The sequence below is a fragment of the Mycobacterium sp. NPDC051804 genome, from assembly GCF_044452905.1.
Lineage (GTDB): Bacteria > Actinomycetota > Actinomycetes > Mycobacteriales > Mycobacteriaceae > Mycobacterium.
On the sequence record NZ_JBITCD010000002.1, the window covers coordinates 1,080,125 to 1,122,641 of the forward strand.

General features: G+C 65.4%; 42 protein-coding genes and 1 pseudogene (1 of these 43 only partly in view). 36 read left to right on the forward strand and 7 right to left on the reverse strand.

Annotated elements, in window-relative coordinates; all coding sequences use genetic code 11:
- On the forward strand, positions 1-952 hold the 3' portion of the coding sequence (locus tag ACIA48_RS10900; protein ID WP_396730553.1) for an FAD-dependent oxidoreductase. 425 nt of this gene lie to the left of the window's left edge; the window shows 952 of its 1,377 coding nt (coding positions 426-1,377); its start codon lies beyond the left edge, outside the window; the stop codon is at positions 950-952.
- A gap of 5 nt (positions 953-957) precedes the next feature.
- Here ACIA48_RS10900 and ACIA48_RS10905 read toward each other — a convergent pair whose 3' ends face one another.
- Positions 958-1,317: a hypothetical protein gene (locus ACIA48_RS10905; RefSeq protein ID WP_396730555.1), complete on the reverse strand. Its 360-nt coding sequence runs from the start codon at positions 1,315-1,317 to the stop codon at positions 958-960.
- A 100-nt stretch (positions 1,318-1,417) separates the two neighbouring features.
- Between ACIA48_RS10905 and hisN the strand changes: the two genes are divergently transcribed.
- Positions 1,418-2,197, forward strand: a complete 780-nt coding sequence (gene hisN / locus ACIA48_RS10910) for a histidinol-phosphatase (protein WP_396730557.1) — start codon at positions 1,418-1,420, stop codon at positions 2,195-2,197.
- Here hisN and ACIA48_RS10915 read toward each other — a convergent pair.
- Complete coding sequence (locus tag ACIA48_RS10915; RefSeq protein ID WP_396730559.1) at positions 2,194-2,577, reverse strand: response regulator; 384 nt, start codon at positions 2,575-2,577, stop codon at positions 2,194-2,196. The two genes, hisN and ACIA48_RS10915, sit on opposite strands and share 4 nt — an antisense overlap.
- 102 nt (positions 2,578-2,679) lie before the next feature.
- Positions 2,680-4,560: a CHASE3 domain-containing protein gene (locus ACIA48_RS10920; protein ID WP_396730561.1), complete on the reverse strand. Its 1,881-nt coding sequence runs from the start codon at positions 4,558-4,560 to the stop codon at positions 2,680-2,682.
- A 160-nt stretch (positions 4,561-4,720) separates the two neighbouring features.
- On the opposite strand from ACIA48_RS10920, the gene ACIA48_RS10925 reads away from it, so the two are divergent.
- From ACIA48_RS10925 to ACIA48_RS10935, 3 genes are all read left to right on the forward strand, one after another.
- Positions 4,721-6,154 (forward strand): wax ester/triacylglycerol synthase family O-acyltransferase, encoded by a 1,434-nt coding sequence (locus ACIA48_RS10925; RefSeq protein WP_396730563.1) that lies wholly within the window; start codon positions 4,721-4,723, stop codon positions 6,152-6,154.
- A 114-nt stretch (positions 6,155-6,268) separates the two neighbouring features.
- A complete protein-coding gene (locus tag ACIA48_RS10930) occupies positions 6,269-7,666 on the forward strand; it encodes an acyl-CoA dehydrogenase family protein (protein WP_396730565.1) in 1,398 nt (465 codons plus the stop codon).
- A gap of 51 nt (positions 7,667-7,717) precedes the next feature.
- The gene (locus tag ACIA48_RS10935) at positions 7,718-8,929 is read left to right on the forward strand and encodes an acyl-CoA dehydrogenase family protein (protein ID WP_396730566.1); all 1,212 of its coding nucleotides are present in this window, start codon (positions 7,718-7,720) and stop codon (positions 8,927-8,929) included.
- A gap of 155 nt (positions 8,930-9,084) precedes the next feature.
- On the opposite strand, the gene ACIA48_RS10940 is transcribed toward ACIA48_RS10935, so the two are convergent.
- Entirely contained in the window at positions 9,085-10,062 is a 978-nt protein-coding gene (locus ACIA48_RS10940) for an esterase family protein (protein WP_396730567.1), read from the reverse strand.
- A 272-nt stretch (positions 10,063-10,334) separates the two neighbouring features.
- Here ACIA48_RS10940 and ACIA48_RS10945 point away from each other — a divergent pair, with 272 nt between their 5' ends.
- The 11 genes from ACIA48_RS10945 (at position 10,335) to ACIA48_RS10995 (ending at position 20,400) form a co-directional block, all read left to right on the forward strand.
- Positions 10,335-10,892: a TetR/AcrR family transcriptional regulator gene (locus ACIA48_RS10945; protein WP_396730569.1), complete on the forward strand. Its 558-nt coding sequence runs from the start codon at positions 10,335-10,337 to the stop codon at positions 10,890-10,892.
- A gap of 144 nt (positions 10,893-11,036) precedes the next feature.
- Complete coding sequence (locus tag ACIA48_RS10950; RefSeq protein WP_396730571.1) at positions 11,037-12,200, forward strand: acyl-CoA dehydrogenase; 1,164 nt, start codon at positions 11,037-11,039, stop codon at positions 12,198-12,200.
- Between the two features lie 14 nt (positions 12,201-12,214).
- Positions 12,215-12,601: a nitroreductase/quinone reductase family protein gene (locus tag ACIA48_RS10955; protein WP_396730573.1), complete on the forward strand. Its 387-nt coding sequence runs from the start codon at positions 12,215-12,217 to the stop codon at positions 12,599-12,601.
- Positions 12,602-12,679: 78 nt separating this feature from the next.
- Positions 12,680-13,771 carry a homogentisate 1,2-dioxygenase gene (locus tag ACIA48_RS10960; RefSeq protein WP_396730575.1) on the forward strand — a complete coding sequence of 364 codons (1,092 nt, stop codon included), beginning with the start codon at positions 12,680-12,682 and terminating at the stop codon, positions 13,769-13,771.
- A gap of 31 nt (positions 13,772-13,802) precedes the next feature.
- Positions 13,803-14,984 carry an alpha/beta hydrolase family protein gene (locus tag ACIA48_RS10965; RefSeq protein WP_396730577.1) on the forward strand — a complete coding sequence of 394 codons (1,182 nt, stop codon included), beginning with the start codon at positions 13,803-13,805 and terminating at the stop codon, positions 14,982-14,984.
- Positions 14,981-16,186, forward strand: coding sequence for a CaiB/BaiF CoA transferase family protein (locus tag ACIA48_RS10970; RefSeq protein ID WP_396730579.1), 1,206 nt, complete (start codon positions 14,981-14,983; stop codon positions 16,184-16,186). Before ACIA48_RS10965 ends, ACIA48_RS10970 begins: the two co-directional genes overlap by 4 nt.
- Positions 16,183-17,091 (forward strand): hydroxymethylglutaryl-CoA lyase, encoded by a 909-nt coding sequence (locus ACIA48_RS10975; protein WP_396730581.1) that lies wholly within the window; start codon positions 16,183-16,185, stop codon positions 17,089-17,091. Before ACIA48_RS10970 ends, ACIA48_RS10975 begins: the two co-directional genes overlap by 4 nt.
- Before the next feature lie 117 nt (positions 17,092-17,208).
- Positions 17,209-17,820 carry a TetR/AcrR family transcriptional regulator gene (locus tag ACIA48_RS10980; RefSeq protein ID WP_396730583.1) on the forward strand — a complete coding sequence of 204 codons (612 nt, stop codon included), beginning with the start codon at positions 17,209-17,211 and terminating at the stop codon, positions 17,818-17,820.
- Positions 17,821-17,849: 29 nt separating this feature from the next.
- Positions 17,850-19,088, forward strand: coding sequence for an acyl-CoA dehydrogenase family protein (locus ACIA48_RS10985; RefSeq protein WP_396730585.1), 1,239 nt, complete (start codon positions 17,850-17,852; stop codon positions 19,086-19,088).
- Entirely contained in the window at positions 19,085-20,044 is a 960-nt protein-coding gene (locus tag ACIA48_RS10990; RefSeq protein WP_396730587.1) for a phosphotransferase family protein, read from the forward strand. The genes ACIA48_RS10985 and ACIA48_RS10990 overlap by 4 nt, the downstream gene beginning before the upstream one ends.
- Positions 20,041-20,400 (forward strand): DUF6285 domain-containing protein, encoded by a 360-nt coding sequence (locus ACIA48_RS10995; RefSeq protein WP_396730588.1) that lies wholly within the window; start codon positions 20,041-20,043, stop codon positions 20,398-20,400. The genes ACIA48_RS10990 and ACIA48_RS10995 overlap by 4 nt, the downstream gene beginning before the upstream one ends.
- A gap of 52 nt (positions 20,401-20,452) precedes the next feature.
- Here the strand turns inward: ACIA48_RS10995 and ACIA48_RS11000 are convergent, their stop codons facing one another.
- On the reverse strand, positions 20,453-21,082 hold the full coding sequence (locus ACIA48_RS11000) for a class I SAM-dependent methyltransferase (protein ID WP_396730590.1): 630 nt from the start codon (positions 21,080-21,082) through the stop codon (positions 20,453-20,455).
- A gap of 50 nt (positions 21,083-21,132) precedes the next feature.
- Here ACIA48_RS11000 and ACIA48_RS11005 point away from each other — a divergent pair, with 50 nt between their 5' ends.
- The 18 genes and pseudogenes from ACIA48_RS11005 (at position 21,133) to ACIA48_RS11090 (ending at position 38,801) form a co-directional block, all read left to right on the forward strand.
- Complete coding sequence (locus ACIA48_RS11005; RefSeq protein WP_396730592.1) at positions 21,133-21,531, forward strand: nuclear transport factor 2 family protein; 399 nt, start codon at positions 21,133-21,135, stop codon at positions 21,529-21,531.
- Positions 21,532-21,542: 11 nt separating this feature from the next.
- Positions 21,543-22,076, forward strand: a complete 534-nt coding sequence (locus tag ACIA48_RS11010) for a YceI family protein (RefSeq protein ID WP_396730594.1) — start codon at positions 21,543-21,545, stop codon at positions 22,074-22,076.
- A 16-nt stretch (positions 22,077-22,092) separates the two neighbouring features.
- A complete protein-coding gene (locus ACIA48_RS11015; RefSeq protein ID WP_396730596.1) occupies positions 22,093-22,491 on the forward strand; it encodes a hypothetical protein in 399 nt (132 codons plus the stop codon).
- A 164-nt stretch (positions 22,492-22,655) separates the two neighbouring features.
- Positions 22,656-23,027 (forward strand): NADH-quinone oxidoreductase subunit A, encoded by a 372-nt coding sequence (locus ACIA48_RS11020; protein ID WP_396730597.1) that lies wholly within the window; start codon positions 22,656-22,658, stop codon positions 23,025-23,027.
- Positions 23,018-23,572, forward strand: a complete 555-nt coding sequence (locus ACIA48_RS11025) for an NADH-quinone oxidoreductase subunit B family protein (protein ID WP_014208709.1) — start codon at positions 23,018-23,020, stop codon at positions 23,570-23,572. Before ACIA48_RS11020 ends, ACIA48_RS11025 begins: the two co-directional genes overlap by 10 nt.
- Positions 23,569-24,276, forward strand: coding sequence for an NADH-quinone oxidoreductase subunit C (locus ACIA48_RS11030; protein ID WP_396730599.1), 708 nt, complete (start codon positions 23,569-23,571; stop codon positions 24,274-24,276). The genes ACIA48_RS11025 and ACIA48_RS11030 overlap by 4 nt, the downstream gene beginning before the upstream one ends.
- Positions 24,276-25,607 (forward strand): NADH dehydrogenase (quinone) subunit D, encoded by a 1,332-nt coding sequence (gene nuoD / locus ACIA48_RS11035; protein WP_396730601.1) that lies wholly within the window; start codon positions 24,276-24,278, stop codon positions 25,605-25,607. The genes ACIA48_RS11030 and nuoD overlap by 1 nt, the downstream gene beginning before the upstream one ends.
- Positions 25,604-26,473, forward strand: a complete 870-nt coding sequence (gene nuoE, locus ACIA48_RS11040; protein ID WP_396730603.1) for an NADH-quinone oxidoreductase subunit NuoE — start codon at positions 25,604-25,606, stop codon at positions 26,471-26,473. Before nuoD ends, nuoE begins: the two co-directional genes overlap by 4 nt.
- On the forward strand, positions 26,470-27,786 hold the full coding sequence (nuoF, locus tag ACIA48_RS11045) for an NADH-quinone oxidoreductase subunit NuoF (protein WP_396730605.1): 1,317 nt from the start codon (positions 26,470-26,472) through the stop codon (positions 27,784-27,786). The genes nuoE and nuoF overlap by 4 nt, the downstream gene beginning before the upstream one ends.
- Positions 27,787-30,174 (forward strand): NADH-quinone oxidoreductase subunit G, encoded by a 2,388-nt coding sequence (locus ACIA48_RS11050; RefSeq protein WP_396730607.1) that lies wholly within the window; start codon positions 27,787-27,789, stop codon positions 30,172-30,174.
- Positions 30,171-31,421, forward strand: a complete 1,251-nt coding sequence (gene nuoH, locus ACIA48_RS11055; protein WP_396730609.1) for an NADH-quinone oxidoreductase subunit NuoH — start codon at positions 30,171-30,173, stop codon at positions 31,419-31,421. Before ACIA48_RS11050 ends, nuoH begins: the two co-directional genes overlap by 4 nt.
- Positions 31,402-31,938 (forward strand): annotated as a pseudogene (nuoI, locus tag ACIA48_RS11060) (NADH-quinone oxidoreductase subunit NuoI); the annotation flags it as partial. The gene nuoH and the pseudogene nuoI, both read left to right, overlap by 20 nt.
- Entirely contained in the window at positions 31,935-32,705 is a 771-nt protein-coding gene (locus ACIA48_RS11065) for an NADH-quinone oxidoreductase subunit J (RefSeq protein WP_396730611.1), read from the forward strand. The pseudogene nuoI and the gene ACIA48_RS11065, both read left to right, overlap by 4 nt.
- Complete coding sequence (gene nuoK / locus ACIA48_RS11070; RefSeq protein ID WP_396730613.1) at positions 32,702-33,001, forward strand: NADH-quinone oxidoreductase subunit NuoK; 300 nt, start codon at positions 32,702-32,704, stop codon at positions 32,999-33,001. The genes ACIA48_RS11065 and nuoK overlap by 4 nt, the downstream gene beginning before the upstream one ends.
- Before the next feature lie 6 nt (positions 33,002-33,007).
- Positions 33,008-34,888, forward strand: a complete 1,881-nt coding sequence (gene nuoL / locus ACIA48_RS11075; protein WP_396730615.1) for an NADH-quinone oxidoreductase subunit L — start codon at positions 33,008-33,010, stop codon at positions 34,886-34,888.
- Complete coding sequence (locus ACIA48_RS11080; RefSeq protein WP_396730617.1) at positions 34,882-36,450, forward strand: NADH-quinone oxidoreductase subunit M; 1,569 nt, start codon at positions 34,882-34,884, stop codon at positions 36,448-36,450. Before nuoL ends, ACIA48_RS11080 begins: the two co-directional genes overlap by 7 nt.
- Positions 36,447-38,024: an NADH-quinone oxidoreductase subunit NuoN gene (gene nuoN, locus ACIA48_RS11085; RefSeq protein ID WP_396730619.1), complete on the forward strand. Its 1,578-nt coding sequence runs from the start codon at positions 36,447-36,449 to the stop codon at positions 38,022-38,024. Before ACIA48_RS11080 ends, nuoN begins: the two co-directional genes overlap by 4 nt.
- A 9-nt stretch (positions 38,025-38,033) precedes the next feature.
- Entirely contained in the window at positions 38,034-38,801 is a 768-nt protein-coding gene (locus ACIA48_RS11090; RefSeq protein WP_396730621.1) for an enoyl-CoA hydratase, read from the forward strand.
- Between the two features lie 3 nt (positions 38,802-38,804).
- Here ACIA48_RS11090 and ACIA48_RS11095 read toward each other — a convergent pair whose 3' ends face one another.
- Positions 38,805-39,497 carry a PIG-L deacetylase family protein gene (locus ACIA48_RS11095; protein ID WP_396730623.1) on the reverse strand — a complete coding sequence of 231 codons (693 nt, stop codon included), beginning with the start codon at positions 39,495-39,497 and terminating at the stop codon, positions 38,805-38,807.
- Positions 39,494-40,096 (reverse strand): TetR/AcrR family transcriptional regulator, encoded by a 603-nt coding sequence (locus tag ACIA48_RS11100; RefSeq protein ID WP_396730625.1) that lies wholly within the window; start codon positions 40,094-40,096, stop codon positions 39,494-39,496. The genes ACIA48_RS11095 and ACIA48_RS11100 overlap by 4 nt, the downstream gene beginning before the upstream one ends.
- A 44-nt stretch (positions 40,097-40,140) precedes the next feature.
- Between ACIA48_RS11100 and ACIA48_RS11105 the strand changes: the two genes are divergently transcribed.
- Both ACIA48_RS11105 and ACIA48_RS11110 read left to right on the forward strand, forming a co-directional pair.
- On the forward strand, positions 40,141-41,274 hold the full coding sequence (locus ACIA48_RS11105; protein ID WP_396730627.1) for a phosphotransferase family protein: 1,134 nt from the start codon (positions 40,141-40,143) through the stop codon (positions 41,272-41,274).
- On the forward strand, positions 41,274-42,386 hold the full coding sequence (locus ACIA48_RS11110; protein ID WP_396730629.1) for a hypothetical protein: 1,113 nt from the start codon (positions 41,274-41,276) through the stop codon (positions 42,384-42,386). Before ACIA48_RS11105 ends, ACIA48_RS11110 begins: the two co-directional genes overlap by 1 nt.
- Positions 42,387-42,517 lie beyond the last annotated feature (131 nt).

Genomic DNA, 42,517 nt, shown 5'->3' on the forward strand with positions numbered 1-42,517 from the left:
CGAGGAGATGGCTCCGGACCTATCGACCGGGCGGGCCGTGGTCGTCGGCAACGGCAACGTGGCGCTGGACGTCGCACGGATCTTGGTCACCGACCCCGATGTCCTCGCGGCGACCGACATCGCCGACCACGCGTTGCGGTCTCTGCACGACCGCGGCGTCGAAGAGGTGCTCATCATCGGCAGGCGCGGGCCGCTGCAGGCTCCGTTCACCACGCTGGAACTGCGGGAGCTCGGTCATCTCGAAGGCCTCGGCGACGTCGACGTCATCATCGATCCGGCGGACTTCGCCGATATCTCCGACGAGGATGTCGACGCCGCAGGCAAAACGGTGAAGAACAACATCAAGGTGCTGCGCGGGTACGCCGAGCAGGCACCCAAGGGCGCCAAGCGCCGGATCGTGTTCCGGTTCTGCACGTCCCCCATCGAGATCAAGGGTGACGACAAGGTCGAGTCGATCGTGCTCGGACGCAACGAATTGGTCGAAGAAGGCGGGCGCGTCGTCGCCAGGGACACCGGCGAACGCGAGGAGGTGCCGGCCCAGCTGGTGGTGCGCGCCGTCGGATACCGCGGGGTGGAGCTGAAAGGGCTGCCGTTCGACGACCGCAGCGGCACGATTCCGCACACCGACGGCCGCATCGAGGGAAGTCGCAACGAGTACGTCGTCGGCTGGATCAAGCGTGGGCCGACCGGCGTCATCGGCAGCAACAAGAGCGACTCGCAGGAGACCGTCGATTCCGTGGTCGCCGACCTGTCCGGCGCGTCACTGGCCGAATTCGGCGACGATCACGCCGAGCGACTGGCGGAATGGTTCGTGGAGCGCCAGCCGAAAGTGATCACCGACGACCATTGGAAGCTGATCGACGAACACGAACGCGGGGCGGGTGAGCCGCACGGGCGGCCGCGGGTGAAGCTGACCAGCGTGGCGGAGTTGTTGCGCATCGGCCACGGCTGAGGCGACTAGTAGATCTCCGGTCCTGCCGGTGGCGGCGGCGGGGGCGCCGATGGCGCGAATCGCCAGTTGTCCGGGTTCTTCGGCGAGTAGACGACGGGGAAGAGCTGAGAGATGGTCGGCCACTGGTCGACGTCGATTGCCATCTGCTGATAGACCACGTGCTCGTTGACCGTCGGCCCGTTGATGACGCCTGTGATTGTGACGAACTGCTCGCCGGTGACGCCGTCGGGACGCGGGCTGACGCCGGTGACCAGCAGCTGACCCTGCATCCACCCGCTGCCCGCACCGCGACGCCGCCTGATCCACGGGGCCGCGATGAGCACGAGCGCCCCGACCATGACCAGGACCATCACGATTTCCCACACACCGACATGGTAGGACGTCCCTTATGACGACCCGAGGACGAACGCGAGTGAGGATCGCAGCGAGGAACGAGCAAGGACCGGAGCGAGCGGGAGTCGAGGCATGACAGAAGTCCGCGATGACATCACCTTCGCACTGCAGATGGCCGACGCCGCCGACGCGCAGACGCTGGATCGTTTCGGCGCGCTCGATCTGCGCGTCGAGACGAAACCCGACCTCACTCCCGTCACGGATGCCGACCGCTCGGTCGAGGAGCTGGTCCGCGAGGCGCTTGCGGAACAGCGGCCCGACGACGTCGTGCTCGGTGAAGAGTTCGGCGGCACAGCGGTTTTCACCGGCCGCCAATGGGTCGTCGACCCCATCGACGGAACGAAGAACTTTGTGCGCGGCGTCCCGGTGTGGGCCACGCTGATCGCGTTGCTCGACGACGGCGTCCCCGTTGTGGGCGTCGTCAGCGCGCCGGCGTTGCACCGGCGATGGTGGGCCGGCCTCGGCGAGGGCGCGTTCACATCCTTCGGCGGTCGAACCCGGCGCATTTCGGTGTCGGGCATCGACAACGTCGCCTCGGCAAGCTTGGCGTACTCCGATCTCACCACCGGGTGGGACGGTCTGCGGTCACGATTCCTGGAGCTGACCGACGACGTGTGGCGGGTTCGCGGCTACGGCGACTTCTGGTCGTACTGCCTGGTCGCCGAGGGAGCCGTCGACATCGCGGTCGAGCCCGAGGTGAAGCTGTGGGATCTAGCGGCACTCGACATCCTGGTACGCGAAGCGGGCGGCACCTTCACGAGCGTCGCGGGGCAGGCGGGTCCGCACGGCGGCAGCGCGATCGCCACCAACGGGTTGCTGCACGACGCCGTGTTGAGCAAGCTGAACGGCTAGCCTCGCCGACCGGCCTCGACCATTCGACGGATTGCTTCAGGTGACAGGCGTTCCTTGGGGATGAAACCCAGCGCAGGACTGGCGGCAATGAGTTCGCCGTACTCGCTCTCGGAATGCGTGGAAGTCAGGATGACCTGTGACGGCACCGGTCCGTTCACGATCTGCTCGGCGAGTCGGAATCCGCTCTCTTCGCCGAGTTTGAGGTCCACGATCGTGACGTCGGGATGCTGCTGTTCCACGTATTCGAGAGCCTCTGCCGAGGACGTCGCGACTGCGACGACCGAAAGTCCCTGGCGATCAAGCAATTTGGAGGCCGTGATGAGAAATCCGGGATTGTCATCGACGATGACGCAGCGCACATCCACCGCCCCGGATTCCATCACTCCAGTGTGCCGGTCGGCCGCATCGGTGACATTCCGGGTAGCTGCAATTCGTCAGACCGGCTAACCAACATGGTGAGGGTGAAATCCGCAAGGTCCGATTCATCGTTCCGCTGACGATTCCAGAGGCACGTCAATTCGAACCGTTGTACCCATCCCGGCCGGGCTGTCCCACGTCAACGTTCCGCCGAGCGCCTCGACACGGTCGAGCAGCCCTATCAACCCTGAGCCACGCGATGCGACCGCTCCCCCTACACCGTCGTCACGAATCATGACGTGCAGTCGGCCATCAGCCAGGTTCGCGCTCAGCTCTGCGAATGTGGCGTTCGCGTGCTTGGCGACATTGGTCAGCGATTCCGCCGCGACGTAATAGGCAGCGGCCTCGACCGACGGCGGGAGCCGTGTGCCCACGTGGAGATCCAGCTCGACCGGAACCGCGGACCGGCGGGCCAGCGTCCGCAGCGCCGGCGCGAGACCACCTTCGGACAGGATCGCGGGGTGGATGCCGCGCGACACCTCACGCAGATCGTCGACGGCCTCGATGAGTTCGGTGTTGAGCGCCGCCAGGGGCTCACGAACCGATGACGTTTCGGGAAGATCCGCGTCGATGGTGCGTAGCTTCAGCGCGAGCGTGACCAGCCGCTGCTGGATGCCGTCGTGCAGATCGCGTTCGATGCGGCGGCGCGACTCGTCGCCCGCCGCGACGATGCGTGCCCGCGATGCCATCAGATCGGAGTGCGCCTGTGCGTTGGCGATCGCCGTCCCGACGAGGTCGGTGAACTCCGCCATCCGAAGCTCGGTGTCCTCCAGAAGCGGGTGCTCGATCGTCGAGAGCGCGGTGATCGCACCCCAGAGCGTGCCTCCGACGATGATCGGCGCTCCCACAGCTGAGTAGGTGCCCGCGGGGATACCTGGCGGGGAGTTTTCTGTGCGGCGGGCGGGCGCCCGGGTTTGGTAGACGTGCGCGGCCACTGTCTCGCCGACGTCGATTCGAGCACCTTCGGGCACGGAATCGCTTGTGCACGCCGATGTTCCGCAGACCGTCGCGGTGCCGTCGGACTCGAACCGCAGCAGCCTGGTGATGTCGGCGCGGGCAAGTAACCCGATCTCCCTGGCGACCGCAGTGAAGATCTCGCTCGACGGCCTGCCCTGGGCGACGAGCGTCGCAACATGCCGCAGGGCTGTCTGCTCGTCGTTGAGCCGTCCCAACTCGGCGCGATTGCTCTCCAGCGATTCAGCCATGGAGTTGAAGTTGCGCTCCAGCGTCCCGATATCGCCCGTGCCTGCCTGCGGTACCCGCGCGCCCAGATCCCCCGCGGCCAGCCGGTCAGCCATTCGCGCGGTGCGACGGACGGGATTGACGACCGCGCGGGCCAGGTAGCCGGCGCTCAACGCGGTCACCAAGACCGACAGGATCAATCCGACGCCGGCGACTACGGTCGCGCGCCGATACATCCGATCCGCTATAGCCTGCTGCTCTGAGCTGAGCGCATCTTCGGTGGACAAGAACTCGTCGAGCTGTTGGCGAAGGGCATCCATCCTTTGCATGCCCTCTTCGCTCGCGGCGAGGCTGCGGACCCTAGGTTCGTCACGGCGCGCCCCTTCCACGATCGGTATCGAATAGTCGTTCACGTAGGACAGCGCGTCCCGTTCGAGTTGTTCGGCGCGGTCCGCCTGCTGTGGATCGTCGACGACCGCGCGCAACGTCGTGAGTCGTTCGGCGATCCGTTGCCGGCCGGACTCCCACGGCCCGAGAAAACTTTCCTGCCCGGTGATGAGGAATCCACGTTCGCTCGTTTCCATGTCGCCCAGCACCCGACGGACATCACGTGCCGCGTACGCCTCTTTCGCGGAATTGACTGCGAGGTCCCTGGAGCGGTCCACTTGCGCCATTGCGACGAGAAGAAACACGAATGCCGAGGCAACGATCACGGCAAGAGTCACGGTCACCACGACCAACCGTGTGATCAATCCGCCCCGCACGCACGCCACCTAGGACTAAGGGTCAATTCAGCTGAGTATGCCGGGTGACCGTCTGCCTCGGAATTCCACTGCCGTAGCTGCGAACCTCCTGATCCGGCACCCAACAAGGTGTAGAGCCGCCTAACCTGTCGACTGTCGGGGTTGCGGGAGGGAGCATTACGTGCAGCAGCTGAGTTGGACCGACGACATGATGCTGCGCGCCGAACGGCCCGAAACCCCGATGCAGATCCAAATGCTGCTCATCTACGACCCGGCTACAGCGCCAAACGGCCGAGTCACGTTCAAGGGCATCCTCGAAGAGATCGAGAGCCGCTTGCATCTCGCGCCGACTTTTCGTCGGCGGCTGACCGAGCTACCCGGCGGTCTGCACATGCCCTATTGGGTGGACGACCCGAACTTTGACCTCGAGTATCACGTCCGCCACATCGCGCTGCCGCAGCCGGGCGACTGGCGTCAGCTATGCATCCAAATCGCGCGCATTCATGCCCGGCAGATCGACTTGCGACGCCCACCGTGGGAGATGACGGTGATCGAGGGGTTGAACTCGGTACCGGGTGTCCCGCCAGGATCCTTCGCGGTCGGCGTGAAACTGCACCACTGCGCCGCCGACGGCATGGAAAGCGTCGAACTGCTGGCCGCCCTGCACGATCTCGCCCCCGACGGTCCTCGCCCCGCACCCTCCGAAACACCCTGGGAGCCAAACAAATTACCGTCGACGGCGACTCTGGTGTCCAAGACCGCGGTCAACATCGCCCAATATCCACTGCGTGCGGGCAGCGTCGTATTGCCCAATGCGCTGAAGGCGGTTCGTCAGTTCGCCGGGCTGCCCGCCAAGCTGGCCGGTGGCGTCGCCGCGGCACTCGGTGGCGATCCGCCGTCTTTGTTCGCCCCGACCACTCGGTTCAACGGGTCTGCTTCTCCCCATCGGGTGTTCGAGGCCCGCTTCCATGACCTCGCCGACTTTCAGCGCATCAAGTCGACTGTGCCGGGGGCGACGATCAACGACGTCGCGGTGGCGTACGTCGGCGGGGCGCTGCGACGCTACCTCGAAGACCACGACGAACTGCCCGAGGAGACACTCCTGACGGCGGTCCCCGCGTCGATACGGGATTCCAGCGAGAAAGGGGCGGGTGGAAACCGGTTGTTCGGCAGACTGCAGTCGCTGCAGACGACCCTGACGGATCCGCACAAGCGGCTCGTGTCGATCGTGGCCGAGGCATCCGCGTTTCGTGAGAACTCCGATACGTCCAACACCAACCAGCTGATGGAGCTCGTCGGCCTCGTTCCGACCACGTTGCTGGGTCTGACCATCAAAGCGGCGTCGGCGCTGCCCTTCAGCAGTCCGCCGATCGCCAACACCAACTTGAGCAACGTGCCCGGACCCGCAGAGCCAATCTATTTCAACGGCGCACGCCTGATCCGGGTCACCGGATTGGGGCCGTTGATCGGTGGCTTGAACCTGTTCCACGTCATCGCAAGCTACAACGGCACCGTCTCGATGGGCGTCACCGCGGACCGTGATGCGCTGCCCGATCCCGCGCACTACGCCGAATGCATGCAGACCGCCTTCGACGAGCTCTTGGCCACCGTCTGACGTGTGAACTGCCTTACAAAAGCGAGAACCTTACTCACGAGTCAGTTCGCATACCTTACTCTGGAGTCAGTTCCGCGAATGTGAACGTCGATCTTTTAGAGCGAGGCAGTTGAAATGACCAACACCCTGCCGTCGAAAAACGGATCCCCTCCCCGCCCGAAGCGGTCAGACAAGGAAAGCGCCGTCGGCCTGCGCAAGCACAAACGCTCCGCGACCGACCTGGGCCTGGCCATCGTCACACCGCTGGTCGGGCAGGAGTTTCTCGACCGCTACAACCTGCGAGATCCACTCAATCGCGGGCTGAAGTACGGCGTCAAACAGGTCTTCTCGGTCGCCGGCGCGGCGAGTCGTCAGTTCAAGCGCGTGTCCGGTGCCCAGGGCGGGCCGACGCGGTTGAAGAAGAGCGGATCCGACTACTTCGATCTGACACCCGACGAGGAACAACAGATGATCGTCGACACGGTCAGCGAGTTCGCCGAGGAGGTCATTCGCCCCGCGGCCCACGATTCCGACTCCACCGCGACCTATCCGGAAGATCTCGTCAGCAAGGCCACCGAGCTCGGCATCACCGCGATCAACGTTCCTGAGGACTTCGATGGAATCGCGGCGCATCGCGCGGCGGTCACCAATGTGCTGGTGGCCGAGGCGCTCGCCTACGGCGATATGGGACTCGCATTGCCGATCCTGGCCCCCGCCGGGGTAGCCTCCGCGCTCACGCACTGGGGCAGCGCCGACCAGCAGGCGACGTACCTGAAGGAGTTCGCCGGTGAGCACGTGCCGCAGGCGTGCGTAGCGATCTCCGAACCGCACCCGTTGTTCGATCCCACCGCATTGAAGACGACGGCGGTACGCACGCCGAGCGGCTACCGACTCGACGGCGTCAAATCGTTGGTGCCCGCCGCTGCCAACGCCGAATTGTTCATCGTGGCAGCACAACTCAACGGCAAGCCCGCGCTTTTCATCGTCGAGTCGTCGACGAAGGGTGTCGCTGTGACGGCGGACCCGAGCATGGGCATCCGCGCCGCGGCGCTGGGCACGGTCACACTCGATCATGTCACCGTTCCGTTGGCTGCGCGCCTTGGCGAGGACGGCGCGAGCGAGGCGGACTACTCGGAGGCCATCGCATTGTCGCGCCTCGGCTGGGCGGCACTCGCGGTGGGCACCGCACATGCGGTTCTCGATTACGTGGTGCCATATGTCAAGGAGCGCCACGCATTCGGTGAGCCGATCGCACATCGGCAGGCGGTGGCATTCATGTGCGCCAACATGGCGATCGAGTTCGATGGACTGCGCTTGATCACCTGGCGCGGCGCTTCACGCGCCGACCAGGGTCTGCCGTTCGCGCGTGAAGCGGCGCTGGCCAAGCGGCTCGGCACGGACAAGGGCATGCAGATCGGGTTGGACGGTGTCCAGTTGCTGGGTGGCCACGGCTACACCAAGGAACATCCCGTCGAACGCTGGTACCGCGATCTGCGCGCGATCGGCGTCGCCGAGGGCGTTGTTGTCATTTAGCGAGTCATCTAATCAGTCGTCATTCCTCATCCTTCTTCCGAAAGTCGAATCATGGCAATCAATCTGGAACTGCCGAGGAAGCTCGAAGCAGTGATCGACATGGCGCACAACGGCGCCGCCGAGATGCTGCGACCGATCTCACGCAAATGGGATCTACGAGAGCACGAGTACCCCGTCGAACTCGACACGCTGGCCACGCTGTTCGAGGGCATCTCACAGGCCAACGCGATCGCCTTCGCCGGCGCCGAAGCGTTCGCCGCCGGCGAAGCCAAGGACTCCAACCACAACGGCGCCAACATGTCCGCGGTGCTCAACGTGATGGAAATCAGTTGGGGTGACGTCGCTTTGATGTTGTCGGTGCCGCGTCAGGGCCTCGGTAATGCCGCGATCTCCAGTGTGGCCACTCGCGAACAGCTCGACGAGCTCGGCAAGGATGTGTGGGCCGCGATGGCGATCACCGAGCCGGGCTTCGGCTCCGACTCTGCCGCTGTGACCACGACGGCGAAGCTCGAGGACGACGAGTACGTCATCAACGGCGAGAAGATCTTCGTCACCGCCGGATCGCGGGCCACCCACATCGTGGTGTGGGCGACGCTGGACAAGTCGTTGGGCCGCGCCGCGATCAAGTCGTTCATCGTGCCGCGCGAACATCCAGGGGTCACCGTCGAGCGGGTCGAGGACAAACTCGGCATCAAGGCGTCCGACACCGCGGTGATCCGGTTCGACAACGCGCGCATCCCGAAGGCGAACCTGTTGGGCAGTCCGGAGATCCAGGTGGAGAAAGGCTTCGCCGGAGTGATGGAGACCTTCGACAACACCCGACCGGTGGTGGCGGCGATGGCCGTCGGCATCGCCCGTGCCGCACTCGAGGAACTGCGGAAGACGCTCACCGGGGCCGGAGTTGAGATCTCTTACGACAAGCCGTCGCACGCGCAGAGCGCTCCTGCCGCGGAGTTCCTGCGAATGGAGTCCGATTGGGAGTCGGCCTATCTGCTGATGGTGCGCTCCGCCTGGCAGGCCGACAACAACATCCCCAACTCGAAGGAAGCGTCGATGGGTAAGGCCAAAGCCGCCCGCGTCGCCAGTGATATCACGCTCAAGGCGGTCGAATTGGCGGGTACGGTCGGCTATTCCGAGCAGACGCTGCTGGAGAAGTGGGCCCGCGACAGCAAGATCCTCGACATCTTCGAGGGCACGCAGCAGATCCAGCAGCTGGTGGTCGCTCGACGACTGCTGGGTCTGTCGTCATCAGAACTCAAGTAGGGCGCCCGCGAGATCGGAAGCCGTCGAGTGTGGACTTGGTACACGCCCCGACCGCAGTATGCGTGCGGGTAACCCACGTTCGGCGATCTGGAGTCAGAAGCAAAAGTCCCCGATCACTCGGACAAGCCGAGCGTCGGGGACCTTTGCGAATGTCGCTACGAGCCCAGGTGCGAGATCAGGTCAGGCTTCATCTCCTGGAGCTGCTGACCCCAGTACTCCCAGCTGTGCGTGCCGTAGGGCGGGAAGTTGAATACGGCATTGTTGCCGCCCGCGGCGATGTAGTTGTCACGGAAGGTCTCGTTGGTCCGGATCGTCAGACCCTCGAGGAACGTAGCGGGCAGGTTCGCGCCGCCAAGCTCGTTGGGCGTCCCGTTGCCGCAGTAGACCCACAGGCGGGTGTTGTTAGCCACCAGCGCAGGGATCTGAATCATCGGGTCGTTACGCTTCCACGCGCTGTTCGGGTCTTCCGTCGGGCCCCACATGTCGTTGGCCTTGTAGCCGCCCGCGTCGCCCATCGCCATGTTGATCAGGAACGGCCACTGGCCCTCGGACGGGTTGAGGAACGCCGACAGCGCCCCGGCATAGACGAACTGGGCGGGGTGATAAACCGAGAGGATCATCGCCGAGTTGCCCGCCATCGACAGGCCGACGGCGGCGTTACCCGTGGGCGACACGCCTCGTTCGGAGGCCAGCCAATTGGGTAGCTCGCTCGTCAGGAACGTCTCCCACTTGTAGGTCTGGCAGCCGTTCTTACCGCAGGCCGGCGCATACCAGTCGCTGTAGAAGCTGGACTGGCCACCCACCGGCATGATGAGCGACAACGGGGTATCGAAATACCACTCGAACGCCTGGGTCTCCAGATCCCAACCGTTGAAGTCATCGCGGGCACGCAAGCCGTCGAGTAGGTACACGGCCTTCGATCCGGTGCCCTTCTGGAACTGCACCTTGATATCGCGGCCCATCGACGGCGAGGGGACCATGAGGTACTCCACCGGCAGGCCGGGGCGGGAGAACGCCTCAGCAGTCGGTGACTGCCCCGTGAGGCCGACTACGCCCGGCAACAGAGCAGCGGCTACTGCCGCCATCGTGAGCCGGCGCGCCCAGGGACGTCGAATCTTGTCAACAAAACTCATACTGCAAACCCATCCATCTTCCGGTTTCCGCTTTTCCCACGATCGAGCGATCGCCATCGCCAACGCAGCCCATTACTGCGTTGTCGTGCCCGCTCGACTGAGTCCGGTGGCCATTGAGCGGACCGAGAAAATTTCAGTTGTCGCGTGTGCAGTAAAACATGTGACCAGCGCAGGGAGGAAGTCCGACGGGCGGCGTCGCCGAGATTGCTGTGAACACCCTGGCTGGTGTCGATGTCCGCCTGACCGGCCCTTCGCGTCGTAGGCTTCGGGGCATGGCAAAGGCCCGCGCCACCCGGCTGGCCGTGGACGACTGGATCCAGGCGGGCTACGCGGTCCTCGCCGAAGAGGGCATCAAATCGCTCAAGATCGACCGGCTGTGCACTCGTCTCGGGGTGACCAAAGGCAGCTTTTACTGGCATTTCGCCGATATCGCGAGCTATCGCATCGCGCTGGTGGATGCGTGGGGCGCGTCTCGCGACGAGGAAAGGCGCCACTTCGGAACGTCCACCGGCGTGCCGCCCCGGCAACGGCTCTCGCAAATGATGACGACACTGGTTGACGCGCAGCACTGGACGCTCGAGCGTGCGATGCGGGAATGGGCCCGCACCGACGAAGCTGTCGCTGCCAGCGTGCGTGCCGCGGACCTGCGGGTGCTGGTCGCTGTCCGGCAGGCTTTTCTGGATATCGGGTTCGACGCCGAGGAAGCCGACCTGCGCGCGACCGCCACTTTTGCGGTCGGAATCGGGTTCCTGCATCTGTCCGGGCCGAAGCCCAGCGCTCGGGGAGCCGCGCGTCGGGAGCGCTTCCTCGACATCATGCTGACGCCCTGACTGGGTCTCTTCCTGCGGTTTCGACCCCCATCTCCCTCGAGACTGCTGAGAGATCGCCATTTCCGGCCAGACTGCGATCTCTCAGCAGTCTCGGCGGCTCGATGCCTCGGTTTCCGTACTAAATAGTATGGTAGCGTCGCGAACATGACCGCGGTTTCGGCCAGCCCGGCCATCACCTCCGAGTTTGTCGCCCGGCTAGCCGAACGCGCGCAGGAGGCCGAGCGAATTCGTCGCTTACCTGCCAAAACCGTCGCCGACCTCACCGCGTCGGGCTTCACCGAACTGCTGGTGCCTGCCCGCTTCGGCGGCCAACAGGCCGAGTGGCCGGCCATCCTCGATCCAGTTCGACGGATGGCGCATGGCTGCGCATCGAGCGCGTGGACGCTCGGCTTCTACGCACTGCACAACTGGATACTTGCCCTGTTCGACGAGCGTGCTCAGGAGGAGGCGTTCGCAACGCGTCCGTTCCTCGCGCCCGCGCCCCTGGCGCCGACGGGTCGAGGGGTCCCGTCCGGCGACGGCATCCGACTGACCGGCCGGTGGTCGTGGGCGACGGGCGTGATGGACGGCAACTGGATCATGGTCGGCGCGATCTGTGGCCCCGACGAGGCCATCTATCCGGCGTTGGCCTTGCTACCCATCTCCGACGTCCGCATCGAGGACGTGTGGCACACCGACGGCATGCGGGCCACCGGATCCAACGACGTCGTCATCACCGATGCGTACGTCCCGCAGCACCGCCTCGTCCGCGTCGCCGACATCTATTCCGGCACGGCTCCCGGCGCCGGTCTGCACGACGCCGACACCTACCGCTGGCCGATGGTGCCTGCGCTGTCGCTGTTGGCGGCCATGCCGGCGCTAGGCAGTGCCGAGCGAGTCGCGGAGATCTACGCCGAGCGCCTCGGCGAGCGCATCCTCGCCTACGAGGGCGTCGCGCAGAAGGACAAGCCGCTGGCACAGGCACGGCTCGGGGAAGCGCGCGTCCGCCTCCGCGCCCTGCGCGGGCTACTCGCCGACACCGTCGGCGACATCGAAACCGTCGTTGCCTCGGGCGATCCCGTGCCACGGCCGGTGCGCGCCGAAGCCCGCCTTGCCGCCGCGCACATCGTGCATGAGTCGCGTTCTGTGATCGCCGATCTGCTCGAGGCGTCCGGTGCCAGCGTCCACTTCGCCGACAACCCGCTGCAGCGCATCAAGCGCGACGTCGATGTACTTGCCGGTCATGTGGTGTTCGACTACGACACCAGCCGCGAACTCGCCGGAGCGCTCACACTGGGTATGAAGGTCTCGCGCACCGCAATGATCTAGTCGAAGGGAATCCGATGGCCGAAGTACGTGACCGGATCACCACCGTCTTCCAGAACAACGTCGCCAATCCGCTGATGCGGCTGATGCCGTTCCAGACGCTGCTGGAGACGACGGGACGGAAGTCCGGCGAGCCCCGCAGAACGCCGTTGGACGGAAGCCGCGTCGGCGACCAGTTCTGGTTCGTCTCGGAGTTCGGCGACAAGTCGCAGTACGTCAAGAACATCCAGGCCGATCCGCAGGTCCGCGTCCGACTGAAGGGCAAGTGGCACAGCGGCACGGCCCACCTCGTGCCCGATGACGATCCGCACGAGCGACTGCGCTCGTTGCCGAAGTTCAACAGCTTCGGAGTGCGGACATTCGGCACCAATCTGCTGACCATCCGGGTCGACTTCAACGGTTGATCCGAGGGTTGACCTCAGGCCAGAAGTAAAACTAACATCAGTTTTAGTTTGGATCGCCCATTTGTCGATGGAGACACCATGGAATCCTTTGTTCACCTGCGAAAAGGCCGTACTCCCCGGCGTCTGCACGCCGATCTGGATGGCCTGAAGGACGACGAACTAGGGCGCGGCGGCTTCACCGGCCGCACGGCGAACATGTATCGCCGCAACGACCCGACGGCATACCGTTCGGTCGGCCCGCTGCGTCCCGTCGACGTACTGTCCTCGGAGCTCAAGCCCAGCGATGCCAGCGACGCCGCGGGCGGTCCGCTGCTGATGTTCAGCAATGCCGACTGCCTCGTCCTGCTGTCACGGCGCTCGGAGCCGATGCCGTTCTTCGTCCGCTACGTCGACGGAGACCTGCTCAGCTTCGTACACAAGGGCTCGGGGCTGCTCGAGACTGAGTTCGGGCCGCTGCGTTACCGCGAGGGCGACTGGATCTACGTCCCTAAGGCGTGCACGTTCCGCCAGGTGCCCGACGAAGAAACCACGCTGCTGATGATCCAGGCCACCGACGAATTCCGGGTGCCTGCACCGGGTTATCTCGGAAGGCATTTCCCGTTCGACCCGTCGCAGGCCGTGATCCCGGAGGCGTCGCCCATCGACGATGATGGACGTGACGAGTATGAGGTCCGGCTGATCCACGAGGGCGGACCGACAATGCTTTACTACCAACACCATCCGCTCGATGTGGAGGGCTGGCGCGGTGACAATTTCGCGTTCACCTTCAACATCGAGGACTACAACGTGGTGACGTCGAACAGCGTGCATCTGCCGCCGACGGTGCATCTGTTCATGGAAGCCACCGGGGTCTACGTGATGAACTTCCTGCCCAAGCCAGCCGAAGGCGTGCCAGGCACCGAGCGCACTCCGTGGTATCACCGCAACGTCGACTTCGACGAGATCGCGTTCTTCCACGGCGGATCGCTCTACGGCATTCCCATGCCGCCCGGCCTGGTTTCCCATGCGCCGCAAGGGGTTCACCATGGCGCTCCGGAGAAGGCGCGTGAGCGAGCCCGCCGCAAATTCGACGACTACGACAAGGTCGACTGGTCGGTGATCGCCATCGACACGCGACGCAGGCTCATCCCGTCCGAAGAAGTACTCGCCAACGATCTGGGCCAGCATTGATGAGCGCTTGCGCGAAGAAACGAGAGCATTGATGACCACCGCCGTGAAGTACGAGTACGACCGGGTCCCGTATCTGGTTGCCTACGCCAACAATTCGGGCGTGCGCGATGTGTATGGCGGCGTCGCCGAGCTTGTCGTGCTCGAGAGCCACCTGCTGCGGCCGAAGGACAAGCCGTCCGATACGGTCCTGGTGTTCATGCATCCCATCGGCGGCGGGGCATACCTGCCGATGATGAACGCGCTCGCCCGCGCAGGCCACCACGTCATCTACTGCAACAGCCGATTCAGAGGCACCGACTCCGCGCTGCTGATGGAGAAGGTGGTCGAAGACCTCGGCGAGTGCATCAAGGACGCCAAGAACCGGTTGGGCTATTCGAAGGTGGTGCTGGCCGGGTGGAGCGGCGGCGGCTCGCTGTCGGTGTTCTACCAGCAGCAGGCCCAGAACCCGACCGTGACGTCGAGCCCGTCCGGCGACGGTCCCGACCTCACCAAGCTCAGCCTGATCCCCGCCGACGGCATCATGCTGCTCGCCGCGCACATCAGCCGCCACGGCACGATGACCGAATGGCTGGACGCGTCGATCCTCGACGAGGCCGACCCGTCCAAACGCGACCCCGAGCTTGACCTCTACAACCCCGACAATCCGAACCAGCCGCCTTACACCCCCGAGTTTTTGGAGCGTTATCGCGCCGCCCAGATCGAGCGCAATCGCCGTATCACCAAGTGGGTCAAAGACAAACTGGCCGAGCTGAAGGCCAACGGTCGCCCCGAAGACGAGTTCGCGTTCGTCGTGCACGGCACCATGGCCGACCCGCGGTGGCTCGACCCCGCCGTCGATCCGAACGAACGCACCCCGGGACAGTGCTACCTGGGCGATCCTCAGGTGGTGAACAACAGCCCCGTCGGGCTTGCCCGGTTCTGCACGTTGCGCAGCTGGCTCTCGCAGTGGAGCTATGACGACGCCAACGGCGACGCGGTGAAGGCCGGCCCCGACATCGCGGTGCCCGCGCTGGTCATCGGCAATCTCGCCGACGACGCCTGCACGCCGAGCCACACCCGCAGGCTCTTCGAGGCGATCGGGCATCCTGATAAGGAAATGCACGAGATCCCTGGCGCCAACCACTACTACTCCGGGCCAGACCAGCGCGGCACGCTCCGCGAGGCCGTCGGCATCTGCACCGACTGGCTGCACAGGCACGAGTTCTCGAAATGAGCGTCACCGGCCCGCTCGACGGAATCCGCGTGATCGAGGTCGGCACGCTGATCTCCGGACCGTTCGCAGGCCGGCTGCTCGGTGACATGGGAGCCGAGGTCATCAAGATCGAACCTCCGGGCGCGCCCGATCCGCTGCGCACCTGGGGGCAGGCCGAGCTCGACGGCCACCACTTCTTCTGGACTGTGCACGCGCGCAATAAGAAAGCCGTCACGCTGAACCTGCGCGAGGACGCCGGTCGCGAGCTGTTTCTGGATCTCGTCGAGCGCTCCGACATCATCGTGGAAAACTTCCGGCCCGGGACCCTGGAGAAGTGGAACCTCGGTTATGACGTGCTGCGGCAACGCAACAAGGGCATCATCCTCGTGCGGGTTTCCGGATACGGGCAGACCGGCCCTGAGGCGCACAAGGCCGGCTACGCGTCGGTCGCGGAGGCCGCCAGCGGTCTGCGGCACATGAACGGGTTCCCAGGCGGTCCGCCCCCACGACTCGCGCTGTCGCTTGGCGACAGCCTGGCCGGGATGTTCGCCGCCCAGGGCGCACTGGCCGCGCTGTACCGACGCTCGGTCAGCGGCGAGGGTCAGATCGTCGACGCTGCACTCACCGAATCCTGTTTGGCTGTACAGGAATCCACCATTCCGGACTACGATGTGGGCGGAGTGGTCCGCGGCCCTTCCGGCACCCGGCTGGAGGGAATCGCCCCGTCGAACATCTACCCGACGGCCGACGGCAGCTGGGTCGTCATCGCAGCCAATCAAGACACTGTGTTCCGCAGGCTGTGCACGGCGATGGGACAACCCGAGCTCGCCACCGACGACCGCTTCGCCAATCACGTTGCGCGCGGACGCAATCAGGATGAGCTCGACAAGATCATCGGCGACTGGGCCGCCACCAGGCAGCCTGCCGACATTATCGCTACCCTCTCGGAGGCCGGCGTGATCAGCGGGCCCATCAATACGGTCGCCGAGGTCGTCGAGGACCCGCAACTGCAGTCCCGCGGGATGATCGCCGACCACTGGGACGAACGCGTCGGCCGAAACATCAAGGGCCCCGGCGTGGTACCGGTCCTGTCGGACACCCCGGGAACGATCCGCGCCGCCGGATCGGCCCGGCCCGGCCAGCACAACGACGAGATCTATTGCGGCCTGCTCGGCCGCAGCGACGCCGAGCTCGCCACGCTGCGTGAGGAGGGCGTGCTATGAGCGCACTACCGACACATGTCGACATCCGCGACGTCTCGCTACGCGACGGTCTTCAGATCGAGGACCCGATCCCGTTGTCGGCCAAGATCGAACTGCTCGCGGCCGTCGCCGCCACCGGCGTGCGGGAGATGGAGGCTACGGCATTCGTCTCACCGTCGAAGGTGCCCGCGCTAGCCGATGCGGCCGACCTCGCCACCGAGCTGCACAACTTCCCCGACATCGAATTCTCGGCCCTGGTGGCCAGTCCCAACGGCGCCAAGCGTGCGATCGCCGGGGGTCTGCGGTCGATCGAGTTCGTCGTGTCGGCCGCCGACGGACACAGCCGTGCGAATGTGGGCCGCACCACCGCGGAAGCCACCGCGCAGATCCCCGAGATCGTCGCGATCGCACACGACAGCGGCGTCACCGTCGAGGTCATCATCGCCACCGCTTGGGACTGTCCTTTCGACGGGCCGACACCACCGCAACGCGTGCTGGACATCGTCGCTGCTGCACGGGACAACGGCGCCGACCGTCTCGCAATCGCCGACACCATCGGCACCACCACACCGCGACGGGTGAGCGACCTGGTCGCGCTCGTACGCCCGCTCATCGGCGACATCCCGCTGGGGGCGCACTTCCACAACACCCGCGGCGCCGGCCTCGCCAGCGCGTATGCCGCTGTCCAGGCTGGGATTACCCGGCTCGACGCGTCGGTCGGCGGACTCGGCGGCTGTCCCTTCGCACCCGGCGCCAGCGGCAACATCGCGTTGGAGGACCTCGTTTACCTGTTACGGGACAGCGGGATCGGCGTCGACGTCGACCTCGAGGCTGCGATCGGCGCCGCCCGGGTCGCACAGAACACCGTCGGGCACGATCTACCGAGCTCGCTGTTGCGCGCCGGCGACCGGATTCTGAGCGGCTGATTTCGTGAAACTTCCCGGCCCCCGCTTCGCGCCTGTAACGGCACGGCGCGTTTTCAGGAGAAATCGCGCCATGTGGTTACATTCACATGCGCACGCAGAACTGCCGGACGCCTAGCCGTGCCCGTCGAGACGCTCAGCGCAAAGGGCCGCCAGACCAGGGAGGCCATCGAGCAGGCCGCCCGGAAACTGTTCGCCGAGCATGGTTTTCATGGCACCACACTGGGTGACATCACGTCGGCTGCCGGAAAATCGCCAGCATCGTTCTACCGCTACTTCGCCGACAAGGAAGATCTGCTGGCCGTCCTGGCCCAGTCGTTTCTGCACGAGGTGGTGGCACCGTCCGGGCTCAGCGTCGAACTCCCGGAATCCCCGGAGGACGACACGTTCTTTCGCGCCGTGGTCACCGGCTACTGGAACATGTTCAAGCAGAACATCGGCATCATGATCGCGGTCGCCCAGCTCGCGGCGACGCAACCGCGGTTCGCCGCGGTGCAGAACGAGTTTCGCCGCTTCGGTATCGACATCGTCGCGGCCTCCGTGCGCCGCGCCCAGGAGCAGGGCTACGGTGCCGAACTGGATCCCGAACACACGGCCGCGGCGATCGCGCTGTTGTTCGAGAACTTCACCACCGTGTTCGTCGGCACCTCCGGTCTCGGGCTCGAGATCAGCGATGAGGACGCGATCGCCACGCTGTCGAGGATTTGGAAGAAGACGCTGTACGGGTTCTAGAACCAACCAAGGACGTCAAAGGAGTCAATGTGGATTTCAATCTCCCGGAACATCTTCCGGGTGTGCTCGCCGAGATGGATGCGTTCATCGAGGCTGAGATCAAGCCGCTGGAACGCGAGAACATGCAGTACTTCGACCAGCGCCGCGAATACGCCCGCACCGACTGGGAGAATGGCGGTATCCCGCGAAGGGAATGGGAGGACCTGCTCGGCGAGATGCGTAAGCGGGCCGACGCGGCCGGTTGGCTGCGCTACGGTCTACCGTCGCAGTTCGGTGGCCGCGACGGTACCAACATCGACATGGCCATCATCCGGGAACACCTGGCGCACAAAGGACTCGGACTGCACAACGACCTACAGGACGAATCATCGATCGTCGGTAACTTCCCGCAGGTCATCATGATGGACCGGTTCGGCACCGAGGCCCAGAAGGCCGAGTGGATCGAGGCCATGCTGACCGGTAAGCGGTCCATGGCGTTCGGGCTGACCGAACCCAACCACGGGTCAGACGCCACCTGGCTGGAGACCACCGCGGTCCAGGACGGTGACGAGTGGATCATCAACGGCGCCAAGCGGTTCAACACCGGCGTGCATCGCGCCACCCACGATCTCGTCTTCGCCCGCACGTCCGGTGAGCCGGGGCAGGCCCGCGGTATCACCGGGTTCCTGGTGCCGACCGATACGCCGGGCTTCACGGTGCCGTACTACTGGTGGACGTTCAACATGCCGACCGACCACGGCGAGGTCGAGCTGAAGGACGTCCGGGTGCCCATCGATGCGGTGCTCGGCGAAGTGGACCGCGGCCTCGAGGTCGGTCAGACCTTTCTGCACGAGAACAGGATTCGGCAGGCTGCTAGCAGCCTGGGTGCCGCGCAGCACTGTATCGACCGCGCCGTCGCTTACGCGGGCGAACGCAAGGTGTTCGGCAAACCGCTGTCGGTGAACCAGGCGGTGCAGTGGCCGCTGGTCGAATTGCACACCGAGGCTCAGATGGTGCGACTGCTGGTGCGGTATGCGGCCTCGGAACTCGACCGCAACCACCACATGGAGGTTTCCGACAAGGTGTCGATGGCCAACTACCGCGCCAACCGGCTCGTCTGCGAGGCGGCCGACCGGGCAATGCAGGTGCTGGGCGGCATCGGCTACAGCCGCCACGAGCCGATGGAACACATCTACCGCCATCACCGCCGCTACCGAATCACCGAGGGAGCGGAGGAAATCCAGATGCGACGGGTCGCGCAGCGGCTCTTCGGATTCGGCCGCAAGTGATAGATCAACTCGAGGCTGTGCTCCGCCCGGTGCTGGGCGACGGCGTCGTCGTCGAGAACCTGCGCGCGCTGACAGGTGGTGCGAGCCGGACGACGTGGGCATTTGACGCGGTCACTGCTGAGCGGCAAGCATTGATTCTGCGGACCGGGCCGCCGGACGACGTGCACGCGGGCATGGAGTTGGAAGCCGCAGTGCAACAGCGCGCTGCCGCCGCCGGCGCACCTGTCCCCCAGATCCTGACTGCCGACAATTCGACTGCCGCACTGGGCAATCCGTATCTGATCTGCAATGCGATCGCTGGCGAGACGATCGTGAGGCGGATCTACCGCACGCTCGACGACGCAAGTCGTGACCGGCTGCTTCGCCAGTGCGCGCAGGCGCTGGCCGCCATTCACCGCGCTGATCCCGCCGGTCTGGGTCTGACCGAGTCCGACCAGCTCAGCGAGTGGCGGGATCGGCTCGACGAAATGGGAGACACCACAGCAACATTCGAGTGGGCGTTCCGCTGGCTAGCCGCCAATCGCCCCCCGCCGTCACCGCACGTGCTCGTCCACGGCGACTTCCGGATGGGCAATCTGATCGTCGACGAGAACGGCCTAGCGGCGGTCCTCGACTGGGAGCTGGTGTACACCGGCGAGGTATACGAGGACCTGGCCTGGTTCTGCATCCGGGCCTGGCGTTTCGGTACGCCAGAAGAGTTGGGCGCCGGTGGACTCGGCAGCATTGAAAGTTTCCTGTCCGCCTATGAGGCCGCCGCGGATACCCAGCTGGATCGCGATGTGTTCCGGTGGTGGCTCATCGTCGCCACGCTGCGATGGGGTGTCATCTGCCGATTCCAGGCAGAACGACACCTTTCGGGTCAGACCCGCTCGGTCGAGCTGGCCGCGATCGGCCGCCGTGTCGCCGAAACCGAGTGGGACGTGCTGGATCTGCTCACAGGAGGTGGCCCACGATGAGCGGGATCTACGGACGGCCGACCGCGGCCGAACTGGTCGCCGCCGTCGCCGACTTCCTGAGCGACGACGTGCGCCGCGCCACCGGGCCCGATGGTCAGCCCGCCGATGCTGCGCAGGTCAACTTCCACGCCCGCGTCGCCGCCAACGTATTGCGCATTGTCGAACGCGAGCTGCTCGACGGGCCTGCGACCGACGTCGCCGCCGCACTCGAGGATCTGGGCTACGCGTCCGAAAGTGAGCTCGCGACGGCGATCCGCGCCGGTGAACTGGACGACCGGCCCGACGACGTGTTGGCCAGCCTGCGCACGATCGTGCGGCGTCGGCTCGACGTCAACCACCCCGGTTATGCACAGTAGCGATTTGTGGAGCGGCAGCCGCGGTGAGCGCGGCTCAGACTCCACAAATCACTCAGAGGTGGCGGATCCGGGCGAGCCAGGCGGGTTCGTCGACCACCGACCCGACCGGCTGGCCGACGGCTTCGACGTGCGGTTGCTGCACCACGCCGCGATAGGTGGTCTCATCGAGCGCCTCCAGCATCCAGCCGTCGCCGAACGCCTCGCGGATCACCGCCTCGCTGACTTCGGGCCCGAATCCGCGACCCTTGTCGGACAAGGCCAGCACATGCACCAGCGCTCCCGGCCTGCACACGGCATGCAGGCCGGCGACGTATTGGGCGCGGTCGGTGTCGTCGAAGATGTGGAACAGCGCGCTGTCGACGATGGTGTCGTAGCGCGGGTCGGCGCCGAGGTTCATCGCATCGGCGACCTCGAAACGAGCATCGACGCCCTTCGCGGCCGCGTTCTCGCGGGCCTGCTCAATGGCCGTCGGCGCGGCGTCGACGCCGAGCACGTCGTAGCCGAGGCGGGTGAGCAGGATCGTGTGCTCACCAGTCCCGCAGCCGACGTCGAGCACCGTGCCATGGATCAGGCCGGCTCGTTCGACACCGACGATCGCGGGCTGCGGCTCGCCGATCACCCACGGGGCGGTTCTGGACTTGTAGGCATCGTCGAATCGGGAGAAGGTGGGGGTCGAATCCATGAAATCCAGGGTTCTACCTCAACCGGGCTTTAGGTCAAGGGAGGTCTGAAATGTCCATTGCGGATTCGGGTGTGCTCGTCGACGTCGCCGATCAGCTGTTCGGGGCGATCGCCAACAGCGACATCGTCACGGTGAAGCAGCTGTTCAGCGACGATGTGCTGGTCTGGCACTCAGGCGACACCCGCGACAGCGCGAAAGACCGGGCGGCGCGGATCATCGACTGGTTCATCAATACGACGACCGAGCGCCGCTACGAGGTCCTCGATCGCCAGTTCTTCGACGGCGGTTTCGTCCAGCAGCACATCCTGCATGCCAACAGCCGCAACGGGAAATCGATCCATATGCGCGTGTGCATCGTGATCAAAGTGGGTGCCGACGGGCTGATCACCCGTATCGACGAGTACTTCGACCCGGCGGAGATGGCCCCACTGCTCGATACGTCCAACTGACAGGAGACGACATGGCAAGCCTCAGCGAGTTTTTCAGCGACCCCACATCGACCGGAACCTGGACCGCCGTCACCGACCAATCCGCGGTCACGGTGACGAGCAAGTCGCTCTGGGGCGTGATGCCCGTCAAGGTCCGCTTCACCGAATTCAGCGCCGAAGGCCAAGTCACCGCACCGCAAACGGTTTCCGGCCGCATCGACATCAAGGCCGCCTCGCTGCGCAGCGGGATCGGCAAGCGCGACGATCACCTGCGTTCTGCGGATTTCTTTGAGGCAGAGAAGTTCCCGGATATCAGCGTGGTCGTCAGCTCGGCGGATTCGGTCACCGCCGACACCCTCGGTCTGCGTGCGAACGTCACCATCAAGGGCACCACGAAGCCGGTCGAGCTGCAGACGAAGGTGACGCCGGTAGGCGATGGCGCAATGCGGCTGGCGACGCAGGCGACGATCAACCGTCAGGACTTCGGAGTCGACGGCAACCTGATGGGGATGATCACCGACAACGTGACGATCTCCGGCGACCTCGTGTTCCGACGCGCGACCTAGCCGTACGATCGGGCGCATGGTCGAGCCATCACCGCTTCGGGTCCTCGTCTACAGCGACAATCCCAGGACACGAGAGCAGGTGCAGCTCGCGCTCGGCAAGCGCGTGCACCCGGATCTGCCGGAGCTGACGTACGTCGAGATCGCCACCGGTCCGATGGTCATCCGGCAGATGGATGAGGGCGGCTTCGATCTGGTGATCCTCGACGGCGAGGCCACGCCTACGGGCGGCATGGGGATTGCCAAACAGCTCAAGGACGAGATCGCCGACTGCCCGCCGGTCCTCGTGCTCACCGGACGCCCCGACGACGCTTGGCTGGCCAGTTGGTCGCGCGCGGAGGCCGCGGTGCCCCATCCGATCGACCCGATTCGGTTGGGCGACGCCGTGGTGTCGCTTCTGCGCACACCCGTGCAATAGCTGGAATCACCAAACTCGCTGTCGCACATGCCTATTCGAGGCGCGACTACATAGCGAAAGTGTGATCTTAGCCATACTAACCCCAAGGTGTGGCGCTGATCGCTAAGCCAGCTAGGGTGTGGGTAAGCTCACATCGACAGCCCACGAGGGAGCGTTTGCTCGGCATGGATTTGTACACCCCGATACTGGTGCTCGGAGCCGTCGCGGCGGCGTTCGCGATCGGCTCGGTCGGCATTGCTCTGCTGGTCGGCCCAAGGCGCTACAACCAGTCCAAACTCGAGGCTTACGAGTGCGGCATCGAGCCGGTTCCCGAACTGGCCAGTGCCCACTCCGCCGGCCAGCGGTTTCCGATCAAGTACTACCTGACCGCGATGTTGTTCATCATCTTCGACATCGAGATCGTGTTCCTCTATCCGTGGGCGGTCGCTTTCGACAATCTCGGACTGTTCGCGCTGGTAGAGATGCTGCTCTTCATGGTGGTGGTCTTCGTCGCCTACGCGTACGTCTGGCGGAGAGGAGGCCTGGCATGGGACTAGAAGAGAAGCTGCCCGGCGGAATCATGCTGTCGACGGTCGAGAAGGTCGCCGGCTACATCCGGAAGGGCTCACTGTGGCCCGCCACCTTCGGACTCGCCTGCTGCGCGATCGAGATGATGGCGACGGCGGGTCCGCGGTTCGACATCTCGCGGTTCGGCATGGAGCGGTTTTCAGCGACGCCACGGCAGGCAGACCTGATGATCGTCGCAGGTCGGGTGAGCCAGAAGATGGCACCGGTGCTGCGCCAGATCTACGACCAGATGGCCGAGCCCAAATGGGTGCTGGCGATGGGCGTGTGCGCCTCCTCCGGCGGCATGTTCAATAACTACGCGATCGTGCAAGGCGTCGACCACGTCGTACCGGTCGACATCTACCTACCCGGCTGCCCGCCGCGGCCCGAGATGCTGCTCCACGCAATCCTCAAGCTGCACGACAAAATTCAGGAGATGCCACTCGGCGTTCACCGCGAGGAGGCGATTCGCGAAGCCGAGAAGGCAGCCCTGTCGGTTACGCCGACCATCGAGCTCAAGGGTTTGCTGCGGTGACCGAAGACACAAACGGCTCTCAGACTGGTCCGCAGGCCGACATCGAGCCGCCCGAGGTCATCGGGGTGCGTCGCGGAATGTTCGGCGCCAGGGGCTCCGGCGATACCTCGGGCTACGGCCGCCTCGTACGCAACGTTGCGTTGCCGGGCAGCTCACCCCGCCCCTACGGCGGCTTTTTCGACGAAGTCGTCGACAAGCTGGCCGAAGTACTCGGTGAGGACGCGTATGCCGCGTCGATCGAACGCGTGGTGGTCTACCGCGACGAGTTGACGCTCGAGGTTCGGCGCGAACAGCTGCCCGTGGTGGCGCAGGCCCTGCGCGACGATCCCGGGCTGAGGTTCGAGCTGTGCCTCGGCGTCAGCGGTGTGCACTACCCCGACGACAAGGCACGCGAACTGCACGCGGTGTATCCACTGATGTCGATCACGCACAACCGTCGCATCCGCGTGGAAGTCGCCACGCCCGACGAGGACCCCCACATCCCGTCGTTGTACGCGGTGTATCCGACCGTCGACTGGCACGAGCGCGAAACTTACGACTTCTTCGGCATCATCTTCGACGGCCATCCCGCGCTGACACGCATCGAAATGCCCGACGACTGGGTGGGGCACCCGCAGCGCAAGGACTACCCGTTGGGCGGTATCCCGGTCGAGTATCACGGCGCCGAGATCCCGCCGCCCGATCAGCGGAGGTCGTACAACTGATGAGCACATCCGAATCAGGCGGTTCCGAAACGGTTGTCGTCGTCGGCGGACAGGACTGGGACCAGGTCGTCGAGGCAGCGAAGCAGAGCGCGGCCTCGCACGCCGGCGAACGCATCGTCGTCAACATGGGCCCGCAGCATCCGTCCACGCACGGCGTGCTGCGCCTGATCCTCGAAATCGAGGGCGAGACGATCGTCGAGATCCGTTGCGGCATCGGGTATCTGCACACCGGTATCGAGAAGAACCTCGAGTTCCGCACTTGGACCCAAGGTGTCACCTTCGTCACCCGAATGGATTACCTGTCACCGCTTTTCAACGAGACGGTGTACTGCCTCGGCGTGGAGAAGCTGCTCGGCGTCACCGACGACATCCCCGAACGCGCCAGCGTCATCCGCGTGATGATGATGGAGCTCAACAGGATCTCCAGCCACCTGGTCGCCCTGGCTACCGGCGGCATGGAGCTGGGATCCATGGGCGCGATGTTCTACGGGTTCCGCGAGCGTGAGCAGATCCTGTCGCTCTTCGAGACCATCACCGGGCTCCGGATGAACAACGCCTACATCCGTCCCGGCGGCGTGGCGATGGATCTACCCGAGGAGGCCATTCCGCAGCTCCGCGACATGCTCGAGCTGATGCCCAAGCGGCTCAAGGACCTCGAGGATCTGCTCAGCGAGAACTACATCTGGAAGGCGCGGACCCAGGGCATCGGCTATCTGGGTCTGGAAGGGTGCATGGCGCTGGGCATCACCGGCCCCTGCCTACGCTCCACGGGTCTGCCGCACGACCTGCGCAAGTCGCAGCCCTACTGCGGGTACGAGACCTACGACTTCGATGTGATCACCGACGACGCGTGCGACTCCTACGGCCGCTACCTGATCAGGGTCAAAGAGATGCACGAGTCGTTGAAGATCATCCAGCAGTGCGTCGACCGGCTCGACGTGCCGAATCCCGGACCCGTGATGATCCAGGACAAGAAACTGGCATGGCCCGCCGACCTGAAGCTCGGGCCCGACGGGCTCGGCAACTCCCCCGAACACATCGCGAAGATCATGGGCCATTCGATGGAGGGGCTGATCCACCACTTCAAGCTCGTCACCGAAGGCATCCGCGTGCCTGCCGGCCAGGTTTATGTGGCGATCGAGTCGCCGCGCGGAGAGCTCGGCGTGCACATGGTCTCCGACGGTGGCACTCGGCCCTACCGCGTGCACTACCGGGACCCGTCGTTCAACAACCTGCAGGCGGTGGCGGCGATGTGCGAGGGCGGCATGGTCGCCGATGCGATCACCGCGGTGGCGTCGATCGACCCTGTGATGGGAGGCGTGGACAGGTGACGGTGTTCCTCGAGCTCGGTCAGCGGCCCGATGAGCCAGGCCCACCGATCCACGGCACCAAGACGTATCCGGCGGAGGTGGCCGCACGCCTGACGGCAGACGCGGAGACGGTCATCGCCCGCTATCCGCAGAGCCGTTCGGCCTTGTTGCCCCTGCTGCACCTCGTCCAATCGGAAGACGGATGCCTGACACCCGCGGGAATCGCGTTCTGCGCCAAGCAGTTGGGGCTGACCGACGCCGAAGTCACCGCGGTGGCCACCTTCTACTCGATGTACCGCCGGACGCCGACCGGTGAATACCTGGTCGGCGTCTGCACCAACACACTGTGCGCGATCATGGGCGGCGACGCGATTCTCGAAGCGCTGGAAGACTATCTGGGCGTCCACGCCGGCGAGACGACCGAGGATGGCCGGGTCACCCTCGAGCACGTCGAGTGCAACGCCGCCTGCGACTACGCACCGGTCGTGATGGTCAACTGGGAGTTCTTCGACAACCAGACACCGTCATCGGCCCGCGACCTCGTCGACGGATTGCGGGAGGGTAACCCTCCTATCCCGACGCGCGGCGCACCGCTGTGCACGTTCAAGGAGACTGCGAGAGTCCTTGCCGGCCTGCCTGATCCAGAGGCCGCCGCCGCGCAGACGCCGACCGGGGACGCCACCCTCGCCGGGCTGCGGATCGCCAAGGAACGCGGCATGGAAGCACCTGCCGTCGACGCGGTGACCGACTCCCACAGCGGCCCCGACGACGAGAAAGTCGCGAAGGAAGCGATCAAGGACCAGGCCGCACCCGCACCGTCCGCCGACGTACCGGCCAAGCCCAACGAGCCCGAAACCGACCCGGACGCAACGGAATCGAAGACATGACACCACTGACTCCGGTCTTGAGCCGGTTCTGGGACGAGCCGCAACCCTGGTCAATGGAGACGTACCGCCGCCATGACGGCTACCAGGCGTTGGACAAAGCGCTCAAGATGGATCCAGACGACCTCATCGCCACCATCAAGGATTCCGGCCTGCGCGGACGTGGTGGCGCGGGCTTCCCGACGGGGACCAAGTGGTCGTTCATCCCGCAGGACGACACCGGTGCCGGCGCCAAGCCGCATTACCTCGTCGTCAACGCCGACGAGTCCGAACCCGGTACGTGCAAAGACATTCCGCTGATGCTGACCACCCCGCACTTCCTGGTGGAGGGTGTCATCATCGCGGCGTACGCGATCCGGGCGCACCACGCGTTCATCTATGTCCGCGGCGAGGTGCTGCCGGTCCTGCGGCGGCTGCAGGCCGCGGTAGCCGAGGCCTACGAGGCCGGCTACCTGGGCAACGACATCCTCGGGTCGGGCTTCGATCTGGAGCTGATCGTGCACGCCGGGGCGGGCGCGTACATCTGCGGCGAGGAGACCGCGCTGCTGGACTCCCTGGAGGGCCGTCGCGGGCAGCCGCGCCTTCGCCCGCCGTTTCCGGCCGTCGCCGGTCTCTACGCCTCACCGACAGTGGTCAACAACGTCGAATCCATCGCCAGCGTGCCACCCGTGCTACTCAACGGTGTGGACTGGTTCCGGTCGATGGGCACCGAGAAATCCCCGGGCTTCACGCTGTACTCACTGTCCGGTCACGTCACCACCCCTGGTCAGTACGAAGCTCCGCTGGGCATCACGATGCGCGAACTGCTCGACTACGCCGGGGGCATCCGCGCCGGGCACAGCCTGAAGTTCTGGACGCCAGGCGGTTCCTCTACACCGCTGCTGACCGACGAACACCTCGACGTACCACTGGATTACGAAGGCATGGCAGGTGTCGGAACGATGCTGGGCACCAAGGCCCTGCAGGTCTTCGACGAAACCACCTGCGTCGTCCGTGCGGTACGCCGCTGGACGCAGTTCTACGCGCACGAATCGTGCGGCAAATGCACACCGTGCCGGGAAGGCACGTACTGGCTGGCGCAGATCTACGCCCGGCTGGAGAACGGTACGGGCACCGAGGCCGACATCGAGAAGCTGCTCGACATCGCCGACAACATCAACGGAAAGTCGTTCTGCGCGTTGGGCGACGGCGCCGCCGCACCGATCCTGTCGTCGATCAAGTTCTTCCGCGACGAGTACTACCAGCACCTGTCCGGCGGCTGCCCGTTCGACCCGCACGCCTCGGCTCTCATGGCAACGGAAGGGGTGGGGGTCTAGATGACCGTGACCGAACCGACCCACGACGCCCCGCCCGTCGAAATGGTGGATCTCACCATCGACGGTGTGGAGGTCAGTGTGCCCAAAGGCACCTTGGTGATTCGGGCCGCCGAGCTGATCGGCATCCAGATCCCGAGGTTCTGCGATCATCCGCTGCTCGACCCGGTGGGCGCCTGCCGGCAGTGCCTGGTCGAGGTCGAGGGGCAGCGCAAGCCCATGGCCTCGTGCACCATCACGTGCACACCCGACATGGTCGTGAAGACGCAGCTGACGTCGGAGTCCGCGGACAAGGCGCAGCAGGGCGTGATGGAACTCCTGCTGATCAACCATCCACTCGACTGCCCGGTGTGCGACAAAGGCGGCGAGTGCCCGCTGCAGAACCAGGCGATGTCCAACGGCCGCCCCGAAACCCGGTTCGAGGACGTCAAACGCACCTTCCCCAAGCCGATCAACATCTCGTCGGAGGTGCTGCTCGACCGCGAACGCTGCGTGCTGTGTGCGCGTTGCACCCGGTTCTCCGAGCAGATCGCCGGTGACCCGTTCATCGATCTGCTCGAACGTGGTGCGCTGCAACAGGTCGGTATCGCGCCCGGCGAGCCGTTCCAGTCGTATTACTCCGGTAACACCGTGCAGATCTGCCCGGTCGGTGCGCTCACCGGCGCCGCCTATCGCTTCCGCGCCCGGCCGTTCGACCTGGTATCCAGCCCCAGCGTGTGCGAACACTGCGCGGGTGGCTGCGCGGAGCGCACGGATCACCGCCGCGGAAAGGTCTTGCGCCGGTTGGCCGGTGACGACCCGGAGGTCAACGAGGAATGGAATTGCGACAAGGGACGGTGGGCGTTCACCTACGCGACCCAGGGCGATCGCGTCACCACTCCCCTCGTTCGCGAGGACGGTGAGCTGCGACCAGCGTCGTGGTCGGAGGCCATCAGCGTGGCATGCGAGGGGCTGGGCGCGGCGCGCGGCAACGCCGGCGTGCTGGTCGGCGGACGGTTGACCGTCGAGGACGCCTATGCGTACTCGAAGTTCGCCCGAATGGTGCTCGACACCAACGACATCGACTTCCGAGCCCGCGCCCACAGCGAGGAGGAGGCGGAGTTCCTCGCCGCACATATCGCGGGCCAGCCGATGACGGTGACCTACACCGACCTCGAGAAGGCCCCCGCGGTGCTGCTCGCCGGGCTGGAGCCCGAAGAGGAAGCACCGATTGTGTTCCTGCGGCTGCGTAAAGCCGTCCGCAAGCACGGACTTCAGGTGAAGTCGATCGCCGCGTTCGCCACCCGATCGCTGGGCAAGTTGCGCGGCGAACTGATCGCGACGGTGCCCGGCGGTGAAGGCGCGGCGCTCGATGCGCTCGCCGATGACGCCCAGCTGAAGCTGCCCGGTGCGGTCATCGTGGTCGGCGAGCGCTTGGCCACCTCTCCCGGAGCGCTTTCCGCCGCAGGCAGATTGGCGGCCGCGACCGGTGCCCGACTGGCGTGGATACCGCGGCGAGCCGGTGAGCGCGGCGCGCTGGAAGCAGGTGCGCTGCCCGGACTGCTGCCCGGTGGCCGACCGGTCAGCGATACCGCGGCGCGCGAGCAGGCGGCTGCGGGATGGCATGTCGGTGAGCTGCCGACCACTCCTGGCCGCGACACAGCGGGCATACTCGACGCGGCCCGCAAGGGCGAGTTGGGCGCGCTACTGGTCGGCGGCGTGGAGTTGGCCGACCTGCCCGACCCGGACGCGGCCCTCGCGGCGATCGATGCGGCGCCGTTCGTGGTGAGCCTCGAGCTGCGCGAGAGTGCCATCACCGAACGCGCCGACGTGGTCTTCCCGGTCGCGCCCGTCGTCGAGAAAGGCGGTGCATTCGTCAACTGGGAGGGCCGGATTCGCCCGTTCGAGCCTGCGCTGCAAACCAACGCGACGCCCGACCGGCGTGTGCTGGGGTTCCTGGCCGACGAACTGGGGGTCGACCTCAACATGCCGACGGCACTCGTCGCAGGCGAGGAGATGGCGCAGCTCGGACTGTGGGCGGGCCAGCGGACGAGCGCACCCACAGTGCCGTCGTCGCACCCCGAGAAGCCCGGCAAGGGCCAGGCGGTCCTGGCCGGCTGGCGCATGCTGCTCGACGACGGACGCCTGCAGGACGGTGAACTGCACCTCGCGGGCACCGCCAAACAACCCGTCACCCGGATGTCTGCGGCCACCGCAGCCGAAATCGATGCCGCGGACGACGATCTGGTGACCGTGCGCACCGAACGCGGTGAGGTCACCCTGCCCCTGCTGATCACCGACATGCCCGACGGCACCGTATGGCTGCCGATGAACTCGCCCCAATCGGCGGTGTACCGGCAGCTCGCCGTCACCACGGGAACTGTCGTCTCGATCGGACGGGCCTCGCTATGACTCCGAACGTCACCTACCCCGACCCCACACTCTTCGGGCACGACCCCTGGTGGCTGATCGTCATCAAGGCCGTCGCCATCTTCGCATTCCTCATGCTGTCGCTGCTCGTTGCGATCCTGATGGAACGCAAGATCCTCGGCTACATGCAGATGCGGCCCGGCCCCAACCGTGTCGGGCCGTGGGGCCTGCTGCAATCGCTGGTCGATGGCGTGAAGCTGGCCCTCAAGGAGGGCCTCATTCCCGCCGGCGTGGACAAGTTCATCTACCTGGCGGCGCCGGTCATCTCGGTGGTACCCGCGTTCATCGCGTTCTCGGTGATCCCGATGGGCGGCGAGGTGTCGATCTTCGGCCACCGGACCGCCCTTCAGCTGACCGATATGCCCGTCGCGGTGTTGTTCGTCCTGGCCGCCACGTCGATCGGGGTGTACGGAATCGTGTTGGCGGGCTGGGCATCCGGGTCCACCTACCCGCTGCTGGGCGGGCTGCGGTCCAGCGCCCAGGTGATCTCCTACGAGATCGCGATGGCGCTGTCCTTCGCGGCCGTCTTCATCTACGCGGGCACGATGTCGACGTCGGGCATCGTCGCGTCGCAGGCGGGCCTCTGGTTCATATTCCCGCTGCTCCCGTCGTTCATCATCTACCTCGTCTCGATGGTCGGCGAAACCAACCGGGCCCCTTTCGATCTGCCCGAGGCAGAGGGTGAGCTCGTCGGCGGATTCCACACCGAGTACTCGTCGATCAAGTTCGCGATGTTCATGCTCGCCGAGTACGTCAACATGTTCACGGTGTCGGCACTGGCAACCACGCTGTTCTTCGGCGGCTGGCATGCCCCGTGGCCGATCAACATGTGGGACGGCGCCAACACCGGTTGGTGGCCGCTGCTGTGGTTCGTGGCCAAGGTGTGGGGCTTCATGTTCATCTTCTTCTGGCTGCGCGGAACGCTGCCCCGCATGCGCTACGACCAGTTCATGGCGCTGGGCTGGAAGGTTCTGATTCCCGTCTCGCTGGCCTGGATCGTGATCGTGTCGTCGGCGCGCAGCCTGCGCAACCAGGGCTACGACCAACTCACCACCGGGTTGATCACGGTGGCCGTCGTTGTCGGCCTGCTGGTGCTGTTCGCACTGTGGAGAACGGTGCGCGCCAGAAACATTCGGAAGATTCCAGAGCCGGAGACGGAGCCGGGCACGTTCCCGGTGCCGCCGCTACCCAAGAAGGACATGGCTTCAAAGGAGAAGACGCATGCCTAAGTTCCTCGACGCGATCGCGGGTTTCGGGGTCACGTTTTCCACGATGTTCAAGAAGCGCATCACCGAGGAGTACCCGGAGAAGCCGGGCCCCGTCGCGAAGCGCTACCACGGACGGCACCAACTCAACCGCTACGACGACGGGCTGGAGAAGTGCATCGGCTGCGAGTTGTGCGCGTGGGCCTGCCCGGCCGACGCCATCTTCGTCGAAGGCGCGGACAACAAGGAGGACGAACGGTTCTCCCCCGGTGAGCGTTACGGCCGCGTCTACCAGATCAACTATCTGCGCTGCATCGGCTGCGGCCTGTGCATCGAGGCGTGCCCGACCCGAGCGCTGACGATGACCAACGAGTACGAGATGGCCGACGACAACCGCGCCGACTTGATCTGGGGCAAGGACAAACTCCTCGCCCCGTTGAAGTCCGGCATGCTTCCCCCGCCTCATCCGATGGCACCTGGCAGCACCGACGAGGACTACTACCGCGGCAACATCAAGCCGGTCACCGAGGACGCCACGTGACATTGGAGTTCCTCGCATCTGTGGCCGCCGACGTCGCCGGCCACACCTCCACCACCGAAGCGGTGCTGTTCTGGGTGCTCGGCACCGTCGCGATCGCCGGTGCGATCGGCGTGGTCGCCGCACCGAAAGCGGTGTACTCGGCCATGTTCCTGGCCACCACGATGATCGTGCTCGCGGTCTTCTACATCGCACAGGACGCACTGTTTCTCGGCGTCGTGCAGATCGTGGTCTACACCGGCGCCGTGATGATGCTCTTCCTGTTCGTGCTCATGCTCATCGGCGTCGACACCTCCGAGTCGCTGGTCGAAACGATTCGGGGACAACGCATTGCGGCGATCGTCGTCGGCCTGGGCTTCGGCATCATGCTCATCGCCGGCATCGGCAGCGTCTCGGTGGGCGGATTCGTCGGCCTCGCCGAAGCGAATGCCGGCGGCAACGTTCAGGGCCTCGCTGCCCTCATCTTCACCGAGTACCTGTGGGCCTTCGAGCTCACCGGCGCGCTGCTGATCACCGCCGCCCTCGGCGCGATGGTGCTGGCGCACCGCGAACGCTTCGAACGGCGTAAGACTCAACGCGAACTTGCTCAGGAGCGTTTTCAGCCGGGCGGGCACCCGACGACGCTGCCCAACCCCGGTGTGTATGCCCGCAACAACGCCGTCGACATGGCCGCCCGCCTTCCCGACGGATCGGCATCCGAACTGTCTGTCAGCGCACTGCTGCAGAAGCGGACGGTGGATCAGAGCAACGGCGGTGGTGACAAGAAGTGAACCCCGACAACTACCTGTATCTGTCCGCGCTGTTGTTCACGATCGGCGCTGCCGGTGTGTTGTTGCGCCGCAACGCCATCATCATGTTCATGTGCGTCGAGCTGATGCTCAACGCCTGCAACCTGGCCTTCGTGACGTTCTCACGCATGCACGGTCACCTCGATGGCCAGATGGTGGCCTTCTTCACCATGGTGGTCGCCGCCTGTGAGGTGGTGATCGGGTTGGCCATCATCATGACGATCTTCCGCACCCGCCGTTCGGCCTCGGTCGACGACGCCAGTCTGCTGAAACACTAAGGCGCGATGACGATTCCAGTGTGGCTCACTATCGCCCTGCCGCTGGCGGGCGCGACGATACTTCTGTTGGGCGGACGGCGCACGAACGGCTGGGGCCACCTGCTGGGCACTGCAGCCTCGCTCGGCTCGTTCGTTGTCGGCGCAATGTTGTTCACCGACATGCTCGGTCGCGAACCCGAACAGCGCACGGTTCACGAGTCGCTGTTCAGCTGGGTACCGGTGGCGAGCCTGCAGGTCGATTTCGGTCTGCACCTCGACCAGCTGTCGATGTGCTTCGTGCTGCTGATCACCGGCGTCGGCTCCCTGATCCACATCTACTCCATCGGCTACATGGCCGAAGACCCTGAGCGGCGGCGCTTTTTCGCCTACCTCAACCTGTTCCTGTCCGCGATGCTGCTGTTGGTGCTCGCCGACAACTACCTGGGCCTCTACGTCGGATGGGAGGGTGTGGGTCTCGCGTCGTACCTGCTGATCGGGTTCTGGCAGCACAAGCCGTCAGCGGCGACCGCGGCGAAGAAGGCCTTCGTCGTCAACCGTGTCGGCGACATCGGGCTGGCCGTCGCGCTGATGGTGATGTTCGCCTATATCGGCTCGATCTCCTTCGAAGGCGTCTTCGCGGCTGCCCCCGATGTCAGCGAGGGTGTGCTGACCGCCATCGGTCTGCTGCTCCTGCTGGCCGCGTGCGGTAAATCCGCGCAGGTGCCCCTGCAGTCCTGGCTCGGCGACGCGATGGAGGGCCCGACGCCGGTGTCGGCGCTCATCCACGCCGCGACGATGGTCACCGCGGGTGTCTACCTGATCGTGCGGTCCGGCCCGGTCTTCGACCTGGCACCGAATGCGCAGCTGGGCGTCGTGATCGTCGGCGCGGTGACACTGCTGTTCGGCGCGATCGTCGGCTGCGCCAAGGACGACATCAAGAAAGCGCTTGCCGCGTCGACGATGTCGCAGATCGGCTACATGGTGCTGGCGGCGGGCCTCGGCCCCGCCGGCTACGCGTTCGCGATCATGCACCTGCTCACCCACGGCTTCTTCAAGGCAGGCCTGTTCCTCGGCGCCGGTTCGGTGATGCACGGGATGAACGACGAGGTCAACATGCGCCGCTACGGCGGTCTGCGCAAAGCCTTGCCGATCACCTTCGCGACGTTCGGCCTCGGTTATCTCGCGATCATCGGCGTGCCGCCGCTGGCCGGCTTCTTCTCCAAGGACGGCATCATCGAGGCCGCGCTCGGCGCGGGCGGCGTCAAAGGCTACATCCTCGGCGGCGCTGCGATTCTGGGCGCAGGCATCACCGCGTTCTATATGACCCGCGTGATGCTGATGACGTTCTTCGGCGAAAAGCGTTGGGCGCCTGATACCCATCCGCATGAGTCGCCGAAGGTCATGACCTGGCCGATGATCCTGCTGGCCATCGGCTCTGTGGGTTCGGGTGCCGCGTTCGCGATCGGCGGCACGCTGGAACACTGGCTGGAACCAGTCGTCGGCGCCCATGAGATCCACCACGTCGCACCGGTCTGGGTCGTCACCACCGTAATCCTGGGCGTCGTCGCTGTCGGCATTGTCATCGCCTACCGCATGTACGGCACGCGTGAGATTCCTGTCGAGGTGCCCGTCGGTTCCGCACTCACCGTCGCGGCCCGCAAGGACCTCTACGGTGATGCGCTCAACGAAGAGCTGTTCATGCGGCCGGGTCAGCTGGTTGCCAAGGGGTTGGTCGAAATCGACGATGAGGCAGTGGACGGCGCGGGAACAGGCTTGGCGGCCTTGGTGTCCCGCTCATCTTCCGGTCTGAGGCAACTGCAGACCGGGTACGCCCGCTCCTACGCGTTGTCGATGTTGGCCGGCGCCTTACTCGTCGTCGGCGCGATCCTGGCGGTGCAGCTGTGGTGACCTCATTCCCGTGGTTGACGGTTTTGTGGGTGGTGCCGATGGTCGGCGCCGCGATCGTGATCCTGCTGCCCGCATCGCTGCGCGCAGCCCCCAAGTGGCTGGCGCTCGTCGTCTCGGTCGTGGTGCTGGCGATCACGGTGCTGCTCGCGGTCAACTTCGATCCCGCCGGTGACCAGTACCAGTTCGTCGAATCCCACAAGTGGATACCGTCATTCGGCACCGGCTACATCCTCGGGCTGGACGGCATCGCGCTGGCGATCGTCGCGCTCACCGCGGTATTGGTACCGCTGCTGCTGATCGCGGGCTGGAACGACGTCAGCGACGAGGCCGCGTGGGGCGGCCGTTCGACGCACGCGTACTTCGCGCTGACGCTGGCCGTCGAGGGCATGGTCATCATGTCGCTCGTCTCGCTGGACATCCTGCTGTTCTACGTGTTCTTCGAGGCGATGCTGATCCCGATGTACTTCCTCATCGGCGGCTTCGGCGGTGAGGGACGTTCCAAGGCAGCGGTGAAGTTCCTGCTGTACAACCTCTTCGGCGGTCTGGTCATGCTCGCCGCGGTGATCGGCCTGTACGTCGTGACCGCGGGCAGTGATGCGTTCGAGGCGGGCACGTTCGACTTCCGCCTGATCGTCGAAGCCGTGTCCAGCGGCGAGTTCGTCGTCAATCCGGCCGTGATGAACCTGCTCTTCCTCGGCTTCATGTTCGCGTTCGCGGTCAAGGCGCCGCTGTGGCCCTTCCACCGTTGGCTGCCCGACGCCGCCGTCGAGGCCACCCCCGCCAGCGCGGTGCTGATGATGGCGATCATGGACAAGGTCGGCACGTTCGGCATGCTCCGGTACTGCCTGCAGTTGTTCCCCGACTCGGCAACGTATTTCCGGCCGATGATCATCACGCTCGCCGTGATCGGCATCGTCTACGGAGCCATCGTCGCGATCGGCCAGACCGATGTGATGCGCCTGATCGCCTACACGTCGATCTCCCACTTCGGCTTCATCATTCTCGGCATCTTCGTGATGACCAGCCAGGGCCAATCCGGTTCGACGCTGTACATGGTCAACCACGGCCTGTCGACGGCCGCGCTGTTCCTGATCGCGGGATTCCTGGTGTCGCGCAGAGGCAGTCGCCTCATCGAGTCCTATGGCGGGGTGCAGAAGGTCGCACCGATCCTGGCCGGCACCTTCCTGGTGTCCGGCCTCGCGACACTCTCGCTACCGGGCCTGGCACCGTTCATCAGCGAATTCCTGGTCCTGGTCGGCACATTCACCCGCTACCCGGTGTTCGCGGTGTTCGCGTCGACCGCGCTGGTGCTGTCCGCCGTCTACATCCTGTGGATGTACCAGCGGATGATGACCGGCCCGGTCAAGGACGGCAACGACAAGCTCCGAGATCTCGTCCCCCGCGAAATTCTCGTCATCGCACCGCTCATCGCGTTGCTGATCGTGTTGGGCGTGTACCCCAAACCCGCACTGGACGTGATCAACCCGGCGGTCACCCACACCTTGACCACCATCGATCAACCTGATCCGGTTCCTCAGTTCGCAGAAGGGCCGACGCGATGAATCTGCCTACGCCCGTCGTCGAATACGACCTGCTGTCCCCGATGCTGATCGTGTTCGGCGTCGCCATCCTCGGCGTCCTCGTCGAGGCGTTTCTGCCGCGGCAGAGCAGGTACGCCGCTCAGCTCGTACTGGCCCTCGGCGGTCTGATCGCAGCGTTTGTCGCCGTCGTGATGCTCGCGCGGGATCTGCACGGCACGATCGGCCACTCCGCGATCATGGGTGCCGTCGTCATCGACAAGCCTGCGCTGTTCCTTCAGGCCACCCTCCTGCTCGTCGGGGTATTGGGCATCCTGCTCATCGCCGAACGTCAGATCGGCACAGAAGCGGAGGGCGGCAAGGAAGCTCGCGGGCTGGACGGGTTCACACCGCAGGCGTCGGCGATTCCCGGGTCGGTGGCCGAGCAACTCGCCACCAAGGCCGGGGTGATCCAGACCGAGGTCTTCCCGCTGACGATGTTCGCCATCGGCGGCATGCTGCTCTTCCCTGCCGCCGACGACCTCCTGACGATGTTCATCGCGCTCGAGGTGCTGTCGCTGCCCCTGTACCTGCTGTGCGGCCTCGCCCGTCGGCACCGGCTGCTCTCGCAGGAGGCCGCGCTCAAATACTTTCTGCTCGGCGCCTTTTCGTCGGCGTTCTTCCTGTTCGGCGCCGCGATGCTGTACGGCTACTCCGGAACGCTGGATCTCCGTGAGATCGCCGCAGTCGTCGCCGCCGGGTCCGGGAAGACGTCGCTGGCCCTGATCGGCACCGGACTGCTGTTGGTGGGTGTGCTGTTCAAGGTCGGGGCGGTGCCGTTCCACTCGTGGATTCCCGACGTGTATCAGGGCGCCCCGACGCCGGTCACCGCGTTCATGGCAGCCGCCACCAAGATCGCCGCCTTCGGCGCGATGCTGCGAGTGTTCTACGTCGCGCTGCCCGAACTGCGCGACGACTGGCGGCCGGTGCTATGGGCGATCGCAATCCTGACAATGGTCGTCGGCACGGTCACCGCGATCACGCAGATCGACGTGAAGCGCATGCTGGCGTACTCGGCGGTGGCGCACACCGGGTTCATACTCACCGGTGTGATCGCCGAGAACGAGGCCGGACTGTCGTCGACCCTGTTCTATCTGTTCGCCTACGGGTTCAGCACTGTGGGCGCCTTCGCGGTGGTGAGCCTGGTCCGCAATGCGGCGGGTGAAGAGGACACCGCGATGGCGCGCTGGGCCGGACTCGGCAGGCGGTATCCCGTAGTGGCGGTGGTGTTCTCGCTGTTCCTGCTGGCCTTCGCGGGTATCCCGTTGACGAGCGGGTTCGTCAGCAAGTTCGCGGTCTTCAAGGCCGCGGGCGAAGGTGGCGCGATACCGCTGGTCATCGTGGGCGTACTCGCCAACGCCGTCGCCGCGTACTTCTATGTGCGGGTCATCGTGTTGATGTTCTTCACCGACCCGCCCGAGGATGCGCCGACCGTCGTCGTACCCAGCGTGCTGAGCACCGCCGTCGTCACGGTCACCGCGGCCGTCACGTTCGCACTCGGCGCGCTGCCGCAGCCGCTGCTGGACCTCGCGAACACCGCCAACCAGTTCCTGCGCTAGCTTCGTCGTATGTCGTTCGTCCTCATCGCCGATCACGGGGCAGTCCGCGTCCTGACGCTCAACCGCCCCGAGGCACGGAATGCGTTGAGCCGCGACCTGATCCGTGCGATCTACACCGCCCTGACCGAGGCCGACGCCGACGAATCGGTGCGCGCCGTCGTCCTCACGGGCACCGATCCGGCGTTCTGCGCGGGCGTCGACCTGAAAGAAGCGCAGCGCAACGGCGCAGAGTACTTCGCGGAGTTCAAGTCCCACGACTGCATCGCGGCCACCGGCAAGATGCGCACCCCGATCATCGCCGCCATCAACGGTGCGGTGTTCACCGGCGGCCTCGAAATGGCGCTCGGCTGCGACTTTCTCATCGCGTCGGAGCGCGCGGTGTTCGCCGACACGCACGCCCGGGTCGGCATCCTGCCCGGTGGCGGAATGACCGCACGACTGCCCCGGCTCGTCGGCCTCGGGATGGCCAGGCGCCTTTCGATGACCGGCGAAGTCGTCGACGCGGCGCGGGCCGAGCGCATCGGTCTGGTGACCGAGGTCGTCGCCCACGACCGCCTGCTGGACCGCGCGCTCGAACTCGCGTCGCAGATCGCGGAAGTTCCCGGTCCAACCATGCTGGGGCTCAAGGAGATTTACACAACGGGGGCTTCCGCTGTCATCGACCCTGCGCTGGCGGCCGAGGCGAGGATCGCGTTCGCGCAGGACCGTGATTTCGATGGCCTTGGTGATCGTTTCCGTGCGGTGACCGACCGCAACAAGGGTCAGATAGACCGCTGACGCCTACCGGGCACGTTTGAGGATGAACTCGACGGTGTGCTGACCCTCGAAAGCTGGATGGGGCTGGGTTCCACGTTCGATCTGCACGCGAGCCTGCACCGCGACGGGCGTTTCCGGGTCCAGAACAGTGAGATAAACGTCGTGTGCGGAGAGCGCCTCGATCGCGAGTTCAACAAACCTGTCGTCGACGGTCTCACCGTGCGTCCCCCGGGGACCGCATTCAAAGAACCACGTGGGTGGCACATCGAGCGAATCCACGGCTCCCGCAACGGCATTCGAAAACTCGATGTGGTCTCGCTGATTGGGCGCACCAGGCGCCCATTCCGGGCCGCTGTACAACGTGATCACGACATCTGGCGCCAGCACGCTGATGACTTCGGCGATCTTCGCCCGCAGCTCGGGGGTGTTGAAGATATTGCTGTCGGGGAAGTCCCAGAATTCCACATGGTCCACGCCGACGATCGCGGCCGATCGGCGCTGCTCACGTTCGCGCAGCGGGCCGGCTTCTGCTGGCGCCATCCCTTCGATGCCGACTTCGCCTCGGCACGCCAGCGCGTACCGCACGGTCTTGCCGGCCGCCGTCCACTTGGCCACCGCGGCGGCCACCCCGTACTCGGGGTCGTCGGGATGCGGGACCAGAACCAGTGCGCTGTTCCAATCGGAAGGAAACGGTCGAATCTCGGTCACGCCTGTCATGCGACCACACCGTGGACGACGATGGCGGTGGTCTGGTCAACCCAGTCGGCGCCGAGCGGTTCGTCGGGCCACAACAGCATCCGCAGCAGAGTGGCGCCGCCGATCACCTCGACGAGCCGGTCCGGGTCGATGTCGGCATGTACCTCGCCGCGCGCGACAGCATCAGCCAGTCGTATGCCAACAGCGGCGTACGCGCCTGTGAAGCGCTCCCTGACACGGGCGTTGAGTTCGGCGTCGGCCACCATGTCGGAGATCAGTCCGGGCAGCGCTGCACGGACCAGAGGGCTCGTGAACACCTCCCTAGCCGCGTCGATCATCGCGCGGATGTCGGCCTTGATGTCACCGGGCGGCGTCTCGATCGCGGTCGGCGCCGCGGGAAACGCCGCCTCGTGCACCAACTCCGCCTTGCTGGACCAGCGCCGGTACAACGCCGTCTTGGTGGTGCCCGCCCGCTCGGCGACGGCGGCCATCGTGAGGTTGGAATAGCCGATTTCCACGAGCAGTTCGGCCGTTGCGCGCAGAATGGCAGCGTCGATGCGTGGATCCCGGGGCCGCCCGGCACCTGGGGTCTTGTCAACGACCGACGCGTCTGATTTCATATCGCTACCGATCGTATCGTAATTACCGGCCGAAGGAACAGTCCATGCCAAGCGAACCGGCTGTCGAAGACATCAGCCGTCTAGAACACTCCAGCCGAGACCTCACTGCACTGCCCGAGGTGATGTCGCAGTGGCTGTCGACGGTGATGCCCGGCGGGACCGTCCCGGAGATCACCGTGGAAAGTGGTGTGGACTCCAACGGGATGTCGTCGGAAACCATCATCCTGACCGCCCGCTGGGACGAGGAAGGCGAACGGCGAGAGCAGAAGTTCGTCGCGCGGGTCGCCCCTGCCGAGCAGGACGTGCCGGTGTTCTCGTCGTACCGGATGGACCATCAGTTCGACGTCATCCGCATCGTCGGCGAGAAGACCGATGTACCGGTCCCGCCGGTGCGCTGGCTGGAGGCCACCGGCTCGGTGCTCGGCACACAGTTCTTCCTGATGGATTACGTCGACGGGCGCGTGCCGCCCGACGTGATGCCGTATACGTTCGGCGGCAACTGGTTTGCCGATGCGCCACTGGAGAGCCAGCGCGAACTGCAGGACAGCACCGTCGAGGTGATTGCCAAACTGCACGCGATCCCCGAGCCGGAGAAGGTCTTCAACTTTCTCGACGACGGGTCAGAGCCGAATGCGTTGCGGCGCAATTTCAACTGGCTGAAGTCCTGGTACCAGTTCGCGGTTCCCGACATCGGCCGCTCAGCCCTGGTGGAGCGCTCTCTGGAGTGGCTGGAGGCGAACTGGCCCGAGGACGTCGCCGCCACCGACTCCGTCCTCGTGTGGGGCGACTCCCGCATCGGCAACGTGCTCTACGACGGATTCAAGCCGACCGCCGTGCTCGACTGGGAGATGGCCACGCTCGGTCCGCGTGAGATGGACGTCGCGTGGATCATTTTCGCCCACATGGTCTTTCAGGAGCTCGCTGGACTCGCGGGCCTGCCCGGACTGCCGGACGTCATGCGCGAGGAGGACGTGCGCGCCGTCTACGCCGAACACAGCGGGGCCGAGTTGGGTGACCTCACATGGTTCTACGCGTACTCGGGCGTGATCTGGTGCTGCGTCTTCATGCGGACCACCGCACGCCGGGTCCGCTTCGGCGAGATGGAAGCCCCCGACGACATCGAATCGCTGTTCTACCACGCCTCTGTACTCAAACGAATCATTGGAGATGACGCCTGATGCTCGGCCCCACCGACGAATTTCCCATTCACCAGATCCCTCAACCCATCTCGTGGCCGGGCGCGTCAGACCGCAACTTCTACGACCGCTCCTACTTCAACGCCCACGACCGCACCGGCGACATCTTCGTGATCACCGGCCTCGGCTACTACCCCAACCTCGGGGTCAAGGACGCGTTCTTCCTGGTACGCCGCGGCGACAGTCAGACCGCGGTACACCTGAGTGACGGCATCGACTCCGACCGGCTGAACCAGCACGTGCTGGGCTACCGCGTCGAAGTCACCGAGCCGCTGCACAAGCTTCGGATCATCCTCGAGGAGACCGAAGGCATCGCTGCCGACCTCACCTGGGACGGGCTGTTCGATGTCATCCAAGAGCAGCGCCACGTGCTTCGGTCGGGGACGCGCGTGACGTTGGATGCACAACGGTTCGCCCAGGTCGGCAGTTGGGCCGGGACGATCTCGATCGACGGCGAGGAGATCAAGGTCGATCCCAACGTGTGGATCGGAAGCCGTGACCGATCCTGGGGTATCCGGCCGATCGGTGAGGCCGAACCCGCGGGCCGACCCGCGCATCCGCCGTTCGAGGGCATGTGGTGGCTGTACGTGCCGATGGCGTTCGACGACTTCGCGATCTGCCTGATCATCCAGGAGGAGCCCAACGGGTTCCGCAGCCTCAACGACGTCACGCGTATCTGGCGCGACGGGCGCGTGGAGCAACTGGGCTGGCCGCGGGTCAAGATCCACTACACCTCGGGCACGCGTATCCCCACCGGTGCGACCATCGAGGCCACCGCGCAGGACGGTGCACTACTCCAGTTTGAAGTCGAGTCCAAGCTGCCGGTGCCGATCCACGTCGGCGGCGGCTACGGCGGCGACTCCGACTGGCTGCACGGTATGTGGAAGGGCGACAAGTTCACCGAGCGCTTGACCTACGACATGACCGACCCGGCGATCGTCGGCCGCGCCGGCTTCGGCGTCATCGACCACGTCGGCCGTGCCGTGTGCACCGAGAACGGCAAGTCCGTCGAGGGCTGGGGCCTGTTCGAGCACGGTGCGCTCGGCCGGCACGACCCGTCGGGCTTCGCCGACTGGCTCACCGTCGCCCCCTAACTAGTGATTTGTGGAGTGCTGACCGCGCCCAGCGCGCTGTTCTGTTCGGGGACATCGCTGACAGGTTGATGTCTCGGGACATCGCTGACACCTAAGTAGGGCCGTGAGCAGGATGGTTCATGGCCCAGAAG

What these genes read in the sequence shown, in the direction of transcription:
- nuoF (WP_396730605.1), top strand. Translation starts at nt 26,470, where the DNA reads ATGACACCACTGACTCCGGTCTTGAGCCGGTTCTGGGACGAGCCGCAA.
- ACIA48_RS11090 (WP_396730621.1), top strand. Translation starts at nt 38,034, where the DNA reads ATGTCGTTCGTCCTCATCGCCGATCACGGGGCAGTCCGCGTCCTGACG.
- ACIA48_RS11000 (WP_396730590.1), bottom strand. Translation starts at nt 21,082, where the DNA reads ATGGATTCGACCCCCACCTTCTCCCGATTCGACGATGCCTACAAGTCC.
- ACIA48_RS11095 (WP_396730623.1), bottom strand. Translation starts at nt 39,497, where the DNA reads ATGACAGGCGTGACCGAGATTCGACCGTTTCCTTCCGATTGGAACAGC.
- ACIA48_RS10995 (WP_396730588.1), top strand. Translation starts at nt 20,041, where the DNA reads ATGAGCGGGATCTACGGACGGCCGACCGCGGCCGAACTGGTCGCCGCC.
- ACIA48_RS11105 (WP_396730627.1), top strand. Translation starts at nt 40,141, where the DNA reads ATGCCAAGCGAACCGGCTGTCGAAGACATCAGCCGTCTAGAACACTCC.
- nuoH (WP_396730609.1), top strand. Translation starts at nt 30,171, where the DNA reads ATGACTCCGAACGTCACCTACCCCGACCCCACACTCTTCGGGCACGAC.
- nuoL (WP_396730615.1), top strand. Translation starts at nt 33,008, where the DNA reads ATGACGATTCCAGTGTGGCTCACTATCGCCCTGCCGCTGGCGGGCGCG.
- nuoD (WP_396730601.1), top strand. Translation starts at nt 24,276, where the DNA reads ATGAGCACATCCGAATCAGGCGGTTCCGAAACGGTTGTCGTCGTCGGC.
- ACIA48_RS11005 (WP_396730592.1), top strand. Translation starts at nt 21,133, where the DNA reads ATGTCCATTGCGGATTCGGGTGTGCTCGTCGACGTCGCCGATCAGCTG.
- ACIA48_RS10950 (WP_396730571.1), top strand. Translation starts at nt 11,037, where the DNA reads ATGACCGCGGTTTCGGCCAGCCCGGCCATCACCTCCGAGTTTGTCGCC.
- ACIA48_RS10945 (WP_396730569.1), top strand. Translation starts at nt 10,335, where the DNA reads ATGGCAAAGGCCCGCGCCACCCGGCTGGCCGTGGACGACTGGATCCAG.
- ACIA48_RS11010 (WP_396730594.1), top strand. Translation starts at nt 21,543, where the DNA reads ATGGCAAGCCTCAGCGAGTTTTTCAGCGACCCCACATCGACCGGAACC.
- ACIA48_RS10965 (WP_396730577.1), top strand. Translation starts at nt 13,803, where the DNA reads ATGACCACCGCCGTGAAGTACGAGTACGACCGGGTCCCGTATCTGGTT.
- ACIA48_RS11050 (WP_396730607.1), top strand. Translation starts at nt 27,787, where the DNA reads ATGACCGTGACCGAACCGACCCACGACGCCCCGCCCGTCGAAATGGTG.
- ACIA48_RS11100 (WP_396730625.1), bottom strand. Translation starts at nt 40,096, where the DNA reads ATGAAATCAGACGCGTCGGTCGTTGACAAGACCCCAGGTGCCGGGCGG.
- ACIA48_RS11015 (WP_396730596.1), top strand. Translation starts at nt 22,093, where the DNA reads ATGGTCGAGCCATCACCGCTTCGGGTCCTCGTCTACAGCGACAATCCC.
- ACIA48_RS10935 (WP_396730566.1), top strand. Translation starts at nt 7,718, where the DNA reads ATGGCAATCAATCTGGAACTGCCGAGGAAGCTCGAAGCAGTGATCGAC.
- ACIA48_RS10960 (WP_396730575.1), top strand. Translation starts at nt 12,680, where the DNA reads ATGGAATCCTTTGTTCACCTGCGAAAAGGCCGTACTCCCCGGCGTCTG.
- hisN (WP_396730557.1), top strand. Translation starts at nt 1,418, where the DNA reads ATGACAGAAGTCCGCGATGACATCACCTTCGCACTGCAGATGGCCGAC.
- ACIA48_RS11110 (WP_396730629.1), top strand. Translation starts at nt 41,274, where the DNA reads ATGCTCGGCCCCACCGACGAATTTCCCATTCACCAGATCCCTCAACCC.
- ACIA48_RS11025 (WP_014208709.1), top strand. Translation starts at nt 23,018, where the DNA reads ATGGGACTAGAAGAGAAGCTGCCCGGCGGAATCATGCTGTCGACGGTC.
- ACIA48_RS10970 (WP_396730579.1), top strand. Translation starts at nt 14,981, where the DNA reads ATGAGCGTCACCGGCCCGCTCGACGGAATCCGCGTGATCGAGGTCGGC.
- ACIA48_RS10940 (WP_396730567.1), bottom strand. Translation starts at nt 10,062, where the DNA reads ATGAGTTTTGTTGACAAGATTCGACGTCCCTGGGCGCGCCGGCTCACG.
- ACIA48_RS10975 (WP_396730581.1), top strand. Translation starts at nt 16,183, where the DNA reads ATGAGCGCACTACCGACACATGTCGACATCCGCGACGTCTCGCTACGC.
- ACIA48_RS10955 (WP_396730573.1), top strand. Translation starts at nt 12,215, where the DNA reads ATGGCCGAAGTACGTGACCGGATCACCACCGTCTTCCAGAACAACGTC.
- ACIA48_RS10930 (WP_396730565.1), top strand. Translation starts at nt 6,269, where the DNA reads ATGACCAACACCCTGCCGTCGAAAAACGGATCCCCTCCCCGCCCGAAG.
- nuoN (WP_396730619.1), top strand. Translation starts at nt 36,447, where the DNA reads ATGAATCTGCCTACGCCCGTCGTCGAATACGACCTGCTGTCCCCGATG.
- ACIA48_RS11020 (WP_396730597.1), top strand. Translation starts at nt 22,656, where the DNA reads ATGGATTTGTACACCCCGATACTGGTGCTCGGAGCCGTCGCGGCGGCG.
- ACIA48_RS10915 (WP_396730559.1), bottom strand. Translation starts at nt 2,577, where the DNA reads ATGGAATCCGGGGCGGTGGATGTGCGCTGCGTCATCGTCGATGACAAT.